The organism is Xenorhabdus sp. BG5, assembly GCF_015163665.1.
Taxonomy (GTDB): domain Bacteria; phylum Pseudomonadota; class Gammaproteobacteria; order Enterobacterales; family Enterobacteriaceae; genus Xenorhabdus.
In genome coordinates this window covers 57,672-115,342 of sequence record NZ_JADEUG010000007.1, presented here as the reverse complement: position 1 = coordinate 115,342, position 57,671 = coordinate 57,672, and the positions used below count along the sequence as shown (strand labels likewise).

General features: G+C 45.9%; 49 protein-coding genes and 1 tRNA gene (2 of these 50 cut by a window edge). 23 read left to right on the top strand and 27 right to left on the bottom strand.

The window, feature by feature from the left end; genetic code table 11:
- From IQ209_RS06025 to IQ209_RS06015, 3 genes are all read left to right on the top strand, one after another.
- On the top strand, window positions 1–1,979 hold the 3' end of the coding sequence (locus IQ209_RS06025) for a hemagglutinin repeat-containing protein (protein ID WP_193849912.1). 2,485 nt of this gene lie to the left of the window's left edge; 1,979 of the gene's 4,464 nt are visible here — the last part of the coding sequence; its start codon lies beyond the left edge, outside the window; its stop codon occupies window positions 1,977–1,979.
- 135 nt (window positions 1,980–2,114) lie between these two features.
- Window positions 2,115–3,092: an inner membrane protein YhjD gene (gene yhjD / locus IQ209_RS06020; protein ID WP_193849910.1), complete on the top strand. Its 978-nt coding sequence runs from the start codon at window positions 2,115–2,117 to the stop codon at window positions 3,090–3,092.
- Window positions 3,093–3,169: 77 nt separating this feature from the next.
- Window positions 3,170–3,376: a 2-hydroxymuconate tautomerase family protein gene (locus IQ209_RS06015; protein WP_045957420.1), complete on the top strand. Its 207-nt coding sequence runs from the start codon at window positions 3,170–3,172 to the stop codon at window positions 3,374–3,376.
- Window positions 3,377–3,450: 74 nt separating this feature from the next.
- Here IQ209_RS06015 and IQ209_RS06010 read toward each other — a convergent pair whose 3' ends face one another.
- The 8 genes from IQ209_RS06010 to dppA all read right to left on the bottom strand — a co-directional run bounded on the left by IQ209_RS06010 (window position 3,451) and on the right by dppA (window position 13,884).
- Complete coding sequence (locus tag IQ209_RS06010; RefSeq protein WP_193849908.1) at window positions 3,451–5,598, bottom strand: phosphocholine-specific phospholipase C; 2,148 nt, start codon at window positions 5,596–5,598, stop codon at window positions 3,451–3,453.
- Window positions 5,599–5,693: 95 nt separating this feature from the next.
- Complete coding sequence (locus IQ209_RS06005) at window positions 5,694–7,163, bottom strand: pitrilysin family protein (protein ID WP_193849906.1); 1,470 nt, start codon at window positions 7,161–7,163, stop codon at window positions 5,694–5,696.
- Between the two features lie 106 nt (window positions 7,164–7,269).
- Window positions 7,270–7,977 (bottom strand): HAMP domain-containing protein, encoded by a 708-nt coding sequence (locus IQ209_RS06000; RefSeq protein WP_193849904.1) that lies wholly within the window; start codon window positions 7,975–7,977, stop codon window positions 7,270–7,272.
- A gap of 216 nt (window positions 7,978–8,193) precedes the next feature.
- Window positions 8,194–9,210 (bottom strand): dipeptide ABC transporter ATP-binding subunit DppF, encoded by a 1,017-nt coding sequence (dppF, locus tag IQ209_RS05995; protein ID WP_193849902.1) that lies wholly within the window; start codon window positions 9,208–9,210, stop codon window positions 8,194–8,196.
- On the bottom strand, window positions 9,207–10,187 hold the full coding sequence (dppD, locus tag IQ209_RS05990) for a dipeptide ABC transporter ATP-binding protein (protein WP_193849899.1): 981 nt from the start codon (window positions 10,185–10,187) through the stop codon (window positions 9,207–9,209). Before dppD ends, dppF begins: the two co-directional genes overlap by 4 nt.
- 12 nt (window positions 10,188–10,199) lie before the next feature.
- Complete coding sequence (gene dppC / locus IQ209_RS05985; protein ID WP_193849897.1) at window positions 10,200–11,102, bottom strand: dipeptide ABC transporter permease DppC; 903 nt, start codon at window positions 11,100–11,102, stop codon at window positions 10,200–10,202.
- A gap of 9 nt (window positions 11,103–11,111) precedes the next feature.
- Window positions 11,112–12,131 carry a dipeptide ABC transporter permease DppB gene (dppB, locus tag IQ209_RS05980; RefSeq protein WP_193849895.1) on the bottom strand — a complete coding sequence of 340 codons (1,020 nt, stop codon included), beginning with the start codon at window positions 12,129–12,131 and terminating at the stop codon, window positions 11,112–11,114.
- A 142-nt stretch (window positions 12,132–12,273) separates the two neighbouring features.
- Complete coding sequence (gene dppA / locus IQ209_RS05975) at window positions 12,274–13,884, bottom strand: dipeptide ABC transporter periplasmic-binding protein DppA (protein ID WP_193849893.1); 1,611 nt, start codon at window positions 13,882–13,884, stop codon at window positions 12,274–12,276.
- A gap of 451 nt (window positions 13,885–14,335) precedes the next feature.
- Here dppA and IQ209_RS05970 point away from each other — a divergent pair, with 451 nt between their 5' ends.
- Window positions 14,336–14,569, top strand: a complete 234-nt coding sequence (locus tag IQ209_RS05970) for a type II toxin-antitoxin system Phd/YefM family antitoxin (RefSeq protein WP_193849891.1) — start codon at window positions 14,336–14,338, stop codon at window positions 14,567–14,569.
- The gene (locus IQ209_RS05965; RefSeq protein ID WP_193849889.1) at window positions 14,566–14,952 is read left to right on the top strand and encodes a type II toxin-antitoxin system VapC family toxin; all 387 of its coding nucleotides are present in this window, start codon (window positions 14,566–14,568) and stop codon (window positions 14,950–14,952) included. Before IQ209_RS05970 ends, IQ209_RS05965 begins: the two co-directional genes overlap by 4 nt.
- 94 nt (window positions 14,953–15,046) lie before the next feature.
- Here the strand turns inward: IQ209_RS05965 and IQ209_RS05960 are convergent.
- From IQ209_RS05960 to glyQ, 3 genes are all read right to left on the bottom strand, one after another.
- A tRNA-Pro gene (locus IQ209_RS05960) sits at window positions 15,047–15,123 on the bottom strand.
- Window positions 15,124–15,228: 105 nt separating this feature from the next.
- A complete protein-coding gene (gene glyS / locus IQ209_RS05955) occupies window positions 15,229–17,298 on the bottom strand; it encodes a glycine--tRNA ligase subunit beta (RefSeq protein WP_193849887.1) in 2,070 nt (689 codons plus the stop codon).
- 9 nt (window positions 17,299–17,307) lie between these two features.
- A complete protein-coding gene (gene glyQ, locus IQ209_RS05950) occupies window positions 17,308–18,216 on the bottom strand; it encodes a glycine--tRNA ligase subunit alpha (RefSeq protein ID WP_193849885.1) in 909 nt (302 codons plus the stop codon).
- A gap of 193 nt (window positions 18,217–18,409) precedes the next feature.
- Between glyQ and IQ209_RS05945 the strand changes: the two genes are divergently transcribed.
- Together IQ209_RS05945 and IQ209_RS05940 are read left to right on the top strand one after the other, a co-directional pair.
- Window positions 18,410–19,000 carry a DNA-3-methyladenine glycosylase I gene (locus IQ209_RS05945; protein ID WP_193849884.1) on the top strand — a complete coding sequence of 197 codons (591 nt, stop codon included), beginning with the start codon at window positions 18,410–18,412 and terminating at the stop codon, window positions 18,998–19,000.
- 102 nt (window positions 19,001–19,102) lie between these two features.
- Complete coding sequence (locus IQ209_RS05940) at window positions 19,103–20,359, top strand: valine--pyruvate transaminase (RefSeq protein WP_193849882.1); 1,257 nt, start codon at window positions 19,103–19,105, stop codon at window positions 20,357–20,359.
- A 354-nt stretch (window positions 20,360–20,713) separates the two neighbouring features.
- Here the strand turns inward: IQ209_RS05940 and IQ209_RS05935 are convergent, their stop codons facing one another.
- Entirely contained in the window at window positions 20,714–22,375 is a 1,662-nt protein-coding gene (locus IQ209_RS05935; RefSeq protein ID WP_193849879.1) for a putative transporter, read from the bottom strand.
- 322 nt (window positions 22,376–22,697) lie between these two features.
- On the opposite strand from IQ209_RS05935, the gene IQ209_RS05930 reads away from it, so the two are divergent.
- On the top strand, window positions 22,698–23,042 hold the full coding sequence (locus tag IQ209_RS05930; protein ID WP_193849956.1) for a YceK/YidQ family lipoprotein: 345 nt from the start codon (window positions 22,698–22,700) through the stop codon (window positions 23,040–23,042).
- 78 nt (window positions 23,043–23,120) lie between these two features.
- Here the strand turns inward: IQ209_RS05930 and IQ209_RS05925 are convergent, their stop codons facing one another.
- Window positions 23,121–24,410, bottom strand: coding sequence for a DUF3748 domain-containing protein (locus IQ209_RS05925; protein WP_193849877.1), 1,290 nt, complete (start codon window positions 24,408–24,410; stop codon window positions 23,121–23,123).
- A 135-nt stretch (window positions 24,411–24,545) separates the two neighbouring features.
- Here IQ209_RS05925 and IQ209_RS05920 point away from each other — a divergent pair, with 135 nt between their 5' ends.
- Window positions 24,546–25,163 carry a trimeric intracellular cation channel family protein gene (locus IQ209_RS05920; RefSeq protein WP_045973134.1) on the top strand — a complete coding sequence of 206 codons (618 nt, stop codon included), beginning with the start codon at window positions 24,546–24,548 and terminating at the stop codon, window positions 25,161–25,163.
- Window positions 25,164–25,197: 34 nt separating this feature from the next.
- Here the strand turns inward: IQ209_RS05920 and ligB are convergent, their stop codons facing one another.
- Window positions 25,198–26,976 carry an NAD-dependent DNA ligase LigB gene (ligB, locus tag IQ209_RS05915; RefSeq protein ID WP_193849875.1) on the bottom strand — a complete coding sequence of 593 codons (1,779 nt, stop codon included), beginning with the start codon at window positions 26,974–26,976 and terminating at the stop codon, window positions 25,198–25,200.
- Window positions 26,977–27,310: 334 nt separating this feature from the next.
- Here ligB and gmk point away from each other — a divergent pair, with 334 nt between their 5' ends.
- From gmk to recG, 5 genes are read left to right on the top strand one after another with little or no spacing between them, the layout of a single operon-like run.
- Window positions 27,311–27,934: a guanylate kinase gene (gene gmk, locus IQ209_RS05910; RefSeq protein ID WP_193849873.1), complete on the top strand. Its 624-nt coding sequence runs from the start codon at window positions 27,311–27,313 to the stop codon at window positions 27,932–27,934.
- Between the two features lie 54 nt (window positions 27,935–27,988).
- The gene (gene rpoZ, locus IQ209_RS05905; protein WP_074020086.1) at window positions 27,989–28,264 is read left to right on the top strand and encodes a DNA-directed RNA polymerase subunit omega; all 276 of its coding nucleotides are present in this window, start codon (window positions 27,989–27,991) and stop codon (window positions 28,262–28,264) included.
- Window positions 28,265–28,282: 18 nt separating this feature from the next.
- Window positions 28,283–30,397, top strand: coding sequence for a bifunctional GTP diphosphokinase/guanosine-3',5'-bis pyrophosphate 3'-pyrophosphohydrolase (gene spoT, locus IQ209_RS05900; RefSeq protein WP_193849871.1), 2,115 nt, complete (start codon window positions 28,283–28,285; stop codon window positions 30,395–30,397).
- A gap of 5 nt (window positions 30,398–30,402) precedes the next feature.
- Complete coding sequence (trmH, locus tag IQ209_RS05895) at window positions 30,403–31,110, top strand: tRNA (guanosine(18)-2'-O)-methyltransferase TrmH (protein WP_193849869.1); 708 nt, start codon at window positions 30,403–30,405, stop codon at window positions 31,108–31,110.
- A gap of 22 nt (window positions 31,111–31,132) precedes the next feature.
- Window positions 31,133–33,214, top strand: coding sequence for an ATP-dependent DNA helicase RecG (recG, locus tag IQ209_RS05890; RefSeq protein WP_193849867.1), 2,082 nt, complete (start codon window positions 31,133–31,135; stop codon window positions 33,212–33,214).
- A gap of 67 nt (window positions 33,215–33,281) precedes the next feature.
- On the opposite strand, the gene gltS is transcribed toward recG, so the two are convergent.
- Entirely contained in the window at window positions 33,282–34,496 is a 1,215-nt protein-coding gene (gene gltS / locus IQ209_RS05885) for a sodium/glutamate symporter (RefSeq protein WP_193849865.1), read from the bottom strand.
- A 241-nt stretch (window positions 34,497–34,737) separates the two neighbouring features.
- Between gltS and IQ209_RS05880 the strand changes: the two genes are divergently transcribed.
- Both IQ209_RS05880 and IQ209_RS05875 read left to right on the top strand, forming a co-directional pair.
- Window positions 34,738–36,123, top strand: coding sequence for an NCS2 family protein (locus IQ209_RS05880; RefSeq protein ID WP_193849863.1), 1,386 nt, complete (start codon window positions 34,738–34,740; stop codon window positions 36,121–36,123).
- Between the two features lie 179 nt (window positions 36,124–36,302).
- Window positions 36,303–38,018: an AsmA family protein gene (locus IQ209_RS05875; RefSeq protein WP_370588402.1), complete on the top strand. Its 1,716-nt coding sequence runs from the start codon at window positions 36,303–36,305 to the stop codon at window positions 38,016–38,018.
- On the opposite strand, the gene fabY is transcribed toward IQ209_RS05875, so the two are convergent.
- From fabY to IQ209_RS05845, 6 genes are all read right to left on the bottom strand, one after another.
- Window positions 38,008–38,925: a fatty acid biosynthesis protein FabY gene (gene fabY, locus IQ209_RS05870; RefSeq protein ID WP_193849859.1), complete on the bottom strand. Its 918-nt coding sequence runs from the start codon at window positions 38,923–38,925 to the stop codon at window positions 38,008–38,010. The two genes, IQ209_RS05875 and fabY, sit on opposite strands and share 11 nt — an antisense overlap.
- Before the next feature lie 26 nt (window positions 38,926–38,951).
- On the bottom strand, window positions 38,952–39,389 hold the full coding sequence (dtd, locus tag IQ209_RS05865) for a D-aminoacyl-tRNA deacylase (protein ID WP_193849857.1): 438 nt from the start codon (window positions 39,387–39,389) through the stop codon (window positions 38,952–38,954).
- 39 nt (window positions 39,390–39,428) lie between these two features.
- Window positions 39,429–40,046, bottom strand: coding sequence for a glucose-1-phosphatase (yihX, locus tag IQ209_RS05860; protein ID WP_193849855.1), 618 nt, complete (start codon window positions 40,044–40,046; stop codon window positions 39,429–39,431).
- A gap of 174 nt (window positions 40,047–40,220) precedes the next feature.
- Window positions 40,221–42,050, bottom strand: coding sequence for a ribosome-dependent GTPase TypA (gene typA, locus IQ209_RS05855; RefSeq protein ID WP_193849852.1), 1,830 nt, complete (start codon window positions 42,048–42,050; stop codon window positions 40,221–40,223).
- Window positions 42,051–42,195: 145 nt separating this feature from the next.
- Window positions 42,196–42,660, bottom strand: coding sequence for an RES family NAD+ phosphorylase (locus IQ209_RS05850; RefSeq protein ID WP_193849850.1), 465 nt, complete (start codon window positions 42,658–42,660; stop codon window positions 42,196–42,198).
- Entirely contained in the window at window positions 42,657–43,106 is a 450-nt protein-coding gene (locus IQ209_RS05845; protein ID WP_193849848.1) for an antitoxin Xre-like helix-turn-helix domain-containing protein, read from the bottom strand. The genes IQ209_RS05850 and IQ209_RS05845 overlap by 4 nt, the downstream gene beginning before the upstream one ends.
- A gap of 326 nt (window positions 43,107–43,432) precedes the next feature.
- Here IQ209_RS05845 and glnA point away from each other — a divergent pair, with 326 nt between their 5' ends.
- The 5 genes from glnA to IQ209_RS05820 all read left to right on the top strand — a co-directional run bounded on the left by glnA (window position 43,433) and on the right by IQ209_RS05820 (window position 49,229).
- Complete coding sequence (glnA, locus tag IQ209_RS05840; RefSeq protein ID WP_193849846.1) at window positions 43,433–44,842, top strand: glutamate--ammonia ligase; 1,410 nt, start codon at window positions 43,433–43,435, stop codon at window positions 44,840–44,842.
- 208 nt (window positions 44,843–45,050) lie between these two features.
- Window positions 45,051–46,094, top strand: a complete 1,044-nt coding sequence (gene glnL, locus IQ209_RS05835; protein WP_370588401.1) for a nitrogen regulation protein NR(II) — start codon at window positions 45,051–45,053, stop codon at window positions 46,092–46,094.
- 20 nt (window positions 46,095–46,114) lie between these two features.
- Entirely contained in the window at window positions 46,115–47,542 is a 1,428-nt protein-coding gene (gene glnG / locus IQ209_RS05830) for a nitrogen regulation protein NR(I) (protein ID WP_193849842.1), read from the top strand.
- Between the two features lie 396 nt (window positions 47,543–47,938).
- On the top strand, window positions 47,939–48,418 hold the full coding sequence (locus IQ209_RS05825) for an Hcp family type VI secretion system effector (protein WP_193849840.1): 480 nt from the start codon (window positions 47,939–47,941) through the stop codon (window positions 48,416–48,418).
- Between the two features lies 1 nt (window position 48,419).
- Window positions 48,420–49,229, top strand: coding sequence for a DUF4225 domain-containing protein (locus IQ209_RS05820; RefSeq protein ID WP_193849837.1), 810 nt, complete (start codon window positions 48,420–48,422; stop codon window positions 49,227–49,229).
- A 15-nt stretch (window positions 49,230–49,244) separates the two neighbouring features.
- Here IQ209_RS05820 and IQ209_RS05815 read toward each other — a convergent pair whose 3' ends face one another.
- The 3 genes from IQ209_RS05815 to yihI all read right to left on the bottom strand — a co-directional run bounded on the left by IQ209_RS05815 (window position 49,245) and on the right by yihI (window position 51,704).
- Window positions 49,245–49,562, bottom strand: coding sequence for a hypothetical protein (locus tag IQ209_RS05815; RefSeq protein WP_193849835.1), 318 nt, complete (start codon window positions 49,560–49,562; stop codon window positions 49,245–49,247).
- Between the two features lie 93 nt (window positions 49,563–49,655).
- Window positions 49,656–51,029: an oxygen-independent coproporphyrinogen III oxidase gene (gene hemN / locus IQ209_RS05810; protein ID WP_193849833.1), complete on the bottom strand. Its 1,374-nt coding sequence runs from the start codon at window positions 51,027–51,029 to the stop codon at window positions 49,656–49,658.
- Between the two features lie 153 nt (window positions 51,030–51,182).
- A complete protein-coding gene (yihI, locus tag IQ209_RS05805) occupies window positions 51,183–51,704 on the bottom strand; it encodes a Der GTPase-activating protein YihI (protein ID WP_193849831.1) in 522 nt (173 codons plus the stop codon).
- A gap of 146 nt (window positions 51,705–51,850) precedes the next feature.
- Here yihI and IQ209_RS05800 point away from each other — a divergent pair, with 146 nt between their 5' ends.
- The gene (locus IQ209_RS05800; RefSeq protein WP_193849829.1) at window positions 51,851–53,320 is read left to right on the top strand and encodes a glycosyltransferase family 39 protein; all 1,470 of its coding nucleotides are present in this window, start codon (window positions 51,851–51,853) and stop codon (window positions 53,318–53,320) included.
- A gap of 62 nt (window positions 53,321–53,382) precedes the next feature.
- Here the strand turns inward: IQ209_RS05800 and IQ209_RS05795 are convergent, their stop codons facing one another.
- Window positions 53,383–54,720, bottom strand: a complete 1,338-nt coding sequence (locus IQ209_RS05795; RefSeq protein WP_193849827.1) for an NCS2 family permease — start codon at window positions 54,718–54,720, stop codon at window positions 53,383–53,385.
- Window positions 54,721–54,922: 202 nt separating this feature from the next.
- Window positions 54,923–55,462, bottom strand: coding sequence for a TetR/AcrR family transcriptional regulator (locus IQ209_RS05790; RefSeq protein WP_193849825.1), 540 nt, complete (start codon window positions 55,460–55,462; stop codon window positions 54,923–54,925).
- A gap of 100 nt (window positions 55,463–55,562) precedes the next feature.
- Between IQ209_RS05790 and IQ209_RS05785 the strand changes: the two genes are divergently transcribed.
- Complete coding sequence (locus IQ209_RS05785) at window positions 55,563–57,044, top strand: MFS transporter (protein ID WP_193849823.1); 1,482 nt, start codon at window positions 55,563–55,565, stop codon at window positions 57,042–57,044.
- Between the two features lie 189 nt (window positions 57,045–57,233).
- On the opposite strand, the gene IQ209_RS05780 is transcribed toward IQ209_RS05785, so the two are convergent.
- Window positions 57,234–57,671 carry the 3' portion of an amino acid ABC transporter permease gene (locus tag IQ209_RS05780; protein WP_193849821.1) on the bottom strand. 276 nt of this gene lie beyond the right edge of the window, so the window shows 438 of its 714 coding nt (coding positions 277–714); its start codon lies off the right edge, out of view; its stop codon occupies window positions 57,234–57,236.

Sequence of the window (57,671 nt, the reverse complement as noted above, 5' to 3'; positions counted from 1 at the left end):
CGGCAGAAATCACCAAAACCCAGGTGACTGGCAACCTTGAGCTGAATGCAATGGGTGAGTTGAAGCAACAGGGTACGGATCATCAAGTGCAAGGTTCCTATCAGGCTAATGCCGGCAGCATTAAAAATGTGGCCACAGCCAATACCGAATCCAGCTCAAGCCATCAATTACAGGTAGGCGGAGAGATCAGCGGAACTGCCGATTACAGTGCAACCACTCGACCTGTAGAAAAAACAGCCAAGGCTGCCGCAGATAAGAAACTGGATGCTTCCATCACGAAGACAGGATTGCCTAATGCTGGTATTGAACTGACCATGAATGGCAACAGCCGTGACACCAATAACCATCAGTCCCATGCAGTAGTGACTAACATCAAGGCGGGCGATGTCAAAGTAACAACGAATGGCGACATCTATGACCAAGGTACACAATACCAATCCAACAAAGGTGGTGTCTCGCTGACTGCGGGCAGCCATACCAGTGAAGCAGCAGCCAACAGCCAAAGCTCTCATGCCGCTGACACGACTGGCAATGCCAGCTTACGTGTCTACACCACAACCGGTGCAGATATCTCCGTCAATGGCAAAGGCAGTGGCAGCTATCAGGAAACATCCAGCACCAGCAGCAACGCAGTGACCAGCAACATCAACGCCCAAAACGGCGTTAATGTTCAGGTGACCAGAGATGCCCGCTACCAAGGCACTTCAATCAATGCAGGGGAAGGGTCAGCCAACGTTAATGCCGGTGGAAATATTCAGTTCAATCAGGCCACCAACCGTAATGAGAAACAGGGCAATGGTTACAATGGGGAAATTTCCCTGACTGTGGGAACCAACCCTGATGGCAAAAATTTCAGTGGTAGCCTCGGTGGTGGTTATAACACCGACAATCAGAACAACACTGCCGCCCAAACCAGCAATATTACTGGTGGACAAGGGGTAAATCTGAATGCAGGCAATAATCTGACATTACAAGGTGCCAACGTTTCCGGCAAACAGGTAGATTTAACCGCACAGCGTGGGAAAATCGAACTGACTTCGGCCCAGGATACTGCCAACGCCAATGGTTGGAACGTCGGTGCTAAAGCTAAAGGAGGTATGTCTTCTACCGCCCGCAAAGAAGGAGGTGATGGTGCGACAAGTGATGCTTCAACAACAGACGATTCGGCAACAATCGATCCGGCCAACAGAATCATCGACAGCAAATATAACATCGGTGGTGAATTGAAATTTGGCGTCAATAACCTGACGCAAACCACGCACCATAACGCACAGGTTTCCGGCGGCAATGTTAACCTGACCAGTGCGGGAGATACCTCACTTAAAGGTGCCAATGTAAATGCTGATCAAGTAACGGGCAAAGTTGGTGGCAATTTCAATATCGAAAGCCGCAAAGACAGCACTCATAGCCTGAATGTGGGTCTGGATGCGGGCTTGGGTTATAGCAAAACCGTCAAAGGAGATGCCGCTTCTAAACAGGCTGTTCCTAACGCAGCAGAAAGCATTCCAGAAAACTCGACGACTGCCACAACGGAAACTGCGGCTGCCGACGACGCTAAAACCGGAGATGGAGATAAAGCACCAAGTTTGACAGATCAACTGAAAGCAGCGTTCAAGGGCTACAATGGCAAACTCAAAGGCAATTACGATACTCTCGATCGGGAAGCGGTAGGTAAGCAAACAACATTGACCGGTACTCAAGGGGTTAATCTGGATGTCTCTGGAACAACCTATTTAGTAGGCAGCAAAATTGATAGCGCACAAGGTGCTGTCTCGCTGAATACCCAGCAAATTAACCAACAATCTGTCGCCGGATACGATAAGGGCAAAAACCTAGGTATTGATGTACCTGATTCCCTCACCAGTCTGGCAACCTCTGCACAAAAAGATATTTTTTCCGGTAAAGTCCCTTTTGTGAAAAATGAGGGCCACGATACTGAGCTTCCAACTGTCCACAGCGAAGTTAAGGGTCGTCAATGAGATTAATCATCGTGACTAACGATTGATCTTCTGTACGGTAGCCAATATACGGCTACCGTATTCCCTCACTAGTTGCCTTTTCCATTTTGCCTGTTACTCTTTTTTCGCATACATATTTTTTCGCCAGGGGATGTAATGCCAAGTAACCATGAAAAAAGGGAACAACTCAATACAGGAAAGGATCTTACACCGTTAGAGAAAGGGCTACACAGCAGTAAAAAAGCGCTTTCCGTCACCATCCGTATTGGCAATGCTATCCGCCGTATTCCTTTTATCGCCCACTTTATTAGGGCGGCACAACGTTTTAACAACCGCATGGGTAGTCAATTTGGCGCTGCCATTACCTATTTTTCGTTTCTATCCTTAATCCCAATTCTGATGCTCTCTTTTGCCGTCGCTGGTTTTGTGCTGGCTTCCAATCCTGACTTGCTGGCACGTTTGATTAATGGCATCGCCAATAGCATCAGTGATCCCGCTCTCGCCAATACCCTGAAAAACAGCGTAGATACGGCAATTAACCAAAGAACAACGGTGGGACTGACGGGTTTGGCGATCGCACTTTATTCAGGTATGAACTGGGTTGGAAATTTACGCGAAGCAATACTCGCCCAATCCAGAGATGTCTGGGAACGCAATCATGAAGATAAAGAGAAAATTTACTTTCAATATATTCGTGACTTTTTCTCCTTATTCGGCCTGCTATTTGCGTTGGTCATCACCCTTTCGCTGACTTCCATAGCAGGCTCTGCCCAAGCCACCATCGTCCACGCCCTCGGACTGGAAGGCATAGAATGGCTCCGGCCAGCATGGACATCAATTGGCATGACGATTTCCATTTCAGCCAATTATTTGTTATTTCTGTGGATATTGTGGATTTTGCCGCGTCATCGCCCTGAAAGAAAAGCGCTATTTAAAGGCACCCTGATGGCCGCCATTGGATTTGAAGTGATTAAATATATTATGACTATGATGCTGCCACGCCTTGCCAGCTCCCCTTCAGGTGCTGCTTTTGGTTCGGTGATTGGTTTAATGGCATTCTTCTATTTTTTCGCCCGTTTGACACTGTTTTGTGCCGCCTGGATCGCCACTGCGGAAGAAAAGAAAGCCAGATAAACATCATATATCAATCAATAAGACTGTTTTTTGCTGTACCCACTTGTCTATAACAAACCAAAAAAGGAGTCATTTTTATGCCATTTGTGAACATCAGAATTACCCGCGAAGGCGCCACCGCTGAGCAGAAAAAACAACTGATTGAAGGTGCAACCCAATTGCTGGTCGATGTACTTGGGAAAAACCCGGCAACAACTTTTGTGATCATTGACGAAGTAGAAACAGATAACTGGGGAATTGGGGGTAAAAACGTGACTGAGTTACGGGCTGCCGCGAAGAAGTGAGTTAAGGGTTTCAAAAAACCTTGATCATTTAAATCAGGGCGGGTTAACCCGCCCTGATATTTGGTATAGCTATCTTACTCTTCTTTTCCCATCAACGGATCACTGATGCTATGCTCACCATTTTCCAGTCGGCCAGCCAAGCGGCGGTGCCATCCTTTCGGCCCCGCCAGTGAAATATCGTACCAGCCACCACTGATGCGGGTATCAAAAGCCTGGCTGTGACGGCTTCCCGCTGGCATTTTAATGCACCACGGTCCCTGCAATGTATAAGGACAACGTTCTATGATGATCTCCACCGTTTTGTCGCCTGGGTTGTTCAGTTCCAGTTGCAGGCAAGTATCATTCATGATTTGACTCACTTCTGGCTGCCGCTGTGTCAGTGAACCACTCAGCGCACGGTGAAAGCCGTTGGGCCCTAGCAACCAGAGATCATAGTTATCTGCCGTCTGCCAGTCATCACTGAGCGACTTTCCCACCTCAACAGTGTAACGCCGCGGGATCTCATCCAGATGTCGCTTATCGTAAACATGAAATACCACACCCTGTTCGCCCGTGTTATGAAAGCTCAGTGTCAGTAATCCCTTATCAGGGAAAGCCGAGACTTCAACATTAAGTCGGTAAGGCAACGCGCGGGACGGGCGAACCCGTCGCCGTTGATACGGCAATTGCTGCTTTCCAGCCTCCGGTAACGGCACCGGTGGTAACGCTTCCTGGCTCCGGCGCAGGTTGTCTGCTGTCTGTCGCGTAATGGCAGGCAAACGAGGCACTTCATTGTTGGGATTGACAAAGTTGAACGCTGAAGTGAGGTCACCGCACACTGCACGCCGCCAGGCGCTGATATTCGGCTCGCGTACCCGAAAGCGTTTTTCCAAAAATTGTAGGACTGAGGTGTGGTCGAATACCTGTGAGTTAACCCAACCTCCACGACTCCAGGGTGACAAGATCAGCATCGGTACTCTCGGCCCAGGACCATAAATGCGCCCGTCTGGTGGCGGCTGCTGATGCGATCCCTCTGGGGCGACGTGTTGGAAGATTTCCGTGTCGAAGGGGAGCGTGGACTTGCCGGCGAAGCTACCATCTTTCCGTAGCGACGGTGCGGAGGGTGAAGGCATGTGGTCAAAAAAACCATCATTCTCATCGAAATTCACCAGCAATACCGTTTTGCTCCACACCTGCGGGTCATCTGTCAGCGCATTGAGGATCGCCTGAATGAACCAGCCCCCCTGCACAGGGCAGGAAGGCCCTGGATGCTCACAATAGGCTTCCGGTGCGACGATCCAGCTTACCTGCGGCAATCTGCCCTTCTTCACCTCGGCGCGAAATCCAGCCACTATCGTTTCCAGATCGTCACCACTGGCAGCCGGCAGAGTATTGCCGTTGCCCTTATACAGTGGAATTTTCTCATTAAGCTCATCACTGTAAGGTACAAAGTCGTGGAAATCTTCCGGTGGCTGTGCCGGATTACCGGCCTCTACACTGGCAGCACGGTACTGGCGGAAACCAGCCAGCGGGTTATCACCGAAGTTGTCCGGTAGGTATTGATAAATTTTCCAGCTAATCCCGCTCTCCTCCAGTCGTTCCGGGTAGGTTTTCCATGTATATCCTTCCTCTGGAGGACCAGGGGAGTCCCATTCGTTGATCACTGTGGCAACGTTAGCGGCACTGGGACCGTTGGTGCCGGTCCAGTGGAACAGACGATTGGGATCGGTACCGGCATGGATCGAACAGTGGTATGCGTCACACAGGGTGAAGGCGTTGGCCAAAGCAAACTGGTACGGCAGCTCGGTCTGGCAGTAATAGCCCATTGAGTTTGTCGTTTTATAGGTTGGCCAGGCACTCATACGGCCATTGTCCCAGGCGGAGTGTTCATCACCCCAAGAATGAGGCGTACCTCTAACCCGCTGTGCATTACCGCGTCGGCTATCCAGATAATAAGGCAAGACCAGCCGCCCATGTCCCTGCTGCTGCCAAATGTTGCGACCACCGGAGAGTGGAATGGTGATACGGTCGCTAAAGCCGCGGACGCCAGGCAACGTGCCGAAATAATGGTCGAAGGAGCGGTTTTCCTGCATCAGAATCACCACATGTTCTACATCATCAATAGTTCCAGTACGGTTATTGGCGGGTATGGCTAGCGCCTTGCGAATCGAGGCGGGCAGTAATGAACTCGCTGCTCCAATCGCAGCTGCTTGTAATATTTTTCTGCGTGAAAAGTCAGGCATAGGTTTTTAACCTCCTGAGACGTGTTTTGAAAAGAGTCTCGAGGGTAATACCCCAATATGACTGGGAAATGAAACCCGATTACCCGTTCCCCCTCTTACTCCCCATCATTCACTGTTTTAGGCTCTTTCGGTTTCTCCGGCTGTGGCCCCGGTCTCATAATTTGATTAAAGCTATTTTTGATTTGATTAACATCAACCGTCGCTTCACCTTTTGGTTGCACCAGAATAAAAGAGATTTCCTGAGACAGCATCTCTTGCAGCTTTTTATTCAGAAGTTGTGGTGTCAGGGAGGTCAAAAACGCTTGCCTTAACCGCTGGAATTGTTCAGGAGCGATATCTATCACATTATTTTGCTGTGACAACAGACGTTGGTTTATCAAAATATCGGTATCCGTGCGGGCATACATGGCAAATAGTTGCTGGAGTTGCCCCCGCTTCTGAGCATAGAGTTCATCAAATTGTGTCTGAGGCAATCCATTTCCCCGCAATGATGACAGTTGGGAGGCCAGATAAAGCGTGGACTCCATCAGCTTGTCCGTAGGGGAATCCAGATTTAAGGAGCAGTTCGCCCGCTGGTATAGCACACGACAATCCAGGCCTAATTGCATGTCATCCTGTTTGTCTTTAAGCCCCAATTGCAGGTAACGATAAAGCGCTTCACGCGTCAGGTCATTTAACCAGTACTGCATCAAGGTTTGCGAATTGTTAATCGGCAACCAGTTCAGGTTCCAGGTCAAAGACAAGCGATCTTGTTTGGCCTTCTCACTCACTACGCCAATCGTTGCGGCTTTCAGCGGCAGCAAGGTAGGAACAGGCTCTGGTGTCTGCCGTTTCCCCTCCAATGAGGCAAAGGCCCGATTAATTCGCTCTGACAGTGATCGATTGTCAACATGCCCTGCGACATACAGCGTCATCGCATCCGGCGTGTACCACTGATGATAAAAATTTTCGACTTTTTTTACATCGACAGGCTCTGATACGGGCATCCCTGGGTCATGATCGATAAGCGTTGAACCTTGCAGGCGCATACGCCACACGGGATCTTGGATATCAGATGGGAAAGTCGTTACAAGATGTTCATCCCCTTTTATGGCCTGTGCCAGTGTCTCTGGTGTAAATACTGCACCACCAGCAATGTCGGATAACCATATCAATGCATCTTGCAATAGATCGGGACGATTATTTGGCAGGCTCAGACTGTAAAGGGTGAAATCATAGGAAACAATGGCAGGCGGAAAGCCATTTTTAGTATCTATCGCCATATGCCACAGGTTTTCCAGTTTCTGCGATGATAAATCTTTGCTACTGGATAAGACGATTTTCGGAATCAGGTAGGTATAGCCCCGTTGTTGGGTTTTCTCAGACAATGAGCCGGTCTTTACCAATAACCGCAACTGCACTCTGTCATTAGGTCGCTGTGGTGTTTGCAGGATTTGCCAGCTAAATCCATTTTCAAGTTTGCCTTGTTGCCAGGCTGGATCAGGTTGCAAGGTTTCAGCCTGTGCCAAACAAGTTGTAGCCAGAATCGCACCACCAATAAGATATCCGATTTTGTTACCCTGCATTCTCACTTACCCCTACCTGTTTAATTTTATCCTGCGAAACCTAAGACAATCATTCATCCCTGAATATTATCATCAAGGATTAGACTGTTATTCGTCTTGTAAGGTTTCATTTTGATGGTGTTTTCTGCTTATTAACCTGACGATTATAGCCTTTTACCAGCAACCCCAACTCATCATCCTGATGGCTTTTAGGGCAAGACATAGTCACTGGCGGTTGTTCTTCATTCAGTTCCCGCGCAACATCGCGCAATGGATGGATGATAATGCGATTTACGCACCAGCTTATCGACACCGTAAGAATAAGTGCGAGTAATAAATAAGTGGTCAACATTAATGCAAGTGTATTCAAGGCAAAACGATATACCCGATTGGAATCAACCTGCAAAATAAGGTGTCCCTGTGATTGTGCTGTTTTTGGCGCAACACCATAAACATAGAGAGGGATATTGACCTCAACAGGAATACCAAAAACCTTCTTTGCCAGTTCAGGTATGGGACGATGAGTGGCAAAATCCAGGCTCATTACCCGAACGCTATCAGGTAATAACACATCGGCCCGTCCCAGAATGCCTGAGGTCTTCAACCCAATCAACAGCGTTTTCGCTTTATTGAGATCTGAACTCAACAACGCTTCCGCTAAAGGTGTCTGGATCTGTACGGCCGCATTGTTAAGCTGACTGATATAGTCATCTTTCCGCTGCTGTAATAGGTGGGATAACTGGATGGTGATGAAAATGGCAATGGTAACCAAAGTGACTCCTGTCACTGCGGCCATCTGTTTAATGGTTAACGAACGTTTGACACGCAATTTCATCTTATCCAAACCAATACCAACTAATAATGAAAAACACCGACCAATACATCTTAATAATTGAGTGAGTATACTTGATTTTACTTGCGGTCGTCTTATTTTGATGAATGGCAATGCAACAGAGAAAATGACCGGGATATAACGGCATCAAATAAAGCGATGGTATAACGTTAACCGTCGTTCAGAAGATGTCAAACGTTATACCTCGGTCAGATATGATTAGGTGGATGGGTTTCCATCCTGTTCGACTGCGAAACACGCGATCAGTTGTTCGCCATATTGCGTTAACTTAGGCTGGAATTGGGTACATTGGCTAAATGCGCGACGACAACGAGCAGCAAAAGCACACCCCGCTGGCGGATTCATCGGGCTTGGCAGCTCTCCCGTCAGCTTAATGCGTTCACGACGCAGCTCAGGATTCAGGCGAGGTGTGGCTGACAACAACGCCTGGGTATAAGGATGGCACGGATTGTTGAAAATCATTTCCTTACTGCCTTTTTCCACACAGCGTCCCAAATACATCACCATCACTTCATCAGCAATGTGTTCGACGACCGAAAGATCATGGGATATAAAGACGTAAGACAATCCCAACTCCTGCTGTAAATCCATCATCAGGTTCAGAACCTGCGCCCGCACTGAAACATCCAATGCTGAAACGGGTTCATCTGCAATTACCACATCCGGGTTTAACATTAACCCACGAGCAATGGCGATACGCTGACGCTGACCACCAGAAAACATATGGGGATAACGTGCATAATGTTCCGGTTTTAGTCCTACTTTCTCCATCATCTGTAAGACTTTTTCCTTGCGTTCACTCGCAGTCAGTGCAGTATTAATCAGCAACGGCTCTTCCAGAATCTGCCCCACTTTTTTACGGGGATTTAAGGACGCGTAAGGATTTTGAAATACAATCTGGATTTTCTGGCGACGAAGTTTTTCTGCTTCTTTATTTGGCACCAGGAGATCTTGTCCCAGATAATAAAGTTCCCCATCAGTTGGTTTTTCAATCATGGTCAACAGGCGGCCCAAAGTGGATTTTCCACAGCCCGATTCGCCGACAACCGCCAACGTCTTGCCTTTTTCCAGTTCAAATGAGACACCATCTAATGCCTTAACCATACGCTCAGGCGAGAACAAACCTGTTTTCACCGGATAATATTTCTTCAATTCAGTGGCTTGCAGTAAAGGCGCTGTCGCCTTTTCTTGTTCCCTGTTTTGTTGAATGTTCATAGTGTTGGCCTCCCCTCATCATCCAGTGACATGTGACATTTAACCTGACGCCCTCTCATTGATTTCAACGGAGGCTCCTCCTGGCGACAATGCGCATTAGCATAAGCACAACGCGGGTTGAGCAGACATCCCATTGGGCGATCATATCTTCCGGGAACAACGCCGGGCAGTGATGCCAGACGGGATTTGTCCACCGCAAATTCCGGCAATGCTCGCAATAATGCTTGTGTATAAGGATGACGTGGCGCGCGGAAGATTTCCGTTGCCTTACCAATTTCCACCACCTGCCCAGCATACATCACAATAATATGATGCGCTGCTTCTGCCACCAGCGCCAAATCATGGGTGATCAAGAGTAATGCCATGTTTTCCCGCTGCTGCAATTCCAGCAACAACTCGATGATTTGCGCCTGAATGGTGACATCCAGAGCTGTCGTCGGTTCATCGGCAATCAGGAGCTTCGGACGACACGCGATAGCCATCGCGATCATCACACGCTGGCTCATCCCTCCCGATAATTGATGCGGATAAACATCCAGACGAGAGGCCGGATCGGGAATACCCACTTGAGTCAATAAGTCGATTGCCCGCTGATGTCGCGTTTTTCGATTGCCACCCTGATGGACTTTCAAGGCTTCCATAATCTGATAACCGACGGTGTAGCACGGGTTCAAACTGGTCATGGGATCTTGGAAAATCATCGCGACTTCCGCTCCCACCAACTGCCGACGCTCTTTTTCTGAAATTTTGGTCAGGTCACGGCCACCGAACTCCATTTTTTCGGCCATCACTTTGCCCGGATAATCAATCAGCCCCATAATCGCCAATGAACTGACGGACTTACCTGAGCCAGATTCTCCCACAATACCGACAACTTCTCCCTGCTCAACACGGTAGCTAATACGGTCAACAGCGCGGAATGGTGCATCTTCATCCCCGAAATGCACCGATAATTGGTCTATATTCAATAATGCCATTTCACAATCCCCCTACTGCTTGAGCTTGGGATCAAGTGCATCACGCAACCCGTCACCCATCAGGTTAAATGCCAGAACTGTCAACAGGATAGCCAGCCCCGGAAAGGTCACAACCCACCACGCACTCTGGGTAAATTGCAAAACATCGGCCAACATAGTTCCCCATTCTGGAATGGGTGGCTGTGCCCCCATTCCCAGAAACCCTAAGGCCGCCATATCAAGAATAGCGTTAGAAAACCCTAATGACGTTTGCACAATCAATGGAGCAAGGCAGTTTGGCAGGATATTGATGAACATCTGGCGTATGGCTCCCGCACCAGCGACTTGGGAAGCCGTCACATAATCGCGGTTAACTTCCACCATTACCGCCGCTCTTGTCAGGCGGATATAGTGAGGCAAGGCAACAAAAGTCAGTGCCAATGACGCATTGACAATCGATGGGCCAAAGATCGCCACCAGCACTAATGCCAGCAACAGGCTTGGTAAGGCCAACATAATGTCAACGATACGCATGATAATGGTATCTACCACGCCACCGAAATAGCCGGCCAATACGCCCAGAATGATGCCCATGATGAGTGACATCACCACAACCAGACAACCAACCAACAATGAAAGGCGGGCGCCATACATTAGACGGGACAAAATATCGCGCCCAACATCATCAGTACCCAGAATAAATTGCCAGCTTCCACCTTCCTGCCATACCGGAGGCATTAGCAAGGAATCACGAAACTGTTCTGCCGGACCATGTGGCGCTAATACCCCCGCCAATAATGCAACCAGCAGCATCAGGATAATATAGACAAGGCCTATCACCGCGCCTTTGTTACGCTTAAAGTAGTGCCAAAATTCCTGTATCGGCGTCATTAATTTCGGTGCACCCGATACGACAGGCTCAGTTGTTTGAGTCATCATGTGCTCCTATTTCTTATGACGAATGCGCGGATTGACGATGCCATACAGCAAATCAACCACCAGATTGACCAGAATAATCATGGTTGCCACCAACAATACCCCGCCCTGTACCACTGGATAATCGCGACGTTGCAGGGCATCTATCAGCCAACGCCCTAATCCTGGCCATGAGAAAATGGTTTCGGTCAGAATGGCACCCGCCAACATGATGCCCACTTGCAAACCAATTACCGTGACTACGGGTAACAAGGCATTACGCAGCGCATGGACGATAATGACACGAATACGACTCAACCCTTTTGCCCTGGCAGTGCGGATATAATCTTCACCCAGCACTTCCAGCATGGAAGAACGTGTCATACGCACAATAACGGCTAACGGGATCGTCCCCAGCACAATGGCGGGCAGGATCATATGCATGACAGCATCGGTGAAATCACCTGTTTCGCCCCAAATCAGCGTATCGATCAGCATAAAACCCGTCAGGGGATTGCTGTCATCAAGAAACACACTATCACCGATTCGGCCAGAAACAGGAGTTAAGTTCCAGTGAACGGAAACCAGCATGATCAGCATGATCCCCCACCAAAAAATTGGCATCGAGTAGCCGGTCAATGACAAACCAATCGCTGTGTGATCAAAAACAGAACCCCGTTTGACGGCCGCCAATACCCCGACAGGAATACCGACAGCGATGGCAAATAACATGGCACAGATACCCAATTCAAAAGTCGCTTTAAAACGTGGAACAAACTCATCCCACACCGGAATGCGGCTTTTCAATGAGATCCCCAAATCACCATGCAATACGCCATTGATGTAATGGAGATATTGCTCCCAGAGAGGCTTATCCAACCCCATTTCAGCCAGTAATTGGGCATGACGCTCAGCAGAAATACCTCGCTCTCCCGCCATAATCAGCACGGGATCACCAGGTATCATGTGCACAAATGCGAAAGTCAGCAGCGTAATACCAATAAACGTCGGGATCACTAATCCCAGACGTCGGAGGATAAATTGCAGCATATCCTGAGTTCCCTTTTTAAATACCAGTGCGGCTCTTCGGACCGCTTGGTGTCTACAGAGTCGACTTACCCATCAGAGAAGCGAAACCATCCCCACAGAAAGTTCTGGGGGATGGTTAATCACAACAGCTCAACAGCAAGAATTATTTGAGATCAACGTCATAGAAAAGATGTCTGCCTAGTGGATCAACCACATATCCTTTCACTTCTTTACGAACTGGTTCATAAACCGTGGAATGGGCAATGATCAACGCAGGAACTTGTTCATGCATGACAACCTGCGCTTGCTTATAAAGTTCTGTACGCTTGTTAACGTCAGCAGTTGTACGCGCGGGTTGGATAGCATCCTCAAAGGGTTTGTAACACCATTTTGAATAGTTAGAACCTTTCTCTTTAGCGGCACAACTAAACAGGGTTCCGAAGAAGTTATCAGGGTCACCATTGTCTCCTGTCCACCCAAACAAAACAGTCTGCGATTCACCATCTTTGGCTCGTTTCAGGTATTCACCCCATTCATAGCTGACAATCTTAGCTTTGACACCAATTTTCGCCCAATCAGCCTGAATCATTTCCGCCATACGACGGGCATTCGGATTATATGGACGCTGTACTGGCATCGCCCACAGATCGGTTTCGAAACCATTCGGGAAGCCGGCTTCTTTCAACAATTCCTTAGCCTTGGCGGGATCATAAGAGTAGTCTTTGATATCTGTGTTATAGCCCCACATGGTAGGCGGGATCAGGTTCTTCGCTTTCTGCCCAGCGCCCTGATAGACAGCGTCAATGATGGCATCTTTATTCACTGCCATCGCCAATGCCTGACGCACTTTCACGCTATCCATTGGCGGCTTGGTGACATTGAAAGAAAGATATCCCACATTCAAACCAGCCTGTTCCGTCAAGACAATATTTTTATCCTGCTTCATGCGGGATATATCCGCAGGATTGGGATACGGCATAACCTGACATTCGTTTTTCTGTAATTTTGCATAACGTACCGAAGCATCAGGCGTAATAGAAAAAACTAGGCGGTCGATTTTTGCTGGCCCTTCCCAATAATCTTTAAATGCCTTATAGAGAATTCGGGAGTCTTTTTGGTATTGCACGAGTTGGAATGGACCTGTACCAATTGGATTCAGGTCAACTTTCTCAGGCGTTCCCGCTTTCATCATCACATCAGCGTACTCCTTGGACAGAATAGAAGCAAAATCCATCGCCAGATTAGCGATAAAAGGTGCTTCAGGGCGTGACAGGACAAAGCGAACGGTATAATCATCGACTTTTTCTATTTTGCTGATGATATTCCCCATATCCATACCGATGAAATATTCATAGCTGCCCCCCGACACCTGATGGTACGGATGATTTTTATCTTTCTGGCGCATAAAAGTAAAAATCACATCATCAGCATTAAAATCACGGGTAGGTTTGAATTCCTTATTGCTATGCCACTTCACTCCTTTGCGCAAGTGGAAGGTATAAACCTGACCATCGTCACTCACATCCCAGCTTTCGGCCAGACTTGGAATGACGTTAGTTGTACCTGCTTTAAAATCCACCAACCGATTATAAATCGGTCTGGAAGTTGCATCATAAGTTGTACCAGAAGTGAATAACTGTGGGTTGAAACCTTCAGGAGAGCCTTCAGAGCAGTAAACCAACGTTTTTGCTTGAATGCTAGCTGTCACAGCCAGTGCGACAAAACCGACACCCAGTTTTAGCAAACTGAACTGTTTTTTCTTGGAAATTGTCATTACTTGAACCCCGTTTGTGATATTTAGCTTGTTTTATTGTTTTTCGCTTATCAATTAATCAATTGTTATGCCTGGCGTCAACATCATCAAACACAACACCAGAAACATAAGAAAAACACAAAAGAAAAGAATTATTAACAACCATGGTTAAAAAACATGACAAGAAGCACGTGAAATAGACAAAATAACTAAAAATTAAGCAAATAATAAGAATTAATCTCTGGTGATGATAATTTTGAATTTGTGACCGAATGGTCAAACAATAAGCAGCATGGCTTATGAAAGGGTGGGAATTTATAACAGCATAATAAATAGAGAAAAATAATTATTCCTTATGCCCAGTTTCTTTCTGAAATTACCAATATATTACTTAGATGAACATTAGTGATGATATTTTGCTCAAAATTGGCTACAATATAACCTTAGCTAACTTAGCTAATGGAGAGAAAGCATGACTATTCAAGCCAATATGCACGAGGCGAAAACACACTTGAGCCAACTGGCAGATAAAGCTGTTGATGGTGAAATTGTTATTATTGCTAAATCTGGAAAACCTTATGTCCAGCTAGTCCCTATTAATCAATCAGATAGAATACCTGGAGGATTCGAAAATACTGTCAGCATAGATGAACCATTTTACGAAGCTGATCACGATATACAGGAAATGTTTGAAGGATCTTTATGAAACGGCTTTTATTAGATACCCACACGCTGATCTGGTGGATAACGGATGATCCCTCTTTAGGCAAAATGACAAGAAGTATACTCAGTAAAGGGACAAATAGCGTATTTGTCAGCGCAGTGACACCTTGGGAAATTTCGATAAAACGTGCATTGGGAAAACTAAAGTTCAATGCTGATTTCGATATTATCTTGGAAAAAAATAATTTTATTCCTTTATCAATAACACATGCTCATGCAGAAAGTGCGGGTGATTTACCACGTCATCATGGAGATCCTTTTGATAGGATGCTCATTGTACAATCTCAAATGGAAGGGTTAACACTGGTTTCTGCTGACACTGTCTTTTCGGAATATGGCATTCGAATCATTAATGCCCGACTGTAGACTTGTGAGAAAATAGTAAACTATTTTAGTTAATATATATTTATTTGATATATAAGAAAAAACCCCGCTCATAAGAGCAGGGTTCTATAGATGCTGGTCGGCGAGAGAGGATTCGAACCTCCGACCCACTGGTCCCAAACCAGTTGCGCTACCAAGCTGCGCTACTCGCCGAAAACGAAGCGCATCTTACTGCCAGAGCCACAAACCGTCAATACCTTTTTCAAGATAAGTGATTGTTTGATGATAAACCATCCAACATGGCTGTTGTGGCCGATATTACTGGAGCAGGGAAATATCGGCCACACGCAAGAACAGGTCACGCAATTCACTTAATAGCGTCAAGCGATTGACCCTGACTTGGCTGTCTTCATCCATAACCATCACATTGTCGAAGAACGCATCCACCACTTCACGCAGGGAAGCCAATTCAACCAACGCCTCCTGATAGTTGCCTTCGGCAAACAAAGGAGCCAGTTTTTCTTTCAACACCACCAAGTGTGTCGCCAGTTGGATCTCTTCTGCTGCTTTCAATACGGAAGCAAGGACAGTGTCATTCAACGGTTCTGCTGATTTCGCCAGAATGTTGGAAACGCGCTTATTGGCCGCTGCCAAAGAAACGGCTGCATCCAAGGTGCGGAAATGGGTAACTGCTTGCATACGGGCATCAAAATCCGCCGGTTGAGTCGGACGACGCGCCAATACCGCCTGAATAGTATCAACGCTATACCCCAGCTCTTGATACCAGGCGCGGAAGCGACCAAGCATAAACTCAACCACATCATCCACTACTTTTTCGTTGGTCAGCTTGTCGCCATACAGACGCACCGCTTCTTCTACCAATGTCTGGAGGTCAAGAGGCAATTTCTTCTCAACGATAATGCGCAGAACACCCAGGGCCGCACGGCGCAAAGCGAACGGGTCTTTATCCCCTTTCGGATGCTGACCAATCCCGAAGATCCCAGCCAAAGTATCCATTTTATCTGCAATGGCAACGGCACAGGAAACCCCTGTTGATGGCAATGCATCACCAGAGAAACGTGGCTGATACTGCTCGTTCAGTGCCAGTGCCACATCTTCGGCTTCCCCATCATGACGCGCATAGTGCATTCCCATCACGCCCTGCGTGTCGGTGAATTCAAACACCATGTTGGTCATCAGGTCACATTTGGACAATAGCCCCGCACGAGTCGCATGATTGACATCTGCACCGATTTTTTCCGCAATCCAACCAGCCAAGGCTTGAATACGATCTGTTTTGTCACGCAAGGTGCCCAATTGTTTCTGGAACAACACGGTTTCCAAACGCGGCAAGTTGTCTTCCAAACGCTGCTTACGGTCAGTCTTGAAGAAGAATTCCGCATCCGCCAGACGTGGGCGAACCACTTTTTCATTACCTGAAATAATTTGCTGAGGATCAGAAGATTCAATATTGGTGACAAAAATAAAGTTCGCCATCAATTTGCCGGCCTTGTCGTAAACCGGAAAATATTTCTGGTCACCTTTCATGGTATAAACCAACGCTTCAGCAGGAACTTGCAGGAATTTTTCTTCGAATTTCGCCGTCAGTACAACCGGCCATTCCACCAGCGAAGCCACTTCTTCCAACAAACTGTCGCTCAGATCCGCTACACCACCAAGCTGCATGGCAGCCTGTTCGGCATCACGCTTGATCATCGCCTTACGTGCTTCGTAATCCGCGATAACCCGACCACGCTCCTGCAAAATAGCGGGATACTGCTGTGCATTCTCAAGGGTAAATTCCGCCTCACCCATAAAACGGTGACCACGAATGATGCGATCCGATTGAATCCCCAGAATTTCGCCTTCAACCACTTCACTATCCAGCAGCATAGTGACTGTATGTACCGGACGCACAAACTGAGTCTGTTTATCGCCCCAACGCATCAACTTAGGGATCGGCAACTTACTCAGAGAATTGCTCACCATGTCCGCCAGCAGCGCTTTTGCTTCGCGGCCTTTAACTTGAGCACGATAAAGCAGCCATTCCCCTTTATCCGTTACCATGCGTTCAGCCTGATCAACGGTGATACCGCAACCACGCGCCCAACCTTCTGCGGCTTTGGTTGGTTTACCTTCTGCATCGAACGCCTGAGCAATCGCAGGGCCACGCTTTTCAACTTCACGATCAGCCTGTGCTGCCGCCAAATTGGCGACTTTCAGCGCCAAACGACGAGGAGCCGCAAACCAGCTAACTTCACCATGACCCAGATTGGCATTATTCAGTTCGGCTGCAAAATTGGCCGCAAAAGACTCAGCCAATGAACGCAGTGCCTTTGGTGGCAACTCTTCTGTGCCGATTTCCACAAGGAAAGTCTGTTGAATCATGATGGCCTCTTATTTCTTGTTACACATAGGGAAGCCAAGCGCCTCGCGGGAGGCATAATAAGCTTCAGCAACCGCTTTAGTCAGGGTACGGATGCGCAGGATATAGCGCTGACGTTCAGTCACAGAAATCGCTTTGCGGGCATCCAGCAAATTGAAGGTGTGACCCGCCTTTAAAATGCGCTCATAAGCCGGCAATGGCAGCGGAGTTTCCAGCGCCAGTAATTCCTGTGCCTCTTTTTCGTATTGCTCAAAGCAGGTAAACAGAAAATCCACATCGGCGTGCTCGAAGTTGTAAGTAGACTGTTCAACCTCATTCTGGTGGTAAATGTCACCATAGGTGGTTTTACCCAACGGGCCATCACTCCATACCAGATCGTAAACGCTATCCACGCCTTGAATATACATCGCAAGACGTTCCAACCCGTAAGTAATCTCGCCAGTCACGGGCTTACATTCAAGACCACCAACCTGCTGGAAGTAAGTAAACTGAGTCACTTCCATACCATTCAGCCAGACTTCCCAGCCCAGTCCCCAAGCGCCTAAAGTTGGGTTCTCCCAGTTATCTTCAACAAAGCGGATATCATGAACAGTCGGATCGAGTCCTAACGCTTTCAAGGAACCCAGATAGAGCTCCTGAATGTTATCTGGAGATGGCTTGATGATAACCTGAAATTGATAGTAGTGCTGGAGACGGTTTGGGTTTTCACCATAACGACCGTCAGTTGGACGACGAGAAGGTTGCACATAAGCTGCTGCAATAGGCTCTGGTCCCAAAGCACGCAGACAGGTAATAGGATGAGAGGTTCCTGCGCCGACTTCCATATCCAGTGGTTGGACAATGGTACAGCCTTGACGCGCCCAGTAATCCTGTAGTGTCAGGATGAGCCCCTGGAAGGTTTTGGTATCAAACTTTTGCATGTTGAACCCGCACGCGATGCATATGAATTTAAACGAAAGAGGCCAGTATACCCTTTGGACGTAAGATATACAGCACTGATCACCCCCAATTTTATCGCAGTATAAAAAAATCTTATGCAGGTCTCTTTACTTGTATATTTATACAGCTAACATTGATGTCATTATCAACTATTATCTGAGGTAAGTGCAGTTCATGAGCAAGGAAATAACGCGCTGCGGTTGGGTAACATCCGACTCTGATTATCTGGCCTATCACGACAACGAATGGGGCACCCCTTTAAGAGATAGCCAACAACTTTTTGAACTGATTTGTCTGGAAGGACAACAAGCGGGTTTGTCATGGTTCACTATCCTGAAAAAACGGGAAGGGTATAGAAAATGTTTTCATCATTTTGATCCGGTCAAAATAGCCAAAATGGATGAAACAGACGTTGGAAGACTGATGGAAGAACCAACTATCGTGCGTAATCGTAGCAAAATCAATGCCATTATTCACAATGCCCGCGCTTACCTAAAAATGGCTGAACAAGGTGAAGATTTCAGCGCTTTTATCTGGCGTTTCGTTGATAACTCTCCACAAATTAATCACTGGCAAGATTTATCAGAAATTCCTGCCAAAACTGCAACTTCCGATGCACTGGCAAAGGCACTGAAAAAACGGGGATTTAAATTTATTGGCAGTACCACTTGTTATGCGTTTATGCAAGCAGCGGGCCTGGTAAATGATCACCTCGTAAATTGTTTGTGTCGAAAATCGGTTACTGTAATGAAAAATTTAAATTAATGTATAAAAATAAGCAGAAATACCACTTTTACCCCATTGCACCCTAGTAATGAGCAGAGTATGGTGTTTTCTTCTCATACAAAAACAGACGCAAACGCCACTATGAAATTTTCGCAATTCGGTAACAAATTTACACAAGATTCGGGAATTACCCGTCTGATGAATGATCTCAACCAAGGTCTGAGAACGCCTGGTGCAATTATGTTAGGCGGTGGCAATCCTGCACATATCCCGGAAATGGATGCGTATTTCCAGCAGATATTGACTGACATGGCGTTAGACGGTCAATTAAGCGAAACCCTATGCAATTATGACGGGCCACAAGGGAAAAACACCTTGATAACGGCGCTGGCCCAAGAGCTAAGAGAAAAGCTCGGTTGGGACATCCACCCGCAAAATATTGCCCTGACTAATGGCAGCCAAAGCGCCTTTTTCTATCTGTTTAACTTACTGGCAGGTCGCGCTGATGATGGCTCAATGAAGCGTGTTTTGTTTCCTCTTGCTCCAGAATATATTGGCTATTCGGATTCAGGTTTGGATGAAGGATTATTTGTCGCTAATAAGCCGAATATTGAATTACTGCCCAACGGCCAATTCAAATACCACGTCGATTTCGATCACCTGAATATTACCGAAGACATTAACCTGATTTGCGTCTCTCGCCCTACCAACCCAACAGGCAACGTGATCACCGATGAAGAATTACTGCGCCTGGATAGCCTGGCTCAACAGCACCAAATCCCCTTATTGATAGACAATGCCTACGGTGTGCCATTCCCTGGTATTATTTTCAGCGACGCTACCCCGCTGTGGAATCACAATATTATTTTGTGCATGAGTCTGTCCAAACTGGGCCTGCCAGGTTCCCGCTGCGGTATTATTATCGCTAATGAAAAAATTGTTAGTGCTATCAGCAATATGAATGGCATTATTAGCCTGGCTCCTGGGGGTGTTGGGCCGGCTATCGCCCTGGAAATGATTAAGCGCAACGATCTCTTACGCCTGTCACAAAATGTTATTCAACCATTTTATAAGCAGCGGGTAGATAACGTGATTACCATCATTCGGCGCCATATATCGGAAGATCGCTGCCTTATCCATAAACCGGAAGGGGCTATATTTCTCTGGCTCTGGTTCAAAGACTTGCCCATCACGACAGAAGAGCTTTATCAGCGGTTGAAGAAACGCAAAGTACTAATGGTGCCGGGACATTTCTTCTTTCCGGGACTGGAACACGATTGGCCACATGCCCATCAATGTATGCGAATGAACTATGTTCCTGATATTGAGAAGATCGAAGAAGGTATTCGTATTCTGTCTGAAGAGATTGAGATAGCACATCAAGAAGCAGGACACTGATCTTGCATCACAATCTGCCCTTAGCAATAAAATAAAAAAAAGCTCCCTCATTTTAGGGGGAGGGAGCAAGATGATAACGAGGACTTTTACCTGCGAACAGGACAGTAGTTATTAGAATCCCAAAAGAATTCTTCACACACAATAGGAAAGGAAAACACTCCCTGTTTTTATACCTTCCCTGAACTGCGTATATTTAACCATGAAAATATTATTCTAATGAATTGAATAAGCAGGGATTTTTTACTTTAAACTGCCTCTACTATCTCAAATTGAAGCCAAATTAAGACAATTGGGTAGCATTCTGTGATCTAAAGCACATTTAATGAATCAAACAAATATACTTAATGAACTAAATCATAAGGCCCAGAAAATAACGGCCAAAATTTGGGGAGACATAATCCTTAAAAACATTGCCAATGGATAAACTGTCGCATATGACAACGCCGCAGCCCCGCTGGTACTATGAATTCCATTCGCAAAAGCCAGGGCTGGAGGATCTGTCATGGCACCTGCCAGCACCCCGCATAAGCTGAGATAATTCATTTTTATAACAACACGTGCCAGCAGGCTTACAACTAACAGGGGGACTATTGTGATCAATGCTCCATAACCAATCCATGCCAGCCCTTCGCCATGCACCAGAGTATTAATAAAATTACCGCCAGATTTCAACCCGACCACCGCCAGAAACATAACAATCCCCAGTTCGCGTAATGCAAGGTTCGCACTGGGAGGCATAAACCAATAAAGTTTACCGATCGTGCCAATCCGTCCCAAAATTAACGCAATAACCAAAGGCCCTCCCGCTAATCCCAAACGTAACGCAGCTGGAAAACCAGGAATAAACAGAGGAATCGAGCCTAATAAAACCCCTAACCCTATTCCAATAAATACAGGCAACATCTGAACTTGCTGGAGTTTTTGCTGTGAGTTACCCAAAAGCTTTGTGACAGCTTCTACAGCTTCAGAACGACCGACAATGTTCAGGATATCGCCGAACTGTAAACTGGCATTATTACTGGCAACCAGTTCAATTCCTGCACGATTAAGGCGTGTGACAACAACATCATATTTCTGTTTTAAATTGAGCGCCCCAAGCCTCTGGCTCAATACTTCATCATTCGTCACCACAACCCTGACGGATTGAAAAATATCACTGGCAGTAAACAAGGAAACAGCAACCTCTTCCCCAATGACCAGCCTGACTTGATTCAACGCTTCCCGCTGCCCCACCAGATACAGCAGATCCTCACTCTGAATCACGGTAGTTGGCTGGGGAACCATCAACAAATCCTGCCGTTTTAGGCGGGAGCATACCACTGCATCATTATTATTAAGCAACGGAATGTCCTGTATCATTAATCCATTCAAATTTGGATTACGTACAGCGATATTCATTGTCTGGAGCAGTTCTCGCCCCTGATTGTTTTGGTTATCAAACGAATTAGCCTCCTGTTCAATTCTGATTCTGAAAAAAAGGCGAACCAACCACATAACCAGCAAAATACCGCAAATTCCCATAGGATAAGCCATCGCATATCCCATACCCATTTGGCTAACCAGTGAAAGATCAGATCCTAAATCTGCCAGAATTTGCTGCCCTGCCCCTAAAGAAGGCGTATTTGTCACTGCACCGGAAAAAATACCTAAAATAATGGGTAAAGGAACATCAAACAATTTGTGAATAATTGCAGCAACTAATCCACCAATAATAACAATCAGGACAGCAAAACCATTTAATTTAAGGCCAGAAACCCGCAGGGAAGAAAAAAAGCCCGGCCCAACTTGAATACCAATAGTATAAACAAAAAGAATTAAGCCAAATTCCTGAATAAAATGCAGCATGTCATGACTGAGAGACAGAGAATACATCTGGGCAAAATGACCAACTATAATCCCACCAAACAAAACCCCACCAATTCCAAGACCAATACCCCGTATTCGCCAGTTACCTATCCATAACCCCAATACAGCAGATAGCGCCAGCAAGCTCATTGTCAATGCAATATCACTCATAACCTGCTTCCTTTACCAAAGGTTAATCGTTCGGAAAATTGATCATTTTCCCTTGTCACCCATAAATGATGGCTTACCACCAATTAAATATTGGCAGGAATTAACTGTAAGTTATGTGTTTTAAACCACATATTGAGTGCTTTTTAACGATAAAAGCTATAGCAAACTGAATATTACCTGACTATAGTAAATAGTATTAAAATATAAACAGCATTAAAGGGTAAACAGCTTTAAAATACCTGCCGTGCTTTGGAAAAGTGGCGTTAATAGCGAATAAAGTATCTGGACATTGGCAAATTAACTCATTGAGATCATGGAAACGATGAAAAATTGTAAAGTGCTTCTATTACTATGTACCACATTAGGATGGTTACTACTTACTGGCTGTTCCAGCCTCATGACCCACAGCGGTCCCTATCAAGGTTATTATTCTGGAGCAAAAGCCAATATTGGCATGTTGCAAGATGACAAAACGGGATGGCTTATGAAACCGTTGCTTGCAATCGACCTGCCGTTTTCTGCCTTCTTAGACACGCTTCTGCTTCCCTACGATTATGCTCGTTCCGATCAAGATAGTGCAGAGCAATCCCCCAAACATCGCATAGAGCAGCTCGATAAAAAGCCAATCGTCATACTGCCTACACCAGATATAGACCACGATACTTAGAATAAGAACTATAGGCGATATTAGCGTGTTATCGGGCATCACCATTAATCGGCAATGCCCATTTTGCTCTATTTGTTTTCAGATAATCTCTGTTTCCACCACAAATAGTTGTCGGTAACCGTCAATATCACGCATAAAAGCAACATAGCGATCATCCGGTGATATCACTATTGCATCAGCCGAAGGTGCATCATCAGTGCGCTCCGTTAAACGCTGAATTTTTCCAGTCTGGCTATCACAGAGTACAACACTATTATCACAAACACAGGCAATAAACCGCCCACGACTATCCCAGCTAAATGCGGATTGTATACTGTTCTTGCTGTAAGTTATCTGCATTGGCTCACCACCATTTGGTGAGATATACCATAGCTGGACAATCCCTTTTTCATCTTTCATCAGAAAACAGATTTTACTGCCATCTGGCGATGTTCTTAACCAATGACGTGGAACATTCACCACTCCCGGCCAGCGATTATCGTGCGTAAAAGTCAGGCGTTTCTGTTTCACTCCCGCAGGCGGTGTCGGTAATGTTGTTTCTGTACCAGCCAAAGGTTGGCCGCCCGCAATGGCATATTCATCGTTGTTTTCTGGCAGATCAACGAGATAAATTTCCGGTATTTTTTCGCCATTGGTGGCGTATGTATCCCCAATAAAAGCCAGTGCCCAACGTTGCCATTGACCATTATCTTTGCGATATCCTCGCTGCCCAATCCATCCTTCTTCATAAGCTCGATTGATGTCATCACTGCCGGAACGCGGGCTGGCCGTAGTCTCGCTAACCACAACCGAAAAATAGCTACCACCATATTCCCTTGGATGTTTTTTGGCTGGCATGACCGCTCGCAACGGGATAGCCACCGCCACATTCCGTAAATCAAACGCAGGATCTAACTCGTGCATCACATGATCATTGTAGGTAAAACTCAGACGACTGCCATCGGGGCTGAAAACGTGGACATGTGTTCCACCGCGCAAAGCACCAGCGGTATAAGGTGGAGTGATATCCATGGCATCAATGTTGATTGCCACATTTGGCTGTATATCGGAAACCATGACACCACGGCGATGATGAAAATCATATTGCCACTGTGCATCTGGTTTTTCTGGGCCATGAATAAAGGCATAACGAACGGGCTCTTGCGGACTCACAGTCACCACGCCGACATGAGCGCCATCCTTTGCCTGATAAATAATTTCAGTTTGTCCATGATTAACATGAATTTTTTCTATCGTTAAACCGGTAAAAGAGGCACCATCGGGACGAACATCGTATACCAACCATTGGCTGTCTGGCGTCCAAACATTTATATTAGTTATCTGATGGCTACGACTATCGAATGTAATCTGACGTTCCTTAAAAACCATTTTACTGCCCTATTTTGCGAGGTTTCGGATAATAAAAACTAATTTTATTCAAATTCGGCTAAAAAATTTCAGTCGAGACGTTATTATTCCAACAGTACTCTTTACTTCTACGTTATATTTAATGTAATTAAACTTATGTTACTCAGTGTCCTTTATATCATTGGTATTACGGCTGAAGCCATGACAGGCGCCTTAGCCGCAGGTCGTCGAAAAATGGATGTATTCGGCGTTATCATTATTGCTTCCGTGACAGCCATCGGTGGTGGCACTGTCCGTGATATTATTTTGGGGCACTATCCCCTTGGCTGGGTAAAAAATCCAGAATATATAGTGACCGTTGCCTGTGCTGCTGTGCTCACTATCTGGGTTGCTCCCATGATGAAACATCTACGCCGTCTGTTTCTTATTCTTGATGCCATTGGCTTAATCGTCTTCTCCATCATAGGTGCACAAATCGCGTTGGATATGCATTACAGCCCGATTATTGCCGCCATTGCCGCCGTCATCACTGGCGTTTTTGGTGGCGTATTGCGCGATATGTTTTGTAATACCATCCCCTTGGTATTCCAAAAAGAGATTTATGCCGGTGTCTCTTTTGCCGCCGCCTGGCTCTATATTGCCTTACTGCATACGCCATTACCCCCGAACAGCGTTATATTGATTACGCTTGTTGCGGGACTCGCTGCACGATTGATTGCCATTCGTTATCGTCTTGGATTACCTATCTTCAATTACGACGGCACAGACCACTGATACCATATTGAATCGCTGGGGCAACCTTCTGCCCCTATTCACTTAATATCTCTTGTTTATTCTCAATATCCCGTAAAGACAAAATATGAATTACCGCCTTAACCTCAGGATGTTGTAAAAAGGCCAAGATTTTTTCTCTTTTTTTCACTGTTAATGCGTGTTTCGCCTTTGCGTCGGATAATATCGTTTCCCACTGCCATCCCAGTTTATCTGCTTGTTCATCCGTAAAGTGCCTGGCATAAGGCAGGCCAATGGCTTCGTACCATAGTGAAAGTGGCTGTAACTTTGCCTGTTGAAATTGGGAGAAGATCAATTCTGCACGCTTAGTTCCAATATTGGTCACTGCCCCAAGCTGTTCCTTATCCAAATTCAGCCAAGCCGTTAAATTTGCCACCAGCCCATGTTTTACCAACGCTGACCACGTTCCTTGTCCAATGCCTTTCATTTTCAATTTTTCCCCAAGCCATGTCAGGCGAGCGATAAACTGTTGCTGGCAATAATGATCATCATTAGTTTCATTTTGATGTTCGAATGTCAGGCAACTCAAGAAATGATAATCCTGCTCATTAGGTGGCTGAATATCAGGGCGTTCCGTCATACGCCACACCACCTTATCGAGTTTAGGTATACCATGCCCCGCCAGCGCCACCGTAATTTTATCGCCAGGATAGACATTCCACTGCGTCCAACGTTTGATCGAACCGATGTTGACTCGAGTTACCTGTCTATCATCCAGTTTTACTTTTTCCAGTTCTAATACAACGGAAATTCTCCCTGTCCGGCCTATTGTGAAATTAACATCTTTTACAGTTGTCATTTGCTGCCGCAGTGGATATTTCCATGCAATCGCCCAACTGTTTGATCCGGCCCGCCATTGTCGGCCTGCTGGCTCAATCTCTTGGCGTAACACAACACCATCCGTAGCAAAAGGGAGAGGCCGGACAAAATAATCTTTCCATCTTTTTTCGGCCTCTTCTGCTGTGGCAATGGGATGGCTATATTGCTGCGTGACGGGGAAACCCATTACTGCCAAATTTTCCAGTTTTACCGCCATTTCATTTGGCCCATCCGGCCAGCCCCAAATAAAAACACCCACTTGTTTCAGCTCCGGTGCTGGGGTTTTACGTATCATTAAGCCCGCAACTTTACTGCGCGCCCCCTGACTCCCCGCAACAAACTGACGATGCTGTTCCTGCTGCCAGAAAAGCTCACCTTGTAATACCAAATGTTCAGGGGCATTTTTAATCCGCTTAGGAATACTGGGAATAAACGCACTTTTATCCATCCAGTCTATTCCTTCAATACCATCACCACGGCTGATTAACTGCACTAATTGACCTTTTTCATACACCAAAGTAACCGCAACACCATCGATTTTAGGTTGCAGCCACACCCCTGTTCGCCCCTGTAACCATGGGCTAATTTCCTGTATTCCTTTCAACTTATGCAAGCCTGTATGCTGGACAGGATGAAGCTGTTTCCCTAACTGTTCAGATGAGAGCACAGGAATCACGGAAGTGTCGACAACAGAGCTAACAGAGAGTAAAGCGCTGTCTGCCCCGTGATTTAAACAACTTTGCCAAATTCTCAAGGTTTCCAATAATTGATCGTAAATTTCATCATCTATTTCACTCATTCCCTGCTGACGATATAGATGATCCCACTTAGCCACCTGCTGTGTCAGGCGCCTAATTTCATGCTGAAATTTTTCTTGTGGCCAGTCAGGACACTGAACCCTGTTTGCAAATGCCATTGGCATACCTGATAGCAATATCCATATTGTCATTAAAAAACTGATGAGAAAATTAAGCATCCCTGCTCCTTGGTTTCCTTAAAACGGCTTCCTAAAAATTGATTGCCAAGACACGGGCAGAGAATAAAAAGCTGGAGAATTTTTACCAAGTGGCAAAAAAGAAGTTTGCGAGAAGTTTCGAAAAATAAATGTGTAATTTCTGCAACCGACTATTTTTGCTGAAAATGTCTCGCAAAAAATCTCATTAATGCCCGTTCGTTAAGAAAATATTTTGGTGAAATACCTGTTGGCATGTATTGTAGCGCTGCATGGATTAACGTATCCGTGTATACTATGTGGGATCTTATATTCCTACGCTTGCATTTATTTATATCCAATCAGTCAAGAAATCATCATGAACCAAGGAACGTTATATATTGTTTCTGCGCCGAGTGGAGCAGGCAAATCAAGCCTTATTCAGGCTTTATTAAAAACCCAGCCCTTGTATGACACCCAGGTTTCTGTTTCGCATACAACACGGCAAGCTCGCCCAGGCGAAAATCATGGTGAACACTATTTTTTCGTCACGGTGGATGAATTTCAAAATATGATCAACCATGATGAATTTTTGGAATATGCCTGTGTTTTTGGTAATTATTACGGCACATCCCGAAAAGTCATCGAAGATACACTCGCCAGTGGCGTTGATGTTTTTCTTGATATTGACTGGCAAGGTGCACAGCAAATCCGCCAGAAAATGCCAACAGCTCGCAGCATTTTCATTCTTCCACCGTCTAAGGAAGAGTTGCTCCGACGCCTGCGTGGGCGCGGTCAGGACAGCGAAGAAATCATTGCTAAACGAATGGCTCAAGCTGTCGCGGAAATGGAACATTACAACGAATATGATTACGTCATCATCAATGACGATTTCAATACGGCATTGGCCGATTTACAATCTATTATTCGTTCAGAGCGTCTACGATTAGATCGTCAGACCCAGCGGCATGATGCCTTAATCAGCAAATTATTGGCAGACTGAACCCAATTTCAGTATTATGCCCAGTCATTTATTTATCTGTGGAGTAGCACACATATGGCACGCGTAACTGTTCAAGACGCAGTAGAAAAAATTGGTAACCGTTTTGACCTGGTGTTGGTCGCTGCTCGCCGAGCACGCCAATTGCAAGTAGGTGGCAAAGATCCCCTTGTTCCAGAAGAAAACGATAAGATGACTGTTATCGCCCTGCGTGAAATCGAGCAAGGCCTCATTAACAACAAAATTCTCGATGTTCGTGAGCGCCAGGAACAGCAAGAACAAGAAGCCGCAGAAATCAAAGCCGTTTCTGCCATCGCTGAAGGTCGTCGTTAATTTTACGGTAGGTCTGCCTTGTACCTGTTTGAAAGCCTGAATCAGCTGGTTCTGAAATATTTGCCTGGAGATCAAATTGATCTGCTTAAACAGGCCTATGTGGTTGCGCGGGATGCTCACGAAGGGCAAACCCGTTCCAGCGGTGAGCCATACATCACTCACCCCGTCGCCGTTTCCTGTATTCTGGCTGAAATGCGCCTTGACCATGAAACACTGATGGCGGCACTTTTGCACGATGTCATTGAAGATACTCCTGCAACATTTCAGGATATAGAACAGTTATTTGGCACAGCCGTTGCCGGATTGGTGGAAGGTGTATCCAAGCTGGATAAACTGAACTTCCGTGACAAAAAGGAAGCACAGGCTGAAAACTTCCGCAAAATGATCATGGCGATGGTACAGGATATCCGCGTCATTTTGATCAAACTGGCAGACCGTACGCACAATATGCGAACCCTTGGCTCCCTGCGCCCCGATAAACGGCGGCGCATTGCCAGGGAAACACTGGAAATTTATAGTCCACTGGCTCATCGTCTGGGTATTCATCACCTAAAAACCGAGCTGGAAGAACTTGGGTTTGAGGCCCTGTATCCAAACCGTTATCGCGTAATTAAAGAAGTTGTGAAAGCCGCTCGCGGTAATCGCAAAGAGATGATCCAGAAAATTCTGTCGGAGATTGAAGGCAGGTTAACGGATGCCGGTATCAAATGCACAGTCAGTGGCCGCGAAAAACATCTCTACTCTATCTATCGTAAGATGCGTCTGAAAGAGCAGCGGTTCCATTCCATCATGGATATTTACGCTTTTCGTGTCATCGTCAATAATCTTGATACCTGCTACCGCGTATTGGGGCAAATGCACAGTTTGTATAAGCCACGCCCTGGCAGAGTGAAAGATTATATTGCCATCCCCAAAGCCAACGGTTACCAATCCCTCCATACCTCCCTGATAGGCCCGCATGGGGTACCCGTCGAAGTTCAGATCCGCACCGAAGATATGGATCAAATGGCGGAAATGGGGGTTGCCGCACACTGGGCCTATAAAGAGCAAGGGGAATCCGGTACGACTGCGCAGGTTCGTGCCCAGCGCTGGATGCAAAGCTTGCTGGAACTCCAGCAAAGTGCCGGCAGCTCTTTTGAATTTATTGAAAGCGTTAAATCTGATTTATTTCCTGATGAGATTTACGTTTTTACCCCCAAAGGACGCATTGTTGAGTTACCGGCTGGCGCAACCCCTGTCGATTTTGCCTATGCCGTCCATACCGATATCGGCCATGCTTGTGTTGGTGCACGTGTTGATCGGCTGCCTTATCCCCTTTCACAAACGCTTAGTAGTGGGCAAACGGTCGAAATTATTACTGCGCCAGGAGCTCGCCCTAATGCTGCATGGCTGAACTTTGTCGTTAGTTCTAAAGCGCGCGCCAAAATTCGCCAGCTACTGAAAAACCTGAAACGGGATGATTCCATTAGTTTGGGGCGCCGTTTACTTAATCATGCACTCGGTAACGGCACGAAAATTGTCGATATTCCACAAGAAAATATCAACAAAGAGCTGGCAAGAATGAAGCTTGCTGCTTTGGATGATTTATTGGCGGAAATCGGCTTGGGGAATGCCATGAGTGTGGTTGTCGCCCGCAACTTATTATTGGGCTCACCGGAGAAAGTACCGAACAACAACAGCAATCCTTCCCGTAAGCTGCCTATCAAGGGCGCTGATGGTATTTTGATTACTTTTGCTAAATGTTGTCGCCCAATTCCAGACGACCCGATTATTGCCCATATCAGCCCCGGAAAAGGTTTGGTAATCCACCACGAATCTTGTCGCAATATCCGTGGATATCAGAAAGAACCGGAAAAATTCATGCCTGTTGAGTGGGATAAAGATATCAATAGCGATTTTATTGCTGAAATTAAAGTCGATATGTTTAACCATCAGGGGGCATTGGCAAATCTGACTGCTGCCATTAACGATGTAAACTCCAATATTCAAAGCATGAATACAGAGGAAAAAGATGGCCGTGTCTATTGTGCTTTCATCAGGCTGACGACCAAAGACCGTATCCAGCTGGCGAATATCATGCGTAAGATACGTATCATGCCAGACGTGATGCGAGTCAGCCGTAACCGAAACTAGAGGTTATGAATCCTAAACGTTACGCACGTATTTGCCAGATGATGGCAATGCGTCAACCTGACCTGACAATCTGTTTAGAAGAAGTCCACAAGCCCCATAACGTATCCGCCGTTATTCGTACAGCGGATGCTGTGGGTATTCACCAAATCCATGCTATCTGGCCTACTGAGCAACTAAGAACCCAACTCTCTTCGGCAGCGGGCAGCAATAGCTGGGTTCAAGTGAAAACGCATTCCACAATTGAACAGGCTATTCACCAATTTAAATCTGATGGAATGCAAGTACTGGCAACTCATCTTTCTGATAAGGCCGTCGATTTCCGTCAAATTGATTACACTAAACCTACCTGCATCATTATGGGGCAGGAGAAAAAAGGTATTTCGAAACAAGCCATCGCTTTGGCAGATCAGGATATCATTATTCCGATGGCAGGTATGGTGCAGTCACTGAATGTCTCTGTCGCGTCCGCCTTGATTCTGTATGAAGCGCAACGGCAGCGCCAATTGGCAGGCATGTACCAACGGGAAAAAAACATTCTGCCAGAAGAAGAGCAGCAAAGGTTACTGTTCGAAGGAGGATATCCCGTGTTGGCTACCGTTTCTCGCCGTAAGGGCCTGGAACAACCCCTGATAGATAAACAAGGTCAAATCATAGCAAGTGAATCATGGTGGTCAGCTATGCAAAAAATAACTGTACCATCAGCAAGGAAATAAATCACACTGACGGAGAAATCGTATGAAAGGCCAACTACTTGATACTATCCCCTTAACCACGTTACGTGGCGTTGGAGCCAATCAGGTCACTAAACTCACTAAGTTAGGGTTGGTCAATCTACAGGATTTGCTTTTGCACTTCCCTCTCCGCTATGAAGATCAAACCCGCCTGTATGCCATTAATGAGTTACTGCCCGGCATTCATGCTACGGTAACAGGTGAAATATTACGCACCAATGTAGCTTTTGGACGTCGGCGCATCATGACCTGCCAAATCAGTGATGGCACAGGCATATTGACCCTGCGTTTCTTCAATTTTACTGCCACCATGAAAAATAGTCTGGCCGCAGGAAAGCACATTGTTGCTTATGGCGAAATTCGTCGCGGGAATCAAGGGCCAGAGATTATCCATCCTGAATATAAAATCCAGCAACATGCCAACCGCATCCAACTGCAAGAGACATTAACCCCCATCTATCCCACGACCGAGGGTGTTCACCAGACAACGCTGCGCAAGTTAATCGATCAGGCATTGGAAATATTGGCTACCTGCGCCATCAATGAATTGCTGCCGAAAGAATTCAGCCAGAAGATCATCAGCCTGCCCGATGCACTGCGTACATTGCACCATCCCCCACCGAATACTTCTCTGACCGATCTGGAGAATGGCCGACATCCAGCCCAACGAAGGTTGATTCTGGAAGAGTTGCTGGCGCATCATTTAAGTATGCTGGCAGTCAGGGCTGGAACCCAGCGCTTTCATGCATACCCCCTAACGGCAAATGATTCCCTGAAACAGAAGCTTCTGAGCCAGTTACCATTCTCACCCACAGGCGCACAAGCCCGTGTCGTGGCAGAAATAGAACATGATTTGGCAAAAGATGTCCCCATGATGCGTCTGATACAGGGGGATGTCGGTTCGGGGAAAACATTAGTGGCAGCACTAGCAGCCGTTCGAGCCCTTGTTCACGACAAGCAAGTGGCTCTGATGGCACCAACTGAACTTTTGGCAGAGCAACATGCCAATACCTTCCGCCAATGGCTTGAACCGCTCGATATTCAGGTTGGTTGGTTGTCTGGCAAACAGAAAGGCAAGGCGCGTCAGGCGCAACAAGAGGCGATAGCAAGCGGACAAGTCAGAATGGTTGTCGGTACTCATGCCATGTTTCAGGAGCAGGTAAAATTTGCCGGATTGGCACTGGTTATCATTGATGAGCAACATCGATTCGGTGTTCATCAACGTCTGGCATTATGGGCAAAAGGGCGAGAACAAGGCTTCCATCCCCATCAATTGATCATGACAGCAACCCCTATTCCACGCACATTGGCAATGACCGCATATGCCGATCTGGATACCTCCGTTATTGACGAATTGCCACCAGGTCGAACGCCTGTCACAACGGTTGCCATCCCAGATACTCGCCGGAACGACATTATTCAACGTATCAAAAGCGCCTGTCTGGATGAAGGTCGTCAGGCTTACTGGGTATGTACTCTGATCGAAGATTCTGAGGTACTGGAAGCGCAAGCCGCACAGGCAACCAGTGAAGAATTGACACTGGCATTGCCTGAATTAAAAATTGGCTTAGTGCATGGGCGAATGAAACTAGCAGAAAAACAATCTGTTATGGCGGCGTTCAAGCAAGGTGAAATACAATTGCTGGTTGCCACTACGGTCATTGAAGTCGGAGTGGATGTACCCAATGCCAGCCTGATGATCATCGATAATCCCGAACGACTAGGGTTGGCCCAGTTGCACCAACTTCGAGGGCGCGTCGGGCGAGGGGCCATTGCTTCTCATTGTGTCCTGCTTTATAAAACCCCACTGACCAATACAGCCAAAATTCGCCTGCAAGTTTTACGGAACAGTAATGATGGTTTTGTGATTGCTCAGAAAGATCTAGAGATCCGCGGGCCAGGTGAACTGCTGGGGACACGCCAAACAGGTAATGCAGAATTCAGGATCGCGGATTTATTGCGAGACCAAAGTATGCTGCCTGAAGTTCAGCGTATTGCCCACTATATCCAGCTGAACTATCCTGAACACGCCAAAGCGCTGATTGAGCGCTGGTTGCCGGATAGTTCCCAATATAGCCATGCTTAAGTTCCAGCCGCTGAGTATTTCAGCGGCATATTCGCCAAGATATCAGGCGAGACAAAAATGTATTAATTTAACCTGCTATAGATGGGAACATCGGTAATAACAGATACAATTTGATGACGGCAGCATTAACGATATCAATAAAGAATGCCCCCACCATAGGTACGAGTAAGAATGCCACATGTGATGGCCCAAAGCGGTCAGTGATCGCTTGCATATTCGCTATGGCTGTTGGTGTTGCACCTAAGCCAAAACCACAGTGGCCGGCTGACAATACTGCCGCATCGAAATTCTTGCCCATGATCCGGTAAGTAACGAAAACAGCATACAACGCCATAACCAAAGTCTGCACGGCAAGAATGACCAACATTGGCAGCGCAAGGGAAGCCAGTTGCCACAGTTTCAGGCTCATCAAAGCCATTGCCAGAAACAACGATAAACTGACGTTACCCAAGACCGACACCGCTCGGTCAAATACCCGATAAAAACCAAGCAACGATAAGCCGTTACTAAGAATAACACCAACAAACAGAACACACACGAATGTCGGCAATTCAAAGGCCGTGCCTTGTAGCAGTTTCTCAATAAACTTACCTGCCAATAAGCAAATGGAAACCATAGCAATAGTTTCCACCATCACTAATGGTGTAATAAGCCGACCCGTATAAGGTTTCTCAAATGCCGTCGGCAGCTCGGTATCCTCAGCCCCCAACCCTGGCGTTTTGGTATTTTTCACCAACATACGGGCAACCGGACCACCAATCAGGCCACCTAAAACCAGGCCGAATGTTGCACATGCCATTGCCACTTCCGTCGCATTTTCAAAACCATAGCGCTCAGTGAATAACTTACCCCAAGCGCCACCTGTTCCATGCCCGCCAGATAGTGTAATGGAGCCTGCCAGCAATCCCATTAATGGATCAAGGCCAAGCATTTTCGCCAAGGCGATGCCAACGGTGTTTTGTACAAATAACAGGCCAACAACCACGCAGACAAAAATGACCAAAGATTTTCCGCCTGCTTTCAGGCTGGCAAGGTTAGCGTTCAAGCCGATTGTGGCAAAGAACATCAACATGAGAGGCTCTTGGAGAGATAAATCAAAACTGACTTCCCAACCTATAGATTGTTTAACTGCCAGCAGAACTAACGCAACCAATAAGCCACCTGCGACTGGCTCAGGGATCGTATATTTCTCAAGGAATGGGACTGATTGTACGAGTTTTCTTCCTAGTAGCAAAACCAGTGTGGCAGCAACGAGCGTGCCATAAATATCCAGATGATACATCGATGTACCTCATCCATTGTTAATATTATGTGAATTTAATGTGACGTTATAATCATCCTATAAAAACGCCAAGAGCAGGTAAGGGTTGGATTAGAAATAAAATTACTCATAAACACAAGTTAAAACATTTAAAAATGTGACGGGATTAAGCCGTAATTCATGATGAAAATTTAACGCAAACGATTGCTTTAGTGATGAGAATCATTAAAATGCGCTTTTTGTCTATCTGGAATTTCACAACATGGTCAATTTACCCCGTGAATCCAATTCATCAGAAGTTCCCAATAAATCAAACAACGAATTGATCTATCGTCTGGAAGATAAGCCACCGCTTCCACACGCCTTATTTGCTGCATGCCAACATTTACTGGCCATGTTTGTGGCTGTTATTACGCCAGCCATGTTGATTTGCCAGGCTCTGGGGCTGCCAGAGCAGGATACCCAACGCATTATCAGTATGTCCCTGTTTGCCTCAGGCTTGGCATCACTTATTCAAATTCGCTCTTGGGGACCCATTGGCTCTGGGTTGCTTTCAATTCAGGGCACCAGCTTTAATTTCGTTGCCCCACTGATTATGGGCGGCCTGGCGTTGAAAAATGGCGGTGCGGATATTCCAACTATGATGGCAGCTTTGTTCGGTACACTGATGCTCGCCTCAATGACGGAAGTGCTGCTCTCACGAGTATTACATTTGGCAAGACGGATCATTACACCTCTGGTATCCGGTATCGTGGTGATGATTATTGGCTTATCGTTAATTCAAGTGGGATTAACTTCGATTGGGGGTGGTTATTCTGCGATTCAAAACGGCACATTTGGCGCACCTGAAAATCTGCTGCTCGCTGGAACTGTTCTTGCGGTTATCGTATTGCTGAATCGCCAAAATAACCCTTACTTGCGTGTCGCATCTCTGGTCATCGCCATGACAGTGGGTTATCTGCTGGCCTGGTACATGGATATGTTACCCGTTTCAACACCAAAAGAAGATGCACCAATTATCACGGTTCCTTCTCCACTCTATTATGGCTTGTCTTTTGACTGGAATCTGTTGATCCCACTGATTCTGATTTTTATGGTGACGTCACTGGAAACGATTGGTGATATCACAGCAACCTCCGATGTCTCCGAACAGCCTGTCAGCGGCCCACTCTACATGAAACGTATCAAGGGCGGTGTGCTGGCAAATGGTCTTAATTCTATGGTTTCAGCCGTGTTCAATACGTTTCCAAATTCCTGTTTTGGCCAGAACAATGGCGTGATCCAACTAACGGGTGTTGCCAGCCGCCATGTCGGTTACATGATTGCTGCAATGCTGATCCTATTGGGACTGTTTCCCGCCGTGGCTGGTTTTGTACAGCATATTCCTGAGCCTGTTCTGGGAGGGGCGACGATTGTGATGTTTGGCACTATCGCCGCGTCGGGTGTCAGGATAGTTTCCCGTGAACCCCTGAATCGCCGTGCTATTATGATCATCGCACTGTCCCTGGCCGTGGGGTTAGGTGTTTCTCAACAACCGCTGATTTTACAGTTTGCCCCTGATTGGGTGAAAAACTTACTCTCTTCAGGCATTGCTGCTGGTGGGTTAACGGCCATTCTGCTTAACCTAATCTTTCCCCAAGAAAAATAGTTAGCCGTTTTTTGTATGATACTTTTCTCCCGCCTTACCCGCGGGAGTTTTCTTTTTTTGCCTTAAACATCTATTGAGTGCTGCTCTATTTTACGGCATAAAAGGGCTTCTATTGGAAGGTCACACTGTTGAGGTGAAATATGAGGTGGTTAGGGAAATTTTTTGTCACTCTTCTATTAGTGCTAATTTTGGCAATCATAGTTATCTATGTTGTTGCCCAGACACATTGGGGAGCCAAACAGTTAAGCCAATGGCTCAGCAAACAAGGACATTATCAAGTCAATATTGAAAACATCAGCCATAGCTGGCAGCAACCTGCTACCCTATCACTTAACCACATTGGCATTAGTGACAAACAAAGCCCTTTCTCACTCAATGCCAATACCATTAATCTCGATTTCAAATGGCAGCATTTACTGTCCCCCCAAAATCTCCATCGTCTGACATTGCAACAAGGGACATTGCTACTGTTTGGAAATCAACTTCCCCCTCTTTTACAAGCGGATATCCTGCAACTGAACCAGATGAATATTCAGCTAGAGAGTCCCAACACGCGTATCCAGGGGGAGAATATCACAGGCGGAATTACACCTTGGATGCCTACTGTGGGTAACCCATTTGGTAATGGAAAATATCAATTCAGTGCCAGTACGATCCGCTTAAATGACATATCTGTTGAAAATGCCGTTGTGCAAGGCAGTTACCAGAATAAAGCCCTGGCTATCGACTCTTTTGGTGCAACATTTCTGCGAGGCGCCATTTCTGGCGATGGTCAGCAATTGCCGGACGGCAGTTGGCGCTGGAACAATATCCTGCTCAGTGACATTCGCTGGCAAACACCGATGACACTGGACGATTTGAAAGAAAAAATCAGTCATCTGCCAGCTATGTATGTCAAAGATCTCAATATCACTAATGCCAAACTGCAAGGACAAAATTGGTCTGTTGATTATCTGGATAGCACCATCAAAAACTTAGGCTTAGTCAACGGCAGTTGGAACGCCGAAGATGGGTTGATTGATTTTAATGCGATGAACATGACGTTAGATAATGCACAGTTCAGCGACACACTTGGAAAATTCCGTTTTTCTGGTGATACCTTTACCATCGCAAACCTGACAACCCACTATCAAAAAGGGTTGTTCAATATCCAGTCTCAATGGGATCGCAAAAACCGACTCCTTACCCTCAATGAGAGTTCTGTCACTGGGCTGCTTTATGCTCTGCCACCAACATGGCTCGATTATTTCAAACAGCCTGCGCCGGAATGGATTTCAGGTGTAAAACTTAATGATATTACTATCAATAATACGCTGCTGATTGATACCAATCCCAATTTCCCATTCCAGCTCACCACGCTTGCAGCCCATATTGACAACATGGATATCTTGAAAAATGGCAAGTGGGGATTGTGGAATGGTCAGGCATCGCTGCAAGCGGCTGCGGGAACATTTAACAAAATCGAAATAACCCGTCCTTATCTGCAACTGCACGCCACAGACGGCAAAGTCATCATTGATAAATTAAATGGTTTTACCCGTGAAGGGCTGCTGCAAATGACTGGTTCGGCTGAACAGAAAACTTCCCAGACTCCTTTTAACCTGAGTTTCAAAGGCATGAATGCGGATTTGAACATCTTGCCACAATGGGGTTGGAGACCGCTTAAGATTCAGGGAGAAGGAAATTTCTCACTCGCTATCACGGGAGATCTCTCCGCTGACGATGTGAAGGGAACAATAAACGGGACATTGGTTGCTGAAGATAAATCATCGGACAAAGAGTCACAATCTATTGAGCAAGGTTTGATCTCAACGAGCCGCTGTACCCCAACAGCACCCTCTTCCGTAGATAATCCTGCTACGGAGAGCCAAACCTGCGCAAAAATCAAGCTTTAGTACGACGTTCGGGAGGCAGGACGATATAAGTGCCGGTGAACACGCTACCGACGCCATGTTCACCGCTAACCTGCACTGCTATCGTTACACGCGCCTTATTGCCGCGGGCAAGACGGGCAAGGTCTCCGCTCATATTATTGAAATCCGCAGTTGCACAGGGGCGCCCTGTAATCGGTTGGCGATAACGAATATTGGCATCCACCAAAATGATATCTCCCCCTAACTGGCGCTCCTGTAGCAGCAACCAAATCAATCCCCATGCCGTTAAGGTGGCCTGAGAAAATAAGCTACCTGCGAAAATAGTATGATGTGGATTCTGGTTTCCGGCTTCCGGCATCGTCGTCACGAAGCGCTGTCCGGTATATTGGGTGATCCTAAGCCCCATCTTTTCACTCAAGGGGATTTGCTTATGCCATGCTTGCTGCAACTCCGCACACCAATCAGGACGGTGCAAGATATCATCAAGACTTATTATCGGTTTGATCATGAGGAAATGGTTAATCGGCGACGCCTTGGCACCATTGATCAAACCCCGGTTTTGAAACCCCAACTTGTCGAAGAAATCAATCGCATCTTCCCGCGCGCTGCAAACAATTCGTTTCACCCCTTCCTGTCTGGCGACAGATTCCAATGCCATCGCAATCAGCGTACCCAAGCCTTTTCGCTGCACACTAGGATGCACAGCCAGAAAGCGAATAGCGCCTTCATTGTCCGCATTGATATATAAGCGCCCAACAGCCAGCGGATTACCCTGTTCATCCACCACCATTTGGTGATGAGCCATCGAATCGTAACCATCTTTCTCTGATCCGACGGGCTGATGAAGCGGTTTACGCAACATCTCCCAACGAAATTGGTAATAAGTTTCTAGCTCTTGTTCTGTTTGAGGTACTCTCAGATGGTACATAGAAACAACCCCTTTCTTGAAACACATCATACTTGCAACCAAAAAGTCACCGGACCGTCATTGATCAAGCTGACTTTCATGTCTGCCGCAAATATCCCCGTTGCTGTTTTTACACCAGTTGCACGGCACTGTTCAACAAAATCGCGATAAAGATCTTCTGCTTTTTGTGGTTCAGCACCGCCAGAAAAGCTGGGTCTTAAGCCTTTCTGCGTATCCGCAGCTAATGTAAATTGCGATACCACCAACAAACTACCGTCAGCCTGCTGAACGTTAAGGTTCATTTTTCCTTGTTCATCGCTGAATACCCGATACCCCACTAGCTTGTCGCATAAACGTTGCGCTTTTTGTGGGGTATCGTCTTTTTCCACCCCCAGCAACACCAGCAACCCTTGTCCAATTTCGCCAATCGTCTCACCTTCAACAACAACCTTTGCCTGTGTTACACGCTGAATTAATGCGATCATTTCTCTTGCCTGTTATTCCGTTGCAGTAAGCTAACAATGTTAATTTTTTGCGGGGAGTGAGAAATCATGTGACTTAAAATAATCGGGGATGACACGCCTGTCAGACACATGAATTGCATTGATGCCTGATTTTTTTGCTGCTTCGACGTTTTCTAAAAGATCATCAAAGAATATGGCTTGCTCCGCTGTCACACCTTCCGCTGCAAGCACATAGTTAAAAATATCAAGATTTGGTTTACGCATGCCTAAATTTTGGGATAAATAAAGGAAATCCGCTGATGCGGCAATCTCAGGATAATGCACTGACCAATAATCAAGATGCAGACGATTTGTATTTGACAGAACAACCACACGATGCCCTTTAGCACGCAATTTATTCATTAACTCAATGACTTCCTGCCTGACATCGATAAAGATTGTATTCCAGCCTTCCGCAAATTGTTCAAAACTGAGTGAGACCTCCATCTCATCACACATCATTTCTGCAAATTCAGTGTCACTAATTTGTCCACGCTCATGTTTTTCAAGCGTCTCGCCCTGCGAAAATTTTGGGGTCAATGTTGCCAGCGGTGTCCCGCTCAGATTACTCCAAACAGCCAGTACTCTTTTAAAATCAATATCAATAATCACGTTACCCAGATCGAAAATATACAGCATAATCCCTCCTGACTGACGCTCATTGTTGAGTACTTTTATCATACTTTTGTTAAGAAAAAAGAATGATGAGATAAAAAAATGGCTGGAAGGGGGATATCATAAAAGAACTCAGGGCACCGAAATGCCCTAAGCTGTTGATGTTCAAACTGTCATATGCAATGCATAATCCAGAAATTAAACTTCTTTACTACGATTTGCACGACGGCGATCGTTCTCAGTCAAATGACGCTTACGCAAGCGAATTGACACTGGAGTGACTTCAACCAATTCGTCGTCGTCAATAAACTCCAACGCCTGCTCCAAGGTTTTCTTGATATGTGGAGACAGGGTTGTCGCTTCATCCGTACCTGATGCACGCACGTTAGTCAGTTTCTTACCGGTCAGACAGTTAACGGTCAGGTCATTTGAACGTGAGTGAATACCAATAATCTGGCCTTCATACACTTCAGTACCATGACCCAGGAACAATTTACCACGCTCCTGCAAACCATACAGCGCGTAAGCAACTGCCTTGCCTTGTCCGTTGGAAATCAGCACACCATTTTGGCGGCGGCCAATCTCACCTGGGCGGATGTCATCATAGTGGCTGAATGTGGCGTACAACAAACCCGTACCCGAAGTCATGGTCATGAATTCAGTACGGAAACCGATCAGACCACGGCTTGGAATGACGTAATCAAGACGAACGCGACCTTTGCCATCTGGCAGCATGTCACGCATTTCCCCTTTACGCTCACCCAATGCCTGCATCACATCGCCTTGATGCTGTTCTTCGATATCCAGAGTGACCTGCTCGAAAGGTTCCTGCTTACGGCCATCAATTTCGCGGAAAATAACTTTTGGACGGGAAACCGCTAACTCGAAACCTTCACGGCGCATGTTCTCTATCAGAACAGACAAATGCAGTTCACCACGGCCTGATACACGGAATGCATCTGGATCTTCAGTTTCTTCAACACGCAGTGCTACGTTATGAACCAGCTCTTTTTTCAGACGATCAAGGATCTGGCGAGAAGTCACGTATTTACCTTCACGACCACAGAACGGTGAAGTATTGACACAGAAGTACATGCTGACGGTAGGCTCATCAACGGCCAGTGCAGGCAACGCTTCAACCGCATTGACGTCACACAGGGTATCGGAAATGTTCAGCTCACCCAAGCCGGTAATGGCGATGATATCGCCAGCTTCCGCCTTATCAGACTCAATACGCTCTAATCCCAGATGGCTAAAGACCTTGCCGACTTTACCGTTGCGAGTTTTACCTTCGCTGTCGATGATAGTGATATTTTGGTTTGTTTTTACCATACCACGCTTAATGCGGCCGATACCGATAACCCCAACGTAGTTGTTGTAATCCAACTGCGAAATTTGCATCTGGAATGGGCCATCAAGGTCAACCTTTGGTGGCTCAACATGATCAACGATTGCCTGATACAGCGGAGTCATGTCTTCGGCCATATCGGTATGCTCGTTACCCGCAACGCCCATCAACGCAGAAGCATAAATGATTGGGAAATCCAGCTGCTCATCGGTTGCACCGAGATTCACAAACAAGTCAAACACCTGATCTACGACCCAGTCAGGGCGAGCACCCGGACGGTCAACCTTGTTGATCACCACAATAGGTTTCAGGCCATGAGCAAATGCTTTCTGGGTTACAAAGCGAGTCTGTGGCATTGGACCATCCATCGCATCAACCAGCAACAGGACACTGTCTACCATTGACATTACACGTTCAACCTCGCCACCAAAATCGGCGTGGCCTGGGGTGTCTACGATATTGATACGATAGTCATTCCATCTGATGGCAGTGTTCTTTGCAAGGATGGTAATACCACGTTCTTTTTCCAGATCATTGGAATCCATCACACGCTCAGTTGTTGCAGCACGTTCTCCAAAAGTACCGGACTGTTGCAGGAGTTTATCAACCAGTGTGGTTTTGCCATGGTCGACGTGAGCAATAATTGCTATATTTCTTAACTTACTAATTTCATTTGACATTTAAAAATTCCGATAACGCGAAAATCATTTATGTACTCAAGCGTACATAAAAAGAATTCTGTTTTACTTGGCCGCCGCCGAACAAAAGTGCAGCATTATACACTTTGGATGGTTGCACGGGTATTAAAAGTTGGGGACACCTAAATCATAGGCGTCCATCTGGCCGGAAGTCGAGTTCAGCGGCATTGCCAGTGACCTGCTCGAACAGAGGATGAGCTGGATTGATGATGTAGTTCAACTCACGCGGGACAACGACACTAGGGACGGCCAAAGCAAGGCTTTCACCACTTTCTAACCACCCATCCCCAATCTCCGCTGTTGATGGTGGAGCCGGTTCATCCCGCCAATCTTCCGGTAATTGCTCAGAGGGAAGATGCAAAACAACCTCCGCTGGCAGCTTCACTTCCAATAGCGCGTAATGTAGCAATAGGCTGTAGTCGTCGAGATGAACCATAACCTCTAGCATCGCCAATGATTCCGAGCTAGCCAAATATACACAAGGCCGTCCTCGGCTATTCCAGCGACCACCATAAAGACGGGCGCCTTCACCATCGAAAGCAGAATTCAGCCATTTCCTCTTGACCAGCCTGTAAGCAATGATCTCATTCATGCAAAGACACCATGCTCCAAACGACCGATCAGATCCAACACAGCGCTTGCCTCGGCAGAAATAGCGATCATCTCAACAGGTCTGCGACCACCCAAACCGCGAACGGGGTTGAGTAGCCATTGACAAGCTCGCGCTGTGTCACCTTCAAACAAAGCTGTCGCGGCTTTCAGAACTTCTGCAAAGCGGTACAGCCTATCGCTCTCATCCGTTTTGAATCGGCCTAGTTTAGCTCGGCGCTGCAACGTAGCCTGGGGAATGGCGACATACTTCGCGAGTTCTTTGAGTTCCAGACCAGCTACAGCAGCGAGTTTGGTGTAGACAGCATAGGGCATTCCTTCCCGTAAGGCTTGGTGCAATTTTGCACCACGGGCAGGTATTCCAACGGCTTGCCAGAAGTTGGTGTTGGTATCACGAGTAGTCTGATATTCTTTGAGAGTAAAGACCATGCGAACCTCCAAATATTCAATTGATATAATAACAACATATCAATTGATTCCGTGACAAGCAAGTTTGTGAAATTTCAGTCGGCCGGATGCACCATAATAATGCAATCATATTATGGAAAATCACCAATTTGGTGCAAAATACCTAAAGCCACACGCTATATTATTCATTTTATTTCTCTTCCTTCTGCCATACATTTTTATCATATTGATACTAAATGATTTTTAAATATTGGCACACTTTTCGCATTTATTTCTGGCAATAGTGGTTTTATAAAATTGATCATACCGAGATCCACCATTGCCCTTAATTTTTCAGGAGAGCCAGTATGTCCGCTGAACATGTTTTGTCCATGATTGAAGAACATCAGGTGAAGTTTATTGACTTACGTTTTACTGACACTAAAGGTAAAGAACAACATATCACTATTCCTGCCCACCAAGTTGATGAAGATTTCTTTGAAGATGGCAAAATGTTTGACGGTTCATCTATCGGTGGCTGGAAAGGTATCAATGAATCCGACATGGTGTTAATGCCAGATCCAAGCACCGCGATGCTGGATCCCTTCTTTAATGATGCTACCCTCATTCTGCGCTGCGATATCCTCGAACCGGGCACCATGCAAGGCTATAGCCGCGATCCTCGCTCCATTGCGAAACGCGCAGAAGATTTCCTGCGGGCAAGCGATATTGCTGATACCGTTTTATTCGGGCCAGAACCCGAATTCTTCTTGTTCGATGATATCCGTTTCGGCAGCTCCATCTCTGGCTCTTACTACCATATTGATGATACAGAAGCCGCCTGGAACAGCGGTACACGCTATGAAGGCGGTAACAAAGGCCATCGTCCGGGCATTAAAGGAGGGTACTTTCCGGTTCCTCCTGTAGATTCTTCCCAAGACCTGCGTTCAGCCATGTGCCTGACCATGGAAAAAATGGGATTAGTGGTTGAAGCCCACCACCATGAGGTCGCAACTGCCGGACAAAACGAAGTGGCCACCCGCTTTAATACCATGACCAAAAAAGCGGATGAAACCCAGATTTATAAATATGTGGTTCATAACGTTGCCCATGAATTTGGTAAGACCGCGACATTTATGCCAAAACCATTGGTGGGCGATAACGGCTCAGGTATGCACTGTCATATGTCACTGGCCAAAAATGGCACTAACCTGTTTGCGGGTGACAAGTACGGCGGCCTGTCCGAAATGGCGCTTTACTATATCGGCGGTGTCATCAAACACGCCCGTGCGTTAAACGCCTTTACCAACCCAACCACTAACTCGTACAAACGTCTGGTACCTGGCTTTGAAGCCCCGGTGATGCTGGCCTATTCTGCCCGTAATCGTTCTGCTTCTATCCGTATTCCTGTGGTCGCCAGCGCCAAAGCTCGCCGTATTGAAGTGCGTTTCCCTGATCCCGCTGCGAACCCTTATCTGGCCTTCTCTGCACTGTTGATGGCAGGTTTGGATGGCATCATTAACAAAATCCATCCGGGTGACGCGATGGATAAAAACTTGTATGACCTGCCCGCCGAAGAAGCCCAAGAGATCCCAACCGTGGCCTCTTCTTTGGAAGAAGCGCTGGCCGCATTGGATGCCGACCGCGAATTCCTGACACGCGGTGGTGTTTTCACTGATGATACGATTGATGCTTATATCAATTTATTGAATGGGGAAATTGAACGTGTTCGCATGACACCACACCCTCTGGAGTTTGAACTGTATTACAGTGTGTAGTGCCTTATCGGGTAATTTTCCATAACGTGATAGCATTACTCGTGTTTTTTTGTTGCCGTGAAACGTTTGGCCCATCTTTGGATGGGCTTTTTTCCCTTACATATACACAATTGTATTACCCATGAGGATATATGCTGAGCGGAAGGATTCATCGAACTATGCTTAAATAAGCGACAACGCACCAAAAAAGTGCAGGAACTGAATGACCATGGTTAGTTTGCCCAAAGCAGAACAGATTCTCGACTCACAGATAAACAACGTCCTGGTATTGGATAATGATTTGATTATTCGCTACGCCAATCATTCTGCTATGCAACTTCTGGCACAAAGTTCCCGTAAATTATTCGGCACGCCCCTTCCTATCCTGTTTAGTTATATTTCACTGGATACAGAATTGATGCGTTCCAGTTTGATCAACGGTCATGGCTTTACCGATAACGAAGTCATATTGGTGATCAATAATCACTCACATGTGATGTCGCTCAGTGCCCAACCAATTTCCGAACAGTTTATCCTGCTGGAACTGGCATCTATGGACAGTCAACGCCGGTTAAGCCAAGAGCAGATCCAACAAGCACAGCAGGCGGCTGCGCGGGAATTGGTTCGGGGGCTGGCACATGAAATCAAGAACCCTCTTGGCGGATTGCGGGGTGCCGCACAGTTGCTTGCCAAAGCACTGCCAGATCCGTCCTTGAGGGAATATACCCAAGTGATCATTGAACAGGCAGACAGGTTACGCAACCTCGTTGATCGATTATTGGGGCCACAGCATCCAGGTGCTCAAACCCGCCAGAGCATTCACCATGTGGTAGAGCGAGTCTGTCAATTGGTCTCACTGGAAATGCCTGCCAATGTCACGCTGATTAAAGATTATGATCCGAGCTTGCCTGAACTGGCGCATTATCCTGACCAAATTGAACAAGTATTACTAAATATCACCCGCAATGCCTTACAAGCATTAGGGGAGAAGGGAGGGATTATCACCCTGAGAACGCGAACCGCATTCCAGATTACCTTACAGGGTGAACGTTACCGCTTGGCTGCCCGAATTGATATTGCAGATAATGGGCCTGGTATTCCCCCCAATATTCAGGATACGCTTTTTTACCCGATGGTCAGCGGGTATGCAGGAGGAACTGGACTTGGCTTATCCATAGCACGTAATCTTATTGATCAACACGCGGGCAAAATTGAATTTACCAGTTGGCCAGGGCATACGGAATTTTCCATTTACTTGCCGATCAAGAAATAACCGTTAAGTAGGGGGTGACAATGCAACGAGGAAAAGTCTGGATCGTTGATGATGACAGTTCTATCCGCTGGGTACTTGAACGGGCGCTAAGTGGCGCAGGGATGGAGTGTATCAGTTTTGAAAATGCCGATGCCGTATTGGCCGCGCTAGGACAAGGTCACCCAGAAGTGATTCTGTCAGATATCCGTATGCCCGGATTGGACGGGCTGAGTTTGCTCAACCAGATAAAGCAGAACTACCCACAGCTTCCGGTCATCATTATGACGGCCCATTCTGATCTGGATGCCGCGGTCAGTGCCTACCAACATGGCGCATTCGATTATCTGCCAAAGCCTTTCGATATTGATGAAACTGTTGCGCTGGTTGAACGAGCACTGAGTCATTATCGGGAACAACACCAATCAACCTCCAATCCACAGTTGCCGGTATCGGTTTCAGATATGATCGGAGAAGCCCCCGCTATGCAGGAGGTATACCGAATTATCGGCCGCCTTTCCCGCTCCTCCATCAGTGTGTTAATCAATGGTGAATCCGGCACAGGAAAAGAGCTGGTTGCCCATGCCCTTCACCGCCACAGTCCACGCGCTTCAGCACCCTTTATTGCCCTGAATATGGCGGCAATCCCGAAAGACCTGATTGAATCCGAACTGTTTGGTCACGAGAAAGGCGCGTTCACAGGTGCAAATCAAGTGCGCCACGGTCGTTTTGAACAAGCCAATGGCGGCTCACTGTTTTTAGATGAAATTGGTGATATGCCGCTGGATATCCAAACTCGCTTGCTGCGGGTTCTGGCTGAAGGACAATTTTATCGCGTCGGGGGCTATGCACCTGTGAAGGTGGATGTCCGGATTATCGCCGCCACTCACCAGAATCTTGAGCAACGCGTTGCAGAAGGTAAATTCAGGGAAGATCTCTACCATCGCCTGAATGTGATTCGCGTCCAGCTACCGCCTTTGCGGGACAGAGTGGAAGATATTCCTCGTCTGGCACACCATTTCCTGCAACACACGGCCAAAGAGTTGGGGGTTGAAGCCAAGGTGTTGCATTCTGATACGGAACTCGCACTGATGCATCTGCCGTGGTCAGGCAATGTTCGCCAGCTGGAAAATGTCTGCCGCTGGCTGACCGTGATGGCGGCAAGCAAGGAAGTACTGGTACAGGATCTGCCCGCTGACTTGATTGGCAACCCACTCACAGGACAGGCAGGAAACGCCTCTGTTTCACGTTCCACGCTACCTGAAAACTGGCCACAACTGTTGGCTGAATGGGCACAACATGCCTTAAAAGAGGGAAAAACGGATCTCCTTGCCGATGTACTACCATTGCTGGAACGCACTTTGCTTAATTGCGCACTGAAATATACCAACGGACATAAACAGGAAGCCGCCCGTTTGCTAGGCTGGGGAAGAAATACGATAACGCGGAAATTGAAGGAACTGGGGTTATAACCAAACGATTCTAAAATTGCTGTATGTATTATTCAGCATTTTGCCATTTCTCTAACTCATTTAACAATTAAAATTACACATATGCGTTACCTTTCAAGTTGCTCATTATAAGACAACATAACTCTTTGTTTCTCTCCGCTTCGCGGGGAGAAACAATATGCATCTTGAAGTGAGATGGGTATAGATTATTTAATTGAAATTTTAAAAATAAAAATCCAAAGAAAAACCATACTATTACACAATAAAAATATAATTATTTAAACATTCACTTATAGAAACATAAAACACCATAAATTAAATACAGTTAACTTTGTCAAGAAATGATAAACATCATTGACAAAGTAAATAATCATTCTGTATTTTATGGTGAGTAAAAACACAACAAGGAAAAATAGAATGGCTAATATTATTTATTTAACGATAAAAGGGAAAAAACAAGGTTTAATATCTTCTGGATGTTCATCAGAAAGTTCAATTGGTAATCTTTATCAAAGTGGTCGTGAAGACCAAATATATATTTACGAATTAAGTCATGCATTATCAAGAGAACAAAATGTCAATCACTTTCCTATTACAATTAAAAAACCATTGGATAAGTCTACTCCATTATTAGGCGTAGCAATCTCAAATAATGAGGAATTAGATTGTATATTTGATTTATACAGAACTGATAGCAATGGTGGAATCACACTTTACTTCACTATAAAAATTACAAATGCCACTATAAGTAACATTGACATTATTTGCCCTAACTCTCTAACTCATAACGATGTTCAGCCGCAAGAGATCATTTCCTTAAAATATAAAAGCATAACATGGCAGCATCATTTAGCCGGGACTAACGGATATAGTATTTGGGATGATAGGGTTTACTAAAATGTATCAACGTACACAACAAGTAGATTATTATTATGTAACACAGGTACCATTGGCTGCAAAACGACTTAATGAAGTAGCATTATCTTCATCTAGATTTATTAGAAACGAATATGTAAGAAACAAGTTTTTAAACGAAGTAAAAAAATATTCACAATACTATCTTGATATGCATAAAGGATCAGATTATATCGATTTGAAGCAAGAAGCATTAAGTGCACTTAATGCAGAAACGGAAAATTTAATTCGTCAAGAAAACTTGTTAAAATATAATTTTTACAAACAATATGCCACTATTGAAATCAGGAAAAAACTTGATTTTTCTGATTATATACTAAAAGGAATTGGTATAATTGTAGGAGGAACTCAAATTAGTACAGGAATAGCTATTATGAGTGCAGGAGATACCACTGGAGTTGGTGCAGTTGTTGGTAACATAGCCGGCGCAGGTCTCATAGTTCATGGTATAGGTAACATTCAAGAAAACCTTGGAGCTATTATTGAAAATGATGCTGATTTCAAAGGTTATTTGCGATATGGATATGAATATGCTACAGAATTTTTAGGTTATAGTAAAAAAACAGGAAGCCTAGTCTATGGTGGAGTAGATTTAGCACTTTCAGGTTATGGTTTATTTAGAAACACATTAAAACCAGAAGCATGGAGATTATTCCATCATATAAACCAAGATTATGTTCGTAGTTACCAACTTATGCAAGGATACGCATTAGGCTTTGAAATAATGGCCGATGGGATTACCATAAAATCGGCCTATGATATATATAACAATCCAGATTACAATAAAAAATAACAAAAATAGACACATCTATCCTTTATGCTTCCTCAAGAACATAAAGGATTTATATTTTAATTTAGGAGAAGAAAAAAACAACGCAAAAAAAAGTGAAATAAAAATGGTCGGTATAACACTTGAATAATTAACGTCAGTAACAAAAACAACAACAGAAATAAAAAAGGAAAATATAATAATCAATCCTAACATTAAACCATAAAATCCATTACTTAGAATCATAATTTCTTTTTTTATATCGTGACCAGACCGCTGAGAAGCAGATTTTATTTTATTTATTTCCTTTAATGTAAAGCCATGTTCTATCATTAATTCTTCTGTTACTTTTTCCATAGTTACTTACCTCTGATTTTTATCGGGAGTGTTTAGATTCGCCTATCTCAGCCAATCGTAATGTGTTAGATATTTCAATAGAAAATTAAGCCCTCATATCACCCGCGAAAATTGCCGCTGTCGCATCTGAATACGCAGATAGCTATCAAAACACATACAAATATTACGTATCAGCAAGCGCCCTTTCGGAGCTACCTGGATCTGCGATTCGGTCACTTCAACTAACCCATCTGCTGCCAACGGGGCCAACAATTGCAGGTCTTCGGCAAAGTAATCTGTGAAATTCAGCCCATAGTGCTGCTCAATATCCGCAAAATTCAGCCGGAAGTTACAGATTAATGCCTTAATCACATCACGGCGAATACAATCATCTTGCGTCAAGGATAAACCACGCCATAAAGCATGGCCCTGTGCGTCCACCGCCGCATAGTAAGTTTTCAGATCTTTCTGGTTCTGGGCGTAGCTATCCCCCAGCATACTGATCGCGGAAACCCCCATACCCAATAAATCGCATTCTCCCTGCGTGGTATATCCCTGAAAGTTACGGTGCAAGATACCTTGGCGTTGGGCAATCGCCAATTCATCATCAGGACGGGCAAAGTGATCCATCCCAATAAACTGATAGCCATTCCCTGTCAGGGTCGCAATCGTTTCTTGCAATATATCCAGCTTCTGCGTCGCAGTGGGTAAATCCTGCTCCTTAATCTTGCGCTGTGCCGCAAATAAATTCGGTAAGTGGGCATAGTTGAAGACACTTAAGCGATCAGGAGACAAGGCCAACACGCGCCGCAAGGTAAAGGCAAAACTCTCAGGTGTCTGTTTCGGCAGGCCATAAATCAGATCAATGCTGGTGGATGTAAAACCTATTTCACGGGCACGCTTGATCAGTGCGAAAATAAACGCTTCATCCTGCTCTCGATTCACCAAACGTTGTACATCTTTATTGAAATCCTGCACCCCCATACTCAGGCGATTAAAGCCTTCGTGATGCAAATGATCAATGACATCGAGTTCAATTTCACGCGGATCAATTTCAATGGAAAGTTCAGCATCAGGCAGAAAATGGAAATGGCTGCGCAGCATCGACATCAATCGGCTGATCTGTGTTTTGTCCAGATAAGTTGGCGTGCCTCCGCCCCAGTGCATCTGGCTGACTTTCCGCTGGGAAAATAATGTGGCGCGGGCAGCAATCTCTTTTTCCAACACAGTCAGATATTCATCCGCCTTGTGCTTTTGGCGCGTCACCAGCTTATTGCAACCACAGAAATAACACAGCTTATGGCAGAACGGGATATGAATATAGAGGGAAAGTGGGCGATTAGGATAACGGGCAGCGGCCTGAGCAAAAGCAGATGCATCGTATTGTTGGTTAAACTCCAATGCTGTTGGATACGACGTATAACGAGGCCCTGAATAGTTGTATTTTTGGATCAAAGGCAGATCCCAAACAATGGCTTGCTCTGACATGCTTATTCCTTCCGCTGTTTTCGCCCATCAAAACGATAGCCGCCATAGTTTACCCAATAACCACAATAAACAACATACTAATATTGTGGTTATTAGTGTCATGGTTATCAGAATGAACCCGCCTTTTACGATCACAATTCATTGATGAAGGCGTTACTTACCCTTCAGCAATTGCATGATATCTTCTTGTCGTTCTTCCTCGTCGTCCTCTTCTTCCAGCTCAATGCCCAACTCTTCCAGCAGGGTATCAATGCGATCGAGCGTATTGTCGACATAAGCATTGTCTTCCTGGGACAGTTTTTCACCCTGTTCAAGACGTGCCAATAAGTCATCCAATCGCTCATCATTTTCCAACATGTCCAGCTCTTCCTGCGGGGACAGGCGAGGTTTCTGTTTCTCTATAGCCGGCTTAACCGTTGGTTTCACTACCCTCTCTTTCTCACCAACGATCAGAGGAACAGGAACTTTACTGCCAATGCGTGAATCTTTTTCCTGCTTGGCTACTGAACGCTTTTTATTACTGTCATGACCGTTATGACGGCTGCCTGACGGTTTACCACGTTGTTTTTTCTGGCTTTTACGTTCGCGCCCTTCTGCATCCAGCTCTGCGCGACTTTTTCTTTTTTGCTTACCAGCGGAAGGTTTCGCCGGTGATTTTTTCTTTAACGGGCTCATAGCTTGTGACTCAACTCATTTTTATCAAGATATTTTCGGCGGAATCTAACAGAAACTCCCTTTAACATCCAATGTCATTCACTTATTGTTTAAATTTCGTCTAGTATTATGGATAGATTTAACTCAAATAATATTTTCAGGCTACCATGCGTTTTTTTGATACCTCTTCTTATCGCATGCCATTGTATCTTTCGGTCACTGGTTATGCCGTTTTGTGGATAATAGCAAGTTACTTCCTCGATCCCACCGTTCCTTATGATGCCGTAGAAGCTTTAAACTGGGGTATTAATGGGGAATGGGGTTCACCCAAAAACCCGTGGCTAGTGGGAGCCATCATGCTACCTGCTATCTCTATCAGCAACATTTCTCTCAGTTTTTATTGGTATTTCACCCACTTTGTTGCTATTGCCATCGGTATGCTTGGAGTTTGGCAACTGGCTTTCCGGCTGACGGGCAACGTTGTACTCGCATGGCTTGCCATGCTGACTTTGAACCTATCCGGTATCATCAATTTTGATATCATTCCTTATAATGATAATTACCTTTTAGTGATGCTCTGGCCGTGGTCATTGTTGTTTTTCCTGCGTGCCATTGACGATCACCCCAAATGGTGGCTGGCATTCGCCCTCACCACAGGGCTGGCAACGATGGCAAAATATTCTTCGCTTTCTATCGTCGGCACGGTCTTTTTGCTCTCCCTGTTCGTGCCTAAAATACGCCGCAACTATCGGGAACCGCTGTTTTATCTTGCTATTGTCATCTGGTTCGCGCTGATACTGCCGAACGTTTGGTGGCTGGTGCATAACGATTTCGCCGCCTTTAAATGGGTCGGCTCCCAAATTCAGAAAGGGTTCAACTTACATACTACGCGCGCCCTGCTTTCCGTGTTCTACCCGTTAATTATCGTCAGTGTCATTATTTATCTGTTGGGTGGCCGGATTGGCTGGCCCAAGCAGCAATCCAATGCGCTGGCTAATATCGTGATCCTGCTGCCTCTGCTGATTATTTATGGCTGGTTCTCCTTCAATCAGGGCGGGCGTATGACCGAATGGGTACAACCTTTTATGGTCGTTTCGCCAGCACTGTTGGTGGGTTCGATAGCTGTATTCCCCAATAAACCTCTGCGAGGCACATTACGGGGGCTGGTCATGTTTGGTGTATTCGTGTTGATCGGGTATGTCGGTGTAATGATGGCAAATGTCCGTGATGCAGGACAAAAATTTGTTGGCATAAAAACCTTTGCCAACCAACTTGATCAACGCTGGAACGAACTGTATCCAACACCATTACGTTATGTTGGTGGCGAATATCTGCACCAATGGCTGACATTTTATAGCCACTATCACCCAGAAACGATACAACCCTGGGAATTAAATAATGGTGTGCCACCGAATATCTATAACCGCCATATCAAAGAAGACAATATTGTGAAATATGGTGCCTTGCTAGTGGGAGAGCGAGGAAAGGACTGTGCAGAGGAAGATTTCCAACATACGTTTGCACAATGGCCATCATTGGTGCTCAGTCACAAAGAAGCGTTTTCCTTCCAAGCCCAACCAAGTACTGAGTTCGACACTGTCTGCATTGGCTTTATCGCGCCTAAGAATATTCAATGATAATAAGCAAGCCTGACATAAGTTGCTGTCAGGCTTTCTCTTAGTCACTGTTTCAATCGTGCTCAGTGGGCATCCACAAACGCCATTTTTAATACAAACAATAGTGTCACAACAAGAACACATGGGCTGACTTCACGCCATTTGCCCGTACCCAATTTCATGGCACAGTAGGCGATAAAACCCAGTGCAATACCTTCGGTAATGGAGAAACTAAATGGCATCATCACCGCGGTGATAAAAGCAGGGACGGATTCAGTCAGATCGTTCCATTTCACCCTTGTCAAACTGGATGTCATCAGGACGCCCACATAGACCAAAGCTCCCGCTGTGGCATAGGCAGGCACCATGCTTGCCAGCGGTGAGATAAACATCACCAGCAGGAATAAAATACCCACGACAATCGCCGTCAAACCAGTTCTACCGCCAACAGAAACGCCCGAAGAGCTTTCAATATAAGCGGTAACCGAAGAAGTTCCAATGTAAGAACCCGCCACCGAACTGATACTGTCCACGTACAAAGCTTGTTTCATGCGCGGGAATTTGCCATTACTGTCGGCAATACCCGCTTTATCCGTCACACCAATCAATGTGCCGGAAGAATCAAACAAGTTCACCAACATAAATGAGAAAATCACGCCAGCTAACGCGATATTCAGAGCACCTTTTACATCAACGTTACCTACCACGCTCATCACACTGGGTGGCAGATCAAAAACACCGTGATATTCCACATGTCCCATCAGCAAGCCGATACCGGTTGTCACAATAATTGAAACCAACACCGCCGCATGGAAACTACGTGCCGCTAAAATGGCAATGATGAAAAAGCCCAATGTCCCCAACAAGACATTATGGGAAGCAAAGTTGCCGATTGAGACAATCGTGTCGGGATTAGGCACAATAATGCCCGCATTTTTCAGCCCCATCATGGCAATGAAAAGACCGATACCACTGGTAATACCCACACGCAGGCTCAATGGAATATTGGCGATCATCCAGTAACGGACACGAAAGAGAGTCAATATAAATAGTCCCACCGCACCCCAGAAAATTGCCCCCATCGCAACCTGCCACGAAAGCCCCATCGCACCGACCACAACAAAGGCGAAAAACGCATTCAGTCCCATCGCAGGTGCAACGGCAACAGGCAGATTCGCCATCAATCCCATCATAATGCTGCCCACTGCGGCAATTAAACAGGTCGTGACAAATACCGCTTTAATATCCATGCCTGCAACCGCCAGAATTTGAGGGTTAACAAAGACGATATAGACCATCGTTAGAAAAGTTGTCAGCCCGGCAATTATTTCAGTACGAACCGTTGTGCCATGTTCCTCTAATTTAAACACGCGCTGAAGCAAGCCCTGACGATGAACAGAGCCAGAATTTATTGTGCTCATGTAATATTGTTTCCCAAAAAAAGCGAAGTTTTCGACCTATCCTACAGGAAACCTATATAAATCGTTACCCTGCAACGGCAAAAAAAGAAAACGTTTGCGATACGTGTAATCAATAGGTTAAATAACATTTTGATTCTTGAGGGGATTCATTTTGTGACGATATTTTATTCGATTAGTCTGCTATTGATCTTGCAAAAGAAATTCAGGGTGACATAACAGCAAGAATGTCGTTAAAGATATCTCCCCACTCATCCTCTGGCATATCCATTAAGCCAAAGAAACGCAGAATGAATGCCCCCTCTGTAGCTAAAAACGCCAAACGCGCCTGCCGACCTTCTTCCGTCGTTGTGTCCAAGCCTGCTATGCGTTGTCGATACCAGATACGGGTTGATTCAAGATGTTCCGGTGTTTGTAATAAAGCCGCCATCAAACCAGCCGCCTTTGCTGTCGATACTTCATCAGATCGCCTGGTCGCTTCAATATGCGCACGCACGGCTGTCAGCGGGTGAGGATCATTCCCGGCAATTTCATGAAACTGTTCATCATAACTCGCCTCCCAACGCGCAAACATCGCATCAATAAGGCCATCTTTTGTGCTAAAACTGTATTGCACTCCCCCCTTGGTAATGCCAACCGCCTTCGCCAGCGCATCAATCGTGAGAGCCGCAGCGCCATGTGTTGTGACAATGTGTTCCGCTGCATCCAGCAGAACTTCCCGATCAATTGTTTTACGTCGCCCCATGCGAACCTCCTTTTCATTAAATACGGATGTATTTATAATGATCGCCAACAATTTAGTCAAGGTTCGGCAAAATTGCCGAACCGCATTGGTGAATTTACTTATGAAATCGAATATTCGCTGGCTTGTGCTCGCTATTATTTCCAGTGCACTTTTCTTAGTTGTTATTGATATGACTGTGCTATACACCGCTTTGCCACGACTGACACATGATTTGCATGCTTCTGCTTCAGAGAAATTGTGGATCATGAATGCTTATACGTTGACCATCGCAGGTTTACTTCCCGCTATGGGGGCGTTGAGTGACCGTTTTGGTGCAAAGAAACTGTTTACTAACGGGTTAGTCATTTTCGGTGTTGCATCACTGATGGCGGCATTTTCCCCCAACCCCGCCACTCTGATTATGGCGCGTGTGGTGCTTGCTTTTGGCGCGGCGATGATGATGCCTGCGACACTCGCTATAGTCCGGCAAGCGTTTGAAGACCCAAACGAAAGAGCACTTGCTATTGGCATCTGGTCTGCCATAGCTTCAGGCGGGGCCGCGCTTGGTCCGGTTATCGGCGGATTCCTGCTCGAATATTACTGGTGGGGTTCGGTTTTCCTGATCAACGTCCCGATTGCCCTCATTGCATTTGGTTTTGCACTGGTCGTTATTTCTAAAAGCCCAAACAATCCAGACCATACCTTTGACCTTATTGCTTCTGTGCAAATCATGATTGGCTTGGTCAGTATCACCTATGCGATCAAGGAGTTAAGCAAACCAGTACCTTCATTGGTAACTGCTGCGACAGTGGGCATCACAGGCATTATTTTTACGGCCATCTTCATTCGTCGCCAGTTAAATTCATCAACCCCCATGATCGATTTCAAGCTCTTCCATAATCGTACTTTCACCGCTGGAGTTATCGCGGCTTTCGTGTCCACAGCAGCACTGGTCGGTATGGAACTTGCTGTCAGCCAACGCTTCCAACTCGCTATGGGCTTATCTCCCTTGCTGGCGGGATTATTTATTCTGCCCATTCCGATTGCCTCTTTTATTGCCGGCCCTTTGGCCGGGATTGCGATACCCAAATTTGGCTCTGAACGGATCATGTGGCTCTCGCTCGCCTTTGCCGGACTGGGGATCTTTGTTTATCTCGCTGGCCTGCAATCCGGGCTTTTCGTGCAAATCACCGCATTTTGCATCATTGGATTTGGTATTGGTGCGGCAATGACCGCCGCTTCCACCTCCATCATGTTGAATGCCCCAGAAAACAGCGCTGGCACCGCCGCCTCTATCGAAGAAGTCGCCTATGAGTTGGGAAGCTTAATTGGGATAGCCGTTCTCGGCAGTTTAATGGTAGCGGTCTATTCTGCCTCATTCACCCTTCCGGCTGATATGAGCATCCCAGAATTGGCACGAAACAGTATTGATGAAGCTCTTATTGTCGCAGAAGGGCTAAACGGAGAGGTCGCACTATCGCTGATCCATGCAGCAAAACAGGCTTTTAATCACTCATTCCTGTCGGTATTGATCGCAGCGGGGACATTGCTGTTGTTGACCGCGGTGCTCATTGCGGTGTTTGGAAAAGAAAAACATCATTGATTGAATCAATTAGGTAATTTTCTAAATATACGCATTAAACTTCAAGTTGCAATTTACGACACGATATCAGACGCATATTGAAAGGCGATTGGTATATAAATAAACAATCCCTGCCTCACAGCAGGGAATGAATACAACAATGAAAATATCTGACAGATATTAATTTTGAGGCGCCACGGTCAAAACTTTTTACGTCAAAATCCGAAGATTGTTTGTACTTTTACGCCTCACTGAGAAGTGACGGGCCACATAATTGGCAACCAATTCCAGTGATAAACACATCACAAAATAAACCAACGCAACGAATAAAAAGACTTCCATCGGATAAACCATGCTGCGGTTATTCACTTGAGTCGCCAAAAATGACAATTCCGCCACGCCAACGATATAAGCCAATGAGGTATCCTTGATTAACGCAATCCACTGATTGATAAATGAAGGCACCATCATGCGCAACGCCTGCGGCAAAACGATATGCCACAGGACTTCCCAACGATTGAAACCCAGTGATAACCCTGCCCGCCATTGACCATCACCAATCGCTAAAATTCCCGCTTTGACGCCATGTGCTAAATAAGCCGAAGTAATCAATGCCAGCGCACAGACAACGGTCGTAATTTCAGGGAT

Excerpts from the sequence above, each read along its gene's own strand:
- rpoZ (WP_074020086.1), top strand. The coding sequence starts at position 27,989 with ATGGCACGCGTAACTGTTCAAGACGCAGTAGAAAAAATTGGTAACCGT.
- trmH (WP_193849869.1), top strand. The coding sequence starts at position 30,403 with ATGAATCCTAAACGTTACGCACGTATTTGCCAGATGATGGCAATGCGT.
- IQ209_RS05965 (WP_193849889.1), top strand. The coding sequence starts at position 14,566 with ATGAAACGGCTTTTATTAGATACCCACACGCTGATCTGGTGGATAACG.
- IQ209_RS05930 (WP_193849956.1), top strand. The coding sequence starts at position 22,698 with ATGAAAAATTGTAAAGTGCTTCTATTACTATGTACCACATTAGGATGG.
- IQ209_RS05940 (WP_193849882.1), top strand. The coding sequence starts at position 19,103 with ATGAAATTTTCGCAATTCGGTAACAAATTTACACAAGATTCGGGAATT.
- dppF (WP_193849902.1), bottom strand. The coding sequence starts at position 9,210 with ATGAACATTCAACAAAACAGGGAACAAGAAAAGGCGACAGCGCCTTTA.
- ligB (WP_193849875.1), bottom strand. The coding sequence starts at position 26,976 with ATGCTTAATTTTCTCATCAGTTTTTTAATGACAATATGGATATTGCTA.
- IQ209_RS05880 (WP_193849863.1), top strand. The coding sequence starts at position 34,738 with ATGGTCAATTTACCCCGTGAATCCAATTCATCAGAAGTTCCCAATAAA.
- IQ209_RS05800 (WP_193849829.1), top strand. The coding sequence starts at position 51,851 with ATGCGTTTTTTTGATACCTCTTCTTATCGCATGCCATTGTATCTTTCG.
- IQ209_RS05935 (WP_193849879.1), bottom strand. The coding sequence starts at position 22,375 with ATGAGTGATATTGCATTGACAATGAGCTTGCTGGCGCTATCTGCTGTA.
- IQ209_RS05795 (WP_193849827.1), bottom strand. The coding sequence starts at position 54,720 with ATGAGCACAATAAATTCTGGCTCTGTTCATCGTCAGGGCTTGCTTCAG.
- hemN (WP_193849833.1), bottom strand. The coding sequence starts at position 51,029 with ATGTCAGAGCAAGCCATTGTTTGGGATCTGCCTTTGATCCAAAAATAC.
- glnG (WP_193849842.1), top strand. The coding sequence starts at position 46,115 with ATGCAACGAGGAAAAGTCTGGATCGTTGATGATGACAGTTCTATCCGC.
- IQ209_RS05970 (WP_193849891.1), top strand. The coding sequence starts at position 14,336 with ATGACTATTCAAGCCAATATGCACGAGGCGAAAACACACTTGAGCCAA.
- gltS (WP_193849865.1), bottom strand. The coding sequence starts at position 34,496 with ATGTATCATCTGGATATTTATGGCACGCTCGTTGCTGCCACACTGGTT.
- IQ209_RS06005 (WP_193849906.1), bottom strand. The coding sequence starts at position 7,163 with ATGCAGGGTAACAAAATCGGATATCTTATTGGTGGTGCGATTCTGGCT.
- dppB (WP_193849895.1), bottom strand. The coding sequence starts at position 12,131 with ATGCTGCAATTTATCCTCCGACGTCTGGGATTAGTGATCCCGACGTTT.
- yihX (WP_193849855.1), bottom strand. The coding sequence starts at position 40,046 with ATGCTGTATATTTTCGATCTGGGTAACGTGATTATTGATATTGATTTT.
- dppA (WP_193849893.1), bottom strand. The coding sequence starts at position 13,884 with ATGACAATTTCCAAGAAAAAACAGTTCAGTTTGCTAAAACTGGGTGTC.
- IQ209_RS05925 (WP_193849877.1), bottom strand. The coding sequence starts at position 24,410 with ATGGTTTTTAAGGAACGTCAGATTACATTCGATAGTCGTAGCCATCAG.
- IQ209_RS05825 (WP_193849840.1), top strand. The coding sequence starts at position 47,939 with ATGGCTAATATTATTTATTTAACGATAAAAGGGAAAAAACAAGGTTTA.
- gmk (WP_193849873.1), top strand. The coding sequence starts at position 27,311 with ATGAACCAAGGAACGTTATATATTGTTTCTGCGCCGAGTGGAGCAGGC.
- yihI (WP_193849831.1), bottom strand. The coding sequence starts at position 51,704 with ATGAGCCCGTTAAAGAAAAAATCACCGGCGAAACCTTCCGCTGGTAAG.
- IQ209_RS06015 (WP_045957420.1), top strand. The coding sequence starts at position 3,170 with ATGCCATTTGTGAACATCAGAATTACCCGCGAAGGCGCCACCGCTGAG.
- yhjD (WP_193849910.1), top strand. The coding sequence starts at position 2,115 with ATGCCAAGTAACCATGAAAAAAGGGAACAACTCAATACAGGAAAGGAT.
- recG (WP_193849867.1), top strand. The coding sequence starts at position 31,133 with ATGAAAGGCCAACTACTTGATACTATCCCCTTAACCACGTTACGTGGC.
- typA (WP_193849852.1), bottom strand. The coding sequence starts at position 42,050 with ATGTCAAATGAAATTAGTAAGTTAAGAAATATAGCAATTATTGCTCAC.
- dppD (WP_193849899.1), bottom strand. The coding sequence starts at position 10,187 with ATGGCATTATTGAATATAGACCAATTATCGGTGCATTTCGGGGATGAA.
- IQ209_RS05820 (WP_193849837.1), top strand. The coding sequence starts at position 48,420 with ATGTATCAACGTACACAACAAGTAGATTATTATTATGTAACACAGGTA.
- IQ209_RS06000 (WP_193849904.1), bottom strand. The coding sequence starts at position 7,977 with ATGAAATTGCGTGTCAAACGTTCGTTAACCATTAAACAGATGGCCGCA.
- glyQ (WP_193849885.1), bottom strand. The coding sequence starts at position 18,216 with ATGCAAAAGTTTGATACCAAAACCTTCCAGGGGCTCATCCTGACACTA.
- glnL (WP_370588401.1), top strand. The coding sequence starts at position 45,051 with ATGGTTAGTTTGCCCAAAGCAGAACAGATTCTCGACTCACAGATAAAC.
- IQ209_RS05920 (WP_045973134.1), top strand. The coding sequence starts at position 24,546 with ATGTTACTCAGTGTCCTTTATATCATTGGTATTACGGCTGAAGCCATG.
- glnA (WP_193849846.1), top strand. The coding sequence starts at position 43,433 with ATGTCCGCTGAACATGTTTTGTCCATGATTGAAGAACATCAGGTGAAG.
- fabY (WP_193849859.1), bottom strand. The coding sequence starts at position 38,925 with ATGTACCATCTGAGAGTACCTCAAACAGAACAAGAGCTAGAAACTTAT.
- glyS (WP_193849887.1), bottom strand. The coding sequence starts at position 17,298 with ATGATTCAACAGACTTTCCTTGTGGAAATCGGCACAGAAGAGTTGCCA.
- IQ209_RS05785 (WP_193849823.1), top strand. The coding sequence starts at position 55,563 with ATGAAATCGAATATTCGCTGGCTTGTGCTCGCTATTATTTCCAGTGCA.
- IQ209_RS05790 (WP_193849825.1), bottom strand. The coding sequence starts at position 55,462 with ATGGGGCGACGTAAAACAATTGATCGGGAAGTTCTGCTGGATGCAGCG.
- IQ209_RS05815 (WP_193849835.1), bottom strand. The coding sequence starts at position 49,562 with ATGGAAAAAGTAACAGAAGAATTAATGATAGAACATGGCTTTACATTA.
- IQ209_RS05845 (WP_193849848.1), bottom strand. The coding sequence starts at position 43,106 with ATGGTCTTTACTCTCAAAGAATATCAGACTACTCGTGATACCAACACC.
- dtd (WP_193849857.1), bottom strand. The coding sequence starts at position 39,389 with ATGATCGCATTAATTCAGCGTGTAACACAGGCAAAGGTTGTTGTTGAA.
- IQ209_RS05850 (WP_193849850.1), bottom strand. The coding sequence starts at position 42,660 with ATGAATGAGATCATTGCTTACAGGCTGGTCAAGAGGAAATGGCTGAAT.
- IQ209_RS05945 (WP_193849884.1), top strand. The coding sequence starts at position 18,410 with ATGAGCAAGGAAATAACGCGCTGCGGTTGGGTAACATCCGACTCTGAT.
- dppC (WP_193849897.1), bottom strand. The coding sequence starts at position 11,102 with ATGACTCAAACAACTGAGCCTGTCGTATCGGGTGCACCGAAATTAATG.
- IQ209_RS06010 (WP_193849908.1), bottom strand. The coding sequence starts at position 5,598 with ATGCCTGACTTTTCACGCAGAAAAATATTACAAGCAGCTGCGATTGGA.